Raw genomic sequence first — 43,431 nt, forward strand, 5'->3', positions numbered from 1 at the left:
GAACCGTCGTCTTATAGAAGGTCCTCATAATCAGTACATAGAAAGCATTCATGATGAGCGGCAGAATCAGCGCCCAAATCGTGTCCTTCAAATGCAGAATCTGTGTCAATACCATGTAGGTCGGCACCAAGCCGCCATTGAACAGCATCGTGAAGAAGGCAATGAAGGAAAAGAAGTTTCTGTATTCAAAGTTTCTGCGCGATATCGCGTAAGCATAGAGACAAATCACGGCCAAGCTGATAACAGTCCCGATTAGGGTAATCATAATGGTCACCCCGTACGATCGAAGCAACTGATCTCCGGCTTCGAAAATGTACTTATAGGCGGAAAAGCTCCATTTCTCCGGGAATATGGAATATCCGTTCCGAGCAAGCGCCCCCTCTTCCGTCAATGAAATGACAATGACAAACAAGAACGGGTAGACGCACAGGAAAGCAAACAAACCGGCAATCAGGTTGAAAATCAGGTTGGTGCCTCTCGATAAATTGTGGAAATCTCGTGTTTTTTTTCTCAATGTCGTCCCCCCCTTAGAACAGCGCGTTGTCCTTGTCCACTTTACGCACAATCCAGTTCGATGTCATAACGAGAATGAATCCGACCAGCGACTGATACAAGCCTGCAGCCGTACTCATCGATATTTCGCCTGTTGCCTTCAGTCCCCGGTATACGTACGTATCGATAACGTTCGTTACGCTGTACAACGGACCGGAGTCGCGTGGAATCTGGTAGAACAACCCGAAATCCGCGTAAAAGATTCTGCCGATGGCCAGCAATGTCAGAATGATCATCAAAGGCGTAATCGCAGGTATCGTAATATGGCGAATCTGCTGCCACTTGTTGGCGCCGTCAATCATCGCAGCCTCATAATAAGTCTTGTCAATCCCGACAATGGCGGCCAAATAGACGACGCTGGAATACCCGATTCCTTTCCACAGATTGAGGAAGACGAGAATATAAGGCCAATACGTGGTGTCGGAATACCAGGAGACCGGATCCTTTCCTAACCAAGTCAGGAATTGGTTCAGTACCCCTTTGTCGACGCTCAGGAAGCTGAACGTGAAATAACCGACGATGACCCACGACAAGAAGTGAGGAAGGAACATCCCGGTCTGATATATCTTCGCCAGCCGCTTGTTCACAATCTCGCTCAATATGATAGCCATCGCCACGGCTCCGACCAGACCCAGCACGATAAACACCATGTTGTACAAAATTGTGTTGCGCGTAATGACATATGCGTCATTGGTACCGAAAAGATATTCGAAATTTTTGAAGCCTACCCATTCACTTTGCTGCAAGCTGGCAAGGAAGCCGTCTCTGCTAAAACGATAATCCTTGAAAGCGATAACAGTCCCGAACATCGGCAGGTAGGAGAAGAACAAAAACCACAAGGCTCCCGGAAGAACCATGACGAGGAAAATCCAGTTGCGGTTTAAGCTCCGAAAAACGTTCTTGATGGATTGCATCAGATTCATCCCCCGTTGCTATGTTGTAACTATAGCGTACCCCAATTGATGCGCTTACAATAGTCAACAAACTTTAGATTTGGTGTACAAAATAAAGGAAGGGCTTTCACAGATGCCACATTTTCATGTGATACCGTGGAACCCCTTCCCAGTAATGTATTTTATACGATTTCATTTCGGTTTACATGAAATTCTCTGTATTCTTTGGGGGAAACGCCGACGTACTTCCGGAACTGCTTATAGAAATAACTTTTATCCCAGTAACCTACATTAGAGGCAATATCGGTCATGCGCTGCGTCGTATTAACGAGCATCTCCTTCGCCATTTTGATGCGGGTCTTGTTCAAATAATCGGAGAAGGTGGACTGAACCTCCTTCTGGAACAATTGCCCTAAATAAACCGGATTAATATTATACACCTGGCTTAATGTCTTCAGCGACAGTTCCTCTGCATACCGGGCATGAATATCATGCAGCACCTGCTTGATGACCGGACTCATATGCTCCGGCTCCGCGAGTTGCTCCATGATTCTATAGGCGACCTGAAGCACATGATCCTTCAGGACTTCCAGCGTCTGAATATGATAGACATCGTCGAACCAGTCCCGCTCCTCCTCCAACAAGTAGTGGGCGGTATCCTTGACCGACTGCTTCCAGGCGATAAGCAATTCGACGGCGAAGTTGCGAATATCCCGCGGCGTAACCCCTGTCGTCGCCGACAGCTGCTCGAAATCGGCCTCCAGCTGCTTCCGCAGCAGCTCCTTGTCCCGATCGTACAGCAGCTTCACGTAAGGCTCGGTCTCCGGCTGCACGTCTGCCGGGCGGGACGAGCGATAATCGGCGATCTCATCGGCGTCGACCCATTCGTCATCTGCACGGACAAGATGATAAGGCTGGACCCGCTTCGCGTGCAAGTAGCTTGCCGAAGCATGGGCATATCCTTCCTGGACGCTCCCCAGCGTAATTTGCAGGGAGGTGCTCAGCATTTCCTCTACCTCCCGCTTCCATTCTCGCAGCCGGCCCATCAGCTCTTCCTTCTCCACGCTCCGGTACAGACCGAAAATGATCGCGGCTTCTCCATCCCATTCCGGGACGCAAAATCCGCCGTTCGCCTGCGTCAACAGGCGTCTTGCGTGACTAACGACCTCTTCCTGCTTATCATAATCCGCCTCATGATCCATTCGTGGCTCGGGGCGAACCAAGACGACCATATAATAAGGATGGATAAAACGGATATCAAGCAGGTCCGCCCGCTGCTGCAATTCTTCCAGATGGATGAGATCACGCAGCCAACGGTACAGCACATTGTCACGCAAAATATCCCGATTGTGCTGCTCCGCCATCCGATGAACCCGGGACTGGTCGATCTTCTGCACAGTCGTCTCCAGCGTGGAGCGGAACTCTTCAATATTGATTGGCTTCAGCAAGTAGTTCTCGACACCCAACTTGATGCCTTCCTTCACATACATGAACTCGTTATAGCCGCTCAATATAATGAACCGGGTCTGGGGATGAGTCTCCTTCACTTTCTCAATCAGTTGGAGGCCTGTCATACGCGGCATCATAATGTCGGTAATAATCAAATCAACCGGCTGCTCCTGCAGCTTCTCCCACGCATCCTCCCCATTCTCCGCCGTTCCCGCTACGCTTAGCCCGTAATCGTTCCATTCCAGAATTGTCTGCAAGCCTTCTATAATAAATGGTTCGTCATCTACTAAAAATACACTGTACATCGTATCCCCCCTTAACCACTTCCCAGCGTCGATTCAAAGGCACATCCTCAATGAGCCGTGCTCCTGAATGCTGGCCTGAACCAGGAGCTTCGTTATATTATAACCGCCCGGACGTTCATCCATTTCGATGGAGTACTGCTGCTTGTCCCGGATTATCATACCATAACTCGGCAGGCCCGTTTGAAAGCGCCCACGAATTCGCATATCACAAACTCCAAAAATAACCTTGTAATGAATGATTTGGAGGATATAATTAAAAATACAGGAGATTTGAATGGGCTCTCACCCAACTGCACTACCACTTTTTGTCACCCAATCTACTCTTGGATTTCGCCTCTATTTGTAATAAAGTAAACAATGTTGCATAATTATACCGTAATCCAAGGAGAATTATTCATATATGATAACCAAGAACGACAATACGCAAAAAAAACTTCCGCACACACCGCAATTGAATCTAAGAGGGGTGCTGCATTTCGCCATTCCTTCTTTAATCGGGTTGTTTCTCTTCGTCATTCCCGTCCCGTGGAACGGAGAAGTGACCGTGCCCATTGCATTCCTGACCAACGCGCTCACACAAGGGCTTGCGCCCTGGCTCCCGGCAGCGGTTACAATCATCATCGTGCTCGCCTGGCTGGGAACCGCATATACCCGCTGGTTGAAACCGGTCAAGCTGCTGGATATGCCGCTATGGAATGCACTGTTCAACATTTCTCCCTTCTGGTTCGCCGCACGGACGTTGGGGGTCATATTTGCGATACTTACCTTTTTCCGGGTCGGGCCAGAATGGATATGGTCAGAGGACACGGGAGGCATGCTGCTCTCCGGTCTTATTCCCGGCTTGTTCGTTGTCTTCTTGCTGGCGGGACTTCTGCTGCCGCTGTTGGTCGATTTTGGCCTGCTTGAGTTTTTCGGCACACTCATGACCCGGGTTATGCGCCCCATCTTTACTTTGCCGGGACGATCCTCTATCAATTGCATGGCATCCTGGCTTGGAGACGGCACCATTGGCGTCATGATGACGAGCAAGCAATATGAATCCGGATACTACACGAAGCGCGAGGCCGCCGTCATCGGCACGACATTTACGGCTGTATCCATTACGTTCAGCTTCATCGTGCTGAGCAATGTCAGGCTAGGGCATATGTTTCTTCCTTTTTATGCGACGGTAACCTTTGCCGGGATGGTAGCAGCCGTCATCATGCCGCGCATTCCGCCGTTGTCGCGCAAGCCGGACACGTATTCACCCGACGCCACCCCTGCGGAAGAAGAGGTCATCCCAGCCGCATGGAGCCCTTGGCGTTGGGGGCTGCACCAAGCCGTCGGCAAGGCGCGCCAGCACGGGGGAGCAGGCTCCTTCCTTCGGGACGGCTGCAAAAACATTGTCGACCTGTGGATCGGCGTTATCCCTGTTGTCATGGCCATCGGCACACTGGCTGTGGCCATCGCCACATTCACGCCAATCTTCAAATGGATCGGCTGGCCATTCATTCCGCTGCTGCAGTTGCTCGGTATTCCTGAAGCGGAAGCGGCTTCCCAGACCATTCTTGTCGGATTCGCGGACATGTTCCTGCCTACGGTGCTGGCCTCCGACATTACAAGCGACATGACCCGCTTCGTCATTGCGGCATTGTCCGTCACCCAACTCATCTATATGTCTGAGGTCGGCGGATTGCTGCTAGGCTCGAAGCTGCCTGTTAGCTTCAAGGATCTGGTTGTCATTTTCCTGCTCCGTACCTTGCTTACATTACCGATTATCGCGCTCATCGCGCATCTTCTATTTTAAATAATACTCACATGCGATATGGCCCTATCTTGCGAGATTCCCCCAAGCTTCTCCATGATTAGGGCCCTTGTCTTGGAACCGGGTAACCCTTCGTCAATTCAAAGGCACCCGAATGGTGACCGTCGTGCCGGAACCAAGAACGCTTTCCACCTTAATCCCGTACTCGTCTCCATACAATATCCGCAGGCGGTCATGGACATTTTTGAGCCCCAATGAACCATGCTCCTGAATGGTCGACTGTTTCAGTTCCTTTTGAATCTGCTGCAGCCGCTCAGACTCGATCCCTTTCCCGTTGTCGGCAATCCGAATCACCAAGTCCTTTTCACCAGACTCTACTTCGATGATAATATGGTTGTCCGTCCGGTCCAGCCCGAGCCCGTGGACCAGGTAGTTCTCGATAATAGGCTGCACCGAGAGCTTCATGATATTATACCCGCCCAGACGCTCATCCATATAGATGGAGTACTGCAGCTTGTCCCGGTAACGAATTCGGGTCAGTTCCAAGTAACGGCGGCAATTTTCTATCTCTTCATTTAAGGTAATCGTTGTCTTGTCCTTCACCATATGCCGGAACATGGAGGCCAGATTATAGATCATATCGCCGACATCGTTCGCGCCCTGCGAGATAGCCCTCATCCGAATAACCTCCAGCGTATTGTACAGAAAATGAGGCTTGATTTGCGACTGAAGCGCTACCAGCTCCGCATTTTTCTGCTTGAGCTCCGATTTATAGACTTTATTGATATACTGCTGCAAATCTTCGCACATTTGGTTGAAGCTGAGCGCGATAAGCCCAAGCTCGTCTTCCCGATCCACCGGAAGCTTCGTATTGAGATAGCCCTCTCTTACCTTCTTCATCCCTTTGATGACCGTCTGCGTACGGCGCGAGAGATGGAGCACGGAGAAGTAGGTTGCCACGAGAACGGTTATAATGCATAGCAAAGTAATAATGCCAATCGTATTTCGAATTCCCGACAGCCGGTCGGTAATCGCTTTCTCCGGAATGGCGTTGACGACCACAAGTCCCAATTTATTCGTCTCCGACACCATGACATATGACTTCTGTCCGTTCAGGTTCACTTGTTCCGACTTGTTGCGCGGCATAGACAGCAATTCACTGTAATATTGCTCGGCGACCGGAAGCGGCGAACGTTCCGTATGGTAGACCGTGTGGCGGTTGGAATCAAGCACGAGCCATTGTTCACCCGGCATTTGCTCGCCAATCTGCCGTGATATTCCGGCGGCGTTGAAGTCAATTGTAATATCTCCGGCCGTCGCCAGCGTCTCGGGATTGCTGATCCGATTGGTTACACTCAGAAGAGAGAGCGGGTCGGTCGTCTGTTCCGGCTCAAAGGGTGGCACATTCACGATTTCCTCGATGGGCTTCTGTGATATGTCGTGGTCCGTACCGGCCGGGAAATGGGAGTTCTCCATCTCCGGCGAGTATCGCTTGTTCGGAATGGCATAACGATTATTCTGCCATAGTTGCTGCGCCTGGCTGTTCTCGCTCCAGTCGAAGTAGCCGCGATAGAATCCGCCTTTATAGTAGATATAGGCAAATTTCTTCTTCTGACTAATCAAATTGATATTTTGCAGATCTTGATCCTTGACGAACTGCGTAGAGAAGAAATCGTGCATATTCCGGATATAGAATCCGTTGCTTGAACTGAAGCTGTCCAGCCGATAGCGGATGAACTCCTCCAGCCCTTCATTGAGCAAATAAACCGTCTCCTTCACGAGAATGGTGTCCTGGTATACTTGCTGAATGATAGCCTGGGCCGTATCATACTTCTGATCAAGAAAGCGGTTGATCGAATCCACATTCCGCTGTTGATCGAACAACGCATTGTTGACGTTGTTATGGACGAAGAATTGATACGCCGACACGGACAGCGTAACCAGAGAAGCGACGGCAATAATCGAGTAGACGACAATCAGCTTAATGAACAGCTTTTTCTTGAAGTGCTTCATATATATCTGTTTGATTGCCTTGAGCATCCTGATGCCTCTCCTTTATTCGACTGCGTGATCCGCGGCCCATCCACCATGTAATCGGTTTACGCATCTTCTATCATACCATAATCGCTATATCCGGTTGATGAGGTCCATTAATTAGCATATAAGAGAGTTTCCTAGTTGAGAACTGGCTGCTTTAGGCGCGTAAAGTGAGAGGATATGCCGCCGAGCTTTCAACAGTTTTCTCTAAAATATGATATATACTGCATTAAAATTAAACCAAATATCAATTCAATATTCTATACATCCTGGCTTATACTAAAAGAAACCACCTCAAAAATATCCATTAATTGAAAATTAAACAAACATTATTTCACCAATACATATAATGAACTATAGGAACAAGGGGGATCTATAAAATGGTATTCGATTATCATTTGGCACCAATACTCCGACAATATTTACAAGAGGAACTTATCAAGAAGGGATGGAAGCAAAAAGAGTTGGCGGAAGCCGCGGGAATCGATTGTTCTACGATTAGCAAAAAGCTGGTTGTATGAGTCAGTCGCCTTGAAAGGGATGAAAAACTTCGGAGGCGCATTAAAAGCAACTAAAGCGTATAGTAGCTATGGAGATCATTATGCCTGGCTGTCCAAATGTAACGAGCTCTATATTACTATTGAAATGAAACGGATCGAACCAATCGAAGAACTTATGGGTATGCTGAAGGGCCCTCAAGCGCTTCTTGTGCTCCCGGTTGCCTTAGACAGTTACCTCAGCAACAATGCGCTCATCGAAGCGAGAGGATACCTGGAAAAGTATAAAAGCTATGTGGACGACCTGTTATCCCGAAAAGATCCGTTTCATTTGAAGCATAAGCTGCGGCTGACACAAGCTTTGAGTCAGTACTATTTCAGATGCGGACAATATGATACCGGGTTCGATTATAACGCTGCTTCTTTGAAAATGGCGCTGAATCTTAAAAATATGCATCGTGTAGGAATGGCCGTTGTCTCATTTCAAGAACATGAAAAGCAGGCTTCAGCAGAACATAAAGAATGTTTCATAAATATCCTATTGAGTATGAATCACAATATCCATGGCTCTTTTCTTGTTCAGTATTACAGGAGTGTCGTCGCCGGGTGATATTGGTGGAGGTGGTTGGTTCGTCCACGATATTGGAGGTGGTTGCTAAGATGAGAGCTGCTCCAGTTGCTTAGAATTTATGAAGTTAAACATATTTATTCGGGCATAAAGTAATATGAGCCGCGAAACGATTTCGACGGCTCATTTTTATTATTGGTTACTATTATTTCCACTACTGGCAGGTGCTGCTTCTTCGGCAGTTCAATTCTCCTAAAAAAATAAGGGTAGCATAAGCTACCCATTCTACCTTTTTTCGTCCCTCACTTATACGGTAGAGGATCTCCGGCTTTTTTAGGAACAATCATGCTCCTTAAAGCTTCACTTTAAGGGATACATTGGAAGGTGTCAAGGTGCTGAATTGCACTTGTATTATTGAACGGTACCCGTGGCAAGGGAACTATTATCCAAGCCCGTCCTTCTATTTCACCGCACCCGCGGCAATCCCCTTAATAATATACTTCTGCGCGAAAATATAGAAGATGACAATCGGGATGATCGTGAGCGTCAGCCCAGCCATCGCTTGGTTCCATACGATCGTGAACTCGCCGAAGAAGTAGAAGGTCGACAGCGGAATCGTTCTCAGCCCCTTGTCCGCCAAGGTCAGGGATGGAAGCAAGTAATCGTTCCACAGGGCAATTACGTTAAGAATGGCTACGGTAATTGTAATATTTTTGAGCATCGGAAATACGATTCTCCAAAATACCCCGAACTTGCTGCAGCCATCGATGGTCGCCGCTTCCTCCAGGTCGATCGGGATCGACTTGATGAATCCGTGATAGAGAAAGACCGCCATCCCCGAGGCGAAGCCTACGTTCATGTAGATTAAGCCTTCATGGGTATTCAGCATCGGTATATGGAGATGGGTGCGAATCCAATCCATCACCTGCATCAACGGCATCATCAGCGTCTGGAACGGAATGAGCATGGTGGCGACCAAGGTCATGAAAATGATTTTGCTCAGCTTATTGTCGGTCCGAACCAGCATCCAGGCTGTCATCGATGCCAGCACAATGACAAGGATGGCGGAGACAAGCGTGACATACAGCGAATTGCCGAAGGCGGTGAAGAAATTCATTTTCTCCATAGCCTCTTTATAGTATTGGAAGCTGAATGAAGTCGGAAAAGCGAGCGCGTTCTCATACAGCTCCGCACGGTTTTTGAATGAATTGACCAGCATCAAATAGATCGGCGACAAAAAGAGGACAGCCAGCAGAAGAAGCAATAGTTCAAGCAGCCATTTGCTCGTTTTCTTCATTAGTACTGCACCTCTCTTTTCTTCGTCAGGAATACCTGAGTCAGGGTAAATACCGCTACGACAAGGAAAAAGAGCACGGCCTTCGCTTGTCCGAGACCGTAATTGCCGTAGGCAAAGATCTCATTGAAAATATTCATCGCGAACATCTCGGTCGCATTGTTCGGACCGCCGCGCGTTAAGCTCAAGTTCACGTCATAAATCTTGAACGCGCCAGACAACGTCAAGAAGAGACAGATGGTGAACGCCGGCATAAGGAGCGGAAGCATGATCTTGGTGAGGCGATGCCACCAATTCGCTCCATCCACCTTCGAGGCTTCAATCAGCTCATCCGGTACGCCTTGAAGACCGGCCACATAAATAATCATCGTATATCCGGCAAATTGCCAAGTGAACACGACAACCAGGGCGAACAAGGCAAATTGAGAGTCGAGGAGCCAGTTAAAGAATACGTTGGTAAGCCCCGTGCTCTCGCCGATATAGCCCATCGCATCGGTAAAGATAAACTGCCAAATATAACCTAGAATGAGTCCGCCGATCAGATTCGGCATAAAGAACATCGTACGGGCGAGATTGCGCACTCGCAGCTTTGTGGTGACAAAGAGAGAGAAAGCAAGACCGAACATGTTGACGATCAGCACGGCCAGAACCGTGAATTTCAGCGTGTGCCATGCCGATGCCAGGAATCGTTCATCCTGGAACAGTTGAATATAGTTGTCGAGCCCGACGAACACTTTGGGATTGGCCGGAATGCCATCCCATTGCACGAACGAATAAGCAATACCGAACAGGAACGGTATGACGACGACGGTCGTAAAGATAAAAAGCAGGGGAAGCGTAAATAAGGCAAACCATAGCCGGTCTTTCCGCTTCTTCATGGTTTATCCCTTCTTTCCGGTAAAGTTGGAGCCAGCCGCCCTATCACGCTGGAACATGATGACGAGAGTCCGAATAACAAAAAGCCTAACACGGTCATGCATGTAAACCCATGGGTTAGGCTTTTTGTTTTCAAGCTGTGTATCCGGTTATTTGGCCGCCTTGGCCCAGACCTCATCCAGCTTCTTGAGGAACTGCTCTCCTGTCATCTCCTTGGTCAAGAAGAATTCCTGGGCTACCGGCGTAAGGTCATTGGTAATGATGCCGGCCGGGAAGTAGGTGTGCGGCGTCATTAACGTCTCCCCGCTCTGAGTGGCTTCATATACCGCTTGAGACAATGGGTCCATGTTGCCTGCTTCGATATTCGTCATGGCCGGAATGAACTGGAACTCATCTACAATCGTTTTCTTGCCTGTCTCGCTATTGAACAACCAATCCAGGAAAGCGTTTGCAGCTGTGATTTCATCTTCATCGGCTGTCCCGTTGACAACCCAGTAGCTTGCGACGCCTACTGTCAGCTTCTTGTTGCCGTCAATTGGAAGCGGCATCATTCCGATGTTGGAGCCGAAGTCGCCGAAGTCCTTCAGCATCGAGAAGCTCCAGTTGCCTTGGTGCACCATCGCCGTCTTGCCGGTTGCGAAGTCACCCATTTGCGTATCGTACTTGATCTCCATCGGATTTTTCGCATAGGTCTTGATGGCATCCATGAACTTCGCGAATTCCTGGAACTCCTTCGTGTCAGCCATCTTCACTTCGCCATTGTTCAGCTTATTGATGTAGTCGAGAGGATCGGCTTGCAAAGCGAACGGCGTATTGATGATATGGCCGATGAGGAAATACGCTTCTTGAGAAAGAGCAAGACCGTTAATATTTTCGTTCTTGAACTTTTCCAGCGTCTTGGTAAAGGAATCCAGGTCCGTCACTTCGGAAGGATTGACGAGATCCTTGTTGTACACCAGACCGTAGCCTTCGACGCCATACGGCATGCCCGTCACTTTGCCGTCCACTTCCAGCGCCATATTCGGCGCTACATTTTTGGCATACCCTTCATTGCTCATATCATAGAAGTAAGACTTGAACTTCTCTGCTTCCGTTCCCGGCCCAATGCTGAAGATGGACGGCCCTTGGTTGCTCGTTAGCTTCGCCTGCAGCTGCGTTGTATAGTTATCGCCGGCAGCGCCCCATACTTCCGCTTCATTCCCGGTTTCCTCTGTATATTTCTGAGCCAATTTCTCTAATTGCTCTGCGATCTCAACCTTGGATTGGAAAATCGTAATCTTCGTCAGCTTCTCCTGCCCCGATGAATCCGTGGAAGGATTGGCATTTTTGCTGTCCGTTCCGCTGCCGCAACCTACAAGCGCCGTAATCACGGCCAGCACGGTCAGCAAGCTAAGCGTTCGCGTAATGTATTTTCTCTTACTCATTTCTTACGCCTCCCCGATTAAGATGAATACTTCTCAAGATGAATACTTCGTAGTTAAGCGCTTACAAACCCATCTTAACGGATATTTTGTGTGAATGCAATAAAAAATAAGTGAAATAATCTGATGTTTTTATATTCTTTAGATAAACTTTAACTCTTAATCAGATAAAATAACTATATATTTTTACTTATTTCGTTGTTTTTCTCCATTGAATCGTTGCATTGAGCTTCACCGGCTCCCGATTCGCCTGGCCGCGTATCATCGCAAGCAGCTCCTTCGCCGCCAAGTAACCGCATTCATACCGCGGAATCGCAATCGTCGTCAGCCCCGCCATCATCGCTGCGTCGGTGTTGTCGAAGCCCGTCACCGCAATGTCTTCGGGGACCTTGATCTTATTTTCCTCGAATGCCTTGAACGCGCCGAGCGCCATATGGTCATTCGCGCAGACGAGCACTTCCGGCAGTTCATTGCTGAGAATGATAAGCTTCGCCGCTTGGTACCCGCTTGTCTCGCTGTAATCGCCATGGAAATAATGACGCGAATCGAAGCTCAGGCCATTGTGGTGAAGCGTCTCCGTAAAGGCCGCAAAGCGTTCCTTGTGGTCCAGTGTGAAGTCGACCCCGCCGATATAGCCGAACCGCCTGTATCCCTTGTCCACCAGCCCTTGAACCATCTCGCCCATGACGGGATAATTATCGACGACGACGCTTTTCGTATTCGCGTAATCGTGGGCAATCATCCGATCCATCAAGACGACCGGGAAATGGGGCTTCGCATATTCGATCAGGACTTCATCGCTCATATGGCGATCCAGGCAGATCATCCCGCAGGCGAAGTTATTGCGCATAAATTTTTGACTGGACTTATTCGTGCAAATAACCAAATCATAGCCATTCTCCGTCAGACAATGGTTAATTCCTTTAGTAATCTGCAGGTAATATTCCCGATCAAAATCACTGAAAATGAACATTACGGTGCTGCTGCTCACCGCCTTGTTCGAAGAGCTTGAATAGTATCCCTTCTCCATGCATATTTTCAGCACTCGCTCCCGGGTCGCTGGTCCTACATTTTTACGGCCATTCAATACGTTGGACACCGTGGCGACCGATACATCCGCAAGCTCCGCAATTTCCTTCAATCTGCTCTTCAAGCCGCTTTCCCTCCTACAGCACTCGTTTTATCGATGAACCCGATTTTTTGGCGAACCCCTCCCCCTCCTGGCTGCATGGTTAACATTTATGGATTGCATTATTAACTATTTTACTAAACCATTTTACTAGAATACACTCTTTTTTTCATGCCGCTGCTATGGACAGGGATGATCGGTCCGTTCTCTCCATTCAAAAAGGCTGCAAAACCTTCTCAGGTTCTGCAGCCTCGGCGATGCTCTCTCGTATTTGGTAATCTTCCTTAATTCCGAAGTACCCTGCCCAGGAACCGCTTGACCGGACCGTACGGGGTATCGAGCGTCTCGTAGAAATTGACCATCACCGGATATTTGACGCTCGCCATGTCGATATTCTCGAAGTAGATATGCTGCTCTCCGTCCCTCAGGCGCGGCTCGTCGACGAGTGAGAACTGCTTCGCTCCCAGCACGCGGCCGCCGTGATCCGCCAGCTCCAGCCGGATCTGGGACAGGCTCGCATCGGCCATTACCTGCCGCGCCCGGTCGATATAGAGCTTCAGCTTCAACGCATAGGAGCTGCTGTCCGATTGCGTCATCGGGTCCCGGATCCATTTGCCATCCCAATTGTCGATCTTCAGGCGGAACGGGTACATGTCGTAAATGAGATCAGATGTGTTATCCAGCGTCGTCGAGAAGCGGAAGGTATCCAGGACGACCGGGTACCCCTTCTCTTCCCGGTTATCGACGAGATGCAGCAGCAGATCCTTGCCCGTCTCGCCTTCCGGCAAAATGAACAGATGCGACTCGACGATGGCGGCATTCGGGATGAGCGCCTTCGGTTCGGCCACCGGCGTGCCGATTCGCTCCCCGCCATACCGCGTCCCGTCTCCGCCCTCCAGTTCAGCATGGAACGGCGGCGGGATGATGGAGGATCCGCTCTTGTTCTCCAGCTTGAACCGAAGCAGCAGCGCAGTGAAGCCGGCCTCCTTGTTCACCAGCATCGTATCTTCCTCGATGGACATATTCAGCCCTTCCGGGAACAGATCCGAACCGGAGGAGAACTTCATCGGTGTCCGCAGCTTATAATCGGTCGGGGGCACAGAGGCCTCCGCCTGCCTTGGCACGGCAATCTGAATGCGTCCGACCTGGTACGTGACCGCCTGAGCCGGATCGGACGCATCGGGGAGCAGGAACGTCTCCGGCATCAGCACCCGCAGCATAGTAAGCTGCCGGTTCGCTCCCGTCTCGACGGCATAGCGGAGCTGAACCGCTTCGCCCGGCTTCAGGGCAGGGGGAGCCGGCTGGCCGAGCCGCTTGGCGTCATAGATGGCGGTATCTGACCATGCGGTCAAGGTGAACTCGGGGAGCTTCTCGCTTATATTATTGCGATTCTCCACCCGCAGCGTCACGATGTGCACCGTATCCAGCTTCTCTCGCGCCCGCTCCGTCGTCTGTTCCGGCTTGCCCGAGCTCTTCACGATACTTAACGGGGTGAAGATGAGCATCGAGGTTCCGGCAGGACCATTTAATTGAAAAGGCTGCCCCCACGGCTTCACCATCTCCGGATCGGTCATCGGGCTGTAGTCGTTCTCCCATACGTCCCGGATAGGCATTCCGCCGAGAACGGTCACCTTCGCCGGATAGACCTCCCGGTCCGTCTCCTTCCAGATGAACCGGACCGGATCGGATTCCTCAGCCAGCGTCCGGCTCATCCAGCGCCACTCCGCGGTCTGGCCCGGCATGAGGAAGCGCGGGCTGCCGGCGCTCGGCTCCATGGCGGCTTCCGCCCCGGACGCCATCCGGACGGCCAACTCATAGTCGGGGATGCGGACCCGCTTGCCGGAACTATTTTTCAATTGGAATACGGCTGCCACCTGACGCCCGTTGTCCCGCTGTCCGTAGATGACCCGCTCCACCGTGATCTCGATGCCGTGGGCAGACTTCATGAAGGCGGCCGCGTCCGTCTGGATCGAAGCGAACGAGGGCGTGGCCTTCCCGCTACTCCGCCCCTTCGCTTCCGCCGTACCGGACAGCCCCGGTACCGGCACCGCCCCCGTCATCGCCATGGCAAGCAAGCTGATCGCCCATGCTATGACCGTGATTCGCTTCAAGCTCCGCTTCGTCTTCGGCTTCATTGGTTCTCCCCCTTCTCTGGCTGCTGCGGCTTGGCGGATGGCGGCTCCACCAATACCGGCTCATTCTCCTTCAGGCGGTGCTGCCCTGTCACGATGACGGTATCTCCGTCCTTCAGTCCGCCCGTCACGGCATAGAGCGTCCCCTGCAGCGGGCCGAGCTCGACTTCCTGCCGGACCGCCTTGCCGTCCTGATAGACAAAGACGAACGTCTTGCTCTCGTCACGGATGACCGCGCTTGCCGGAACGGCCGGCACGAGGCGCTCCGCTTCCGTCTCCAGCCGGATGCGGACCTTCATGCCGGGCTTCAGGGCCCCTGTTCCGTTCGCGGCCCGCAGCTCCACATCATAGGCTCGGGTGCGCGTGTCCACCACCTCGGACAGATAGGAGAGCGAGCCCTTATAGGTCTGTTCCGGGCTATTGGATACATAAAAGGCAAGCGAGCTCTTTCCTTCCGCCAGCGGCAGCAGGTCTTCCGGAAGCTTGGCCCGGACGAGGATCGGATCAAGCTGCACAATCCGGCCCATCGTCCCTCCCTGGCTCAGCATCATGCCAGGCTGCGGCGTCCATTCAGTCAGGATCCCGTCTGTCGGCGCAGCAATCCGGGCCTCATCGATAGCCATCCCCGCCTCCAGAAGCTCCAGCTTCGCCATATCGAGCTGTTCGCGGGCGGTTGCCTTCGAATCGCTATGCTCCGCCGCCTCCAGTTTCATCTTCCATACACCGAGATCGATCGACGAATTTTTCAGCTGCAGCTCGGCCTGATCGACGGCTGCCTTCTCTACCGTGCCTTCGTCATATCCGTTTTTGAGCCGATTCAATTCCTTCGTCTGCTGCTCGATCTCCCGCTCCAGCTTCGTAATGCTCTGCTTCACCTCTTCTTTGCCTATCCGATCCTTCTCCTCTGTCTGCTCCAATAGACTCTCGGCGCTGCGGATGGCCAACTCCGCCCGCTTCTTCTTCATGTGGGCGGCGGAGTCATCCAGCCGGGCGATGACCTCTCCGCGCTTCACCCGATCGCCGCGCTTCTTCAGGACGGCGGTAACCTCGCCGCCTCCCTTCGCCGTCACGTCCATGGAGACGGAAGGCGCGATCTCGGCGATCAGCTCGGCCGGCATGCCGATTTTCTCAAGCTTCACGATGGCTGTCTTCACGAGCGGAGCCGCTTGCTTCGCATCCGCAGGCACCGCCCCATTCTCCGGTTGGCTGGCGCAGGCTGCGAGCAGCACGGCGCAGGCGGCGATGCCGGCCATCATGCCGAACCAGCGCTTGCGCCGGATCTTCTTACTCTGTCTCATTCGTTACATCCCCTTTCCTTCGGCCTGCTCCGGCGCGGCGGCCGGCAGGGCATTAACTTGTCGGCGCTTCCCGCGTCCGATCAGGTCGTACATGACGGGCACGACCAAGAGGGTCAGCAGCGTGGATACGGTCAGTCCGCCGATAACGACGACGGCGAGCCCTCGCGAGATCAGCGTGCCATGCCCGAAGCCAAAAGCGAGCGGCAGCAGCGCCACGATGGTAGCTCCGGCCGTCATGATGATCGGCCGCAGGCGCGACACGCCAGCCTCCACCAGCGCCTCCCGCACCGCGAAGCCCGCCTTGCGCAGCTGCTGCGCCTTGTCGATAAAGACAATGGCATTGGTGACGACAATGCCGATCAGCATCATGAACCCGATCAGCGAGGTAATGTTCAGCGATTCGTTCGTCACGAACAAGCCGAACACACCGCCGATTGCGGCGAACGGGAGCGAGAACAGAATCGAGAACGGCGCGCTGGCATTGCCGAACGTCAAGACCATAATGAGATAGACGACGCCGATGGCAGCGCCCATCGCGACGAACAGCTGGCCGAAGCTGTCCCCGATGTTCTCGCTGATGCCGCCCACGGAGCGGCTTACGCCTTCCGGCAGCTCCATCCGATCCAGTTCAGCGGCGATGTCGGCGCTGATGCCCCCCTTGTTTTTGCCGATAATTTTGGCCGTCACCGTCACGACCTGCTCTTCATTCAACCTCTTGATCGAGGCCGGAGCCAGTTCCCGGCTTACATCCGCGATGTCGGCGACGCGAATCATGCCGCCGTCCCCCGTCTCCATCGGGATATTGCTGACCGCCTCAAGATCCTGCCTGCTGTACTCTCCCGTCTGGACGGTCAGCGCGCGCAAGCCTTCATCGAATCGATATTCGCCCAGCTTCTGCTCGAACAGCCAGGTGCGAAGCGAATGCTGGACGGCAGCCGGGGATGCTCCCGCCTGAAGCCCCTTCTGCGGGTCCAGCCGGATCGTAACCTCGGAGGAAGCTTCGCTTAACGAATCCTTGATCTCCGTCAGCTCCGGGTAGCTCAGCACGGCTTCCTTGACGATGGCCGCGGCCTGCCGCAGCTTGCCGCTGTCCTCTCCCTTCAGCATGTAGGAGAAATCTTCACCTCCTCCCGAATCGCCCGACAAGGTTCGCGTGTCAATCTCGCCACCGGCCGGAACAAGGGACAGAAGCGATTCTTTATAGTCCAGCTTCACCTGATCGACATCGGCGTCTTCATTCACTTCGGTATAGATCTGAGCCATATACGGAATCGCATTCGGATCGCCTCCATAGCCGACCAAAGCCTCGACGAAGGTGAACAAGGGACGTCCCGCCTTGTCCGATGCGGATCGGAGCTTCGCCTCCATGTCCTTGACGACGGCATCCGTCGTCTTGAGCGACGTCTCGTAAGGCAGCTTCACCGTAAAATAAAACTGGCGCGGCGGATTCCCTTCCGGCATGAATGTGAAGGACAGCTGCGGCACAAGCGCGACCATCGTCACGACAAAGAGCAGCGCCGATGCCGCCAAGGTCTTCCATCGATGACGCAGCGACCATTCGAGGATGCGGCGGTACCCCTCCGTGAAGGTGGACGATCCCGGCTCCACATGGGCCTTGGCATTGGCGCTGCGGAGCACCAGCAATTTGGCCAGCATCGGAATGACGGTCAGCGCGACGACAAGCGAGGCCAGGATGGCGCAGGACAGTGTCACTGCGAACGGGCGGAACAATTGCCCGGCCGGTCCGCTGATCAGGCCAATCGGGGCGAAGACCCCTACCGTCGTCAGGGTGGACGACGTGATGGCAGTCGCCACTTCCTTCGTCGCGAGCAGGATGATCGACTCTTCCTTGCGGGCTGCCCGCTCCAGCTTGCTGTATATATTTTCGATAACGACGATGCTGTCGTCGACGACGCGGCCGATAGCGATGAACATGCCGCCCAGCGTCATGATGTTCAATGAAATATCGAGCCATTTCATCATCAGCAGCGCGATCAGGACGGATAACGGGATCGACACGAGCACAATCAGCGTCATCCGCATGTTGCGAAGGAACACCAGGATCATAAGCGATGCCAGCACGGCGCCGACCATGCCTTCGCGCAGCAGCCCGCCGATGGACTGCTTGACTTCGTCCGCGTAGTTGTACACCTGCTTGAACGTAATTCCCGGCAATTCGGTGGTCCACCGCTCCATTAAGCGATTGGCCTGGTCGGTGAATTGAACGGCGTTCGCTCCCCCGGACTTATATAGCAATACCCCGATGGCCGGCCGATCGTCCATGCGGGCCGCGAACGCGGATTCCCGAATCTCCGCCACGCTTCCCAGTCCGCCGACCGTCAACTGGCTCCCGTCCGGCGCCGTCAGCGGAATCGCCTCCAGCTGCGAGGTGCTGCGGAGGCCGTTGTCCATCCGGGCGAGCAGCGTGTTCCCGTCCACTTCCACGGTGCCCGCCGGGCCAGCAGCCATCGCGCTCTGGACCGCCTCAGACACTTGCGCAGGCGTGAGACCGTTCATTCGCAGCTGCTCCGGGGACAGCCGGATCGCCACCTCCGCCTTGCGCTCGCCGATGACATCCATATGATCGAGGCCCGGCATCGCCTGGAATCCGGGCCGAATCACATGCTCGAAATGATGCTCCAGCTCCGTCTGCTCCATCCCTTCCCCCGCCTGAAGGGCGAGGTAGTAGGTAGGAATGGACGCGACGCCGAATGTTGATACTTTGGGGCGTCCCGCCTCCGACGGCAGCTCCGTCTCCTGGAACAGGCTCTCCATGTCCGCCTTTTTCCGTTCCGGATCCGCTCCTTCCTCGAACGTCACGACGATCGTCGCCATCTGATCGCTCGAACTGGAATCAATCATTTTCACGTGCTCCATCCCGCTAATTTTTTTCTCCAGCGGCTTGGTGATGTCTTCCATGACATCCTGCGGCGATGCCGGATAGTGAACGGTGACCATGACGAGCGGCAGTGAAATATCAGGCATGTTGTCCACCTTGAGGCTGGTCGCGGCATAGATCCCTCCCCCGAACAGCATGCAGCACAGGATGATGACGGCCGCCACCTGTTTCATCGAAAATTGAATAAGCGAATTCATCGTTGTCTCTCCCTCCCCTCCTTTGTCATTCCCTGCACGACCGCAACGAACGACTACAAGATAGCAACGAACTATGAACGGAGTATGAACTAAAAAGAATAAAGGGAGTGTCTGATAGGCATTGCAAAAGGATTGAGATGAGGAGTAAAACAGTGAATGTGGATGCGGGAAAAACGAAAACGCTCGCATAGAGACTGTACAGAGCGAAAAATGACGGCGCGCAAAACGGTGGAAGCTTGGAAGCTGGATGAACCAGTGAAATGCTGCGTGGATGCAGCAATTTCTGCTCTTTAAGCCCCCATTTGATGAAATGCCTGCGAAAGTGCATTATTTCAATCGGTTTTTGTATTTTTATCTATTGGATAGTCGGAAATTGATGCCGTTTTGCAGGATTCCCTACAACGGAGTACATGTCATAAAGGAAAAGTGTACTTTTGCAGTTTTTCGGCGAGTCGAGCTTTGAGAATTGAGCTTTGAGAATCAGGGGGGCTGTCTCACTGTAGTTATTTAAATACTAATTGTGGGACACCCCCTGAGGAACTACGAATTACGCCGAATCGGGAGCGTCACGCTCACCGTCGTCCCCTGGCCGGGTTCGCTGTCCAGCCGGATCGTCCCCTGATGCAAGTTCGCGACCTTCTTCACGATGGCCAAGCCGAGGCCGCTGCCGCCCGCATTCCGTCTGCGAGCCTTATCCGCCTTGAAGAAGCGTTCGAATACCCGCGCCCGGTCCTCCTCCGCCATGCCAATCCCGGTGTCGGCAATGGTAACGAGGGCTTTGCCGTCCTGACGCGCAAGGCTGACGGTGATCCTGCCGTTCTCCGGCGTGAACTTGATGGCATTGCCGATGAGATTCGTCCAGACGAGGCTCATCAGATCCTCATCGGCTTCGATCGTGACGTCTTCGAGCCGGTCCGCCAAGCGCAGCGCCTTGTCGGCCCTTTGCGGCTCTGCGGCGACGATGACTTGACGGAGCTGCTCATCCAGCCGATAGATGCGCGGCGCGAACGGATGATGCTCCGAATCGAGCGAGGCCAGCTGCAGCAGATTGTCGCTAAGGCGCGACAAGCGTTCGCATTCCGTCATCATAATCTCCAGGTAGCGATCCTGATCCGCTTCGGAGATGACGCGATTGCGGAGCGCCTTGGAGAAGCCGTAAATCGAAGTAAGCGGCGACTGAATCTCATGCGACACGCTGGAGACGAAATCTTGCCGCATCTGCTCCATCTGGCCGAGCTCCTGCGCCATATGGTTGAAGCTGGCGGCGAGGACGCCAATCTCGTCCTTCCCCTGGAAGCTCAGCTTCGTGCTGAAATCGCCCTTCGCCATGCGCTTCGTCGCCTCGGTCATCTTCTTGATCGGCCGCACGACATAGCGGGCGGCGACGAGGAAGCAGAGGCTCCCGGCCGCCAGCACGACGGCAAGGGTGAACAGAATCAGCCGACTGATAAGGTTATTGTCGAGATACTTCATTCGCAAGAAGAGAGCATACGGCTCTCCTTCCTTCAGAAAAGAGATGCCGATGATGGGCTCGGTGCTCTCCGGCTCCGTACTGTGATAAGGCCTCCCGGACAGTACATCCTTCACCACTTGTGCCTCAATCGACTCCGGCGGCCGTCCGGCGAGGGCATGGTGCACGGTTGGATCGCCCTTGATGTCGAATACATGAACCTGCGTCCATTCGAATGTTTTCAATGAGTCCAGATAATCGCGGAACTCCGCTTCGGGCACCTGCTGATACAGCCGTACCATATCATTGCCGAGCTGGGTCAGGTCTTGCAAGGCAATCTCTTTCATCTCTCTCTCGAAAAAAAAGCCGGATGCGGTAAAAGCGACGATAATGCCTGCGATTACGGCAAATAAAAAAATGAGCACCACCCGAACGTACAGCGTCCTCATCATGAGCAGACCTCCAGCCGGTAGCCGAGACTGCGGGCGGTCTCGATGCGGAACTCATGCGCATGGCCGGCGAAGCGCTCACGCAGACGCTTAATATGGACATCGACGGTCCGTTCTTCCCCTTCATAATCGATGCCCCAAATGTCGCGTATCAACTGTTCCCGGGTCAGAATCTGTCCGGGATGGCTCGCGAGCTTGAACAGCAGCTCGAACTCCTTGAGCGGCAGCGCTGTCCCCGTGGACTGGTCATCCGCATAGACCTTGTAGCCGTTCCGGTCCAGCTTCAAGCCGCCAAGGCGGATAATTTGCTCGTACACGATCTTGTAGCGGCGCAGCAGCGCCTTTACCCGCATCACCAGTTCCATCGGATCGAACGGCTTCGTTATGTAATCGTCGGTACCGAGACGGAAGCCCTTTACCTTTTGGCCGGACTCGCCCTTGGCGGTGACCATGAACAACGGAAGATCCGGGTACTGCGACCGCAGCTCGCTGCAGAGCTGCCAGCCGTCCATTATGGGCATCATAATATCAAGGATGACCAGGTCGGCCGGATCCGCCTCCATCCGTTGGAGCGCCTGCTCCCCGTCTTCCGCCTCCAGCACCCGGAAGCCTTCATTGCGCAAAAACAAACCTATCATCTCGCGGATATGCTCATCATCATCAGCGACCAATATTGTTCTCATCGTCTGTCCGACACTCCATTCCCCTCGTTCTCCCTTACTTTTCTGTATCTCTTGCTTAAATGGATGGCCCGATGCCTACATGACAACGAATTCATTGTAATATAACTCACCTGTGGATTCCATGATTTTCCTGATGAATGCGAGCCATCTGTCTCCTCATCGAACCTATCCTTCCTGTCCTGAATCATGAATAAGACGATCGCCAACAGGCCGCTTCCGCTTTCGGAAGCAGCCTATCGATTCCTATCCATGCCAGCCGCATGGGTCAGTCTTGCACCAAGCGGTCCGCGAAATAAATCTCCAGATTCGGATGGACGGCCCGAAGCAGTCCGCAGCGCGGCCGAACCGCGCCGAACATCTCCCCTCGCTGCGGGGCGGTCAAGCCTTCAGCCGTCACATACAGCTTAATATCCATGACGATGCCTTCATCATTCCGTTCATCCTGCGCTTCAACCTGCAGGGCGGACAACGACCATCCCTGCTCCTCGGCATAGCGCTCCATCTCCGCGCCAACGCCGGATGCTAGCGCCATCAACCATAGTTCTTCAGACCTAACGCCCAGCTCTTGCTCGTCCTCCTGCACAATCGTAATATGTTGGGAACGAACGTTCCCCACCTGGCGATGAGGCCCCATTCGTTTGACTATAACTTGCAAATTCAACACCTCCTTTTCAATACGGCCTGACCTGGACGCAAGACTTATCCTGTCGAGCCTTCCCTCCGGATTCTCATCATGCCGTCCGGTAATCATTCCCTATTATTCGACGTCCCTTTCATTTCCATAGCGGCTTCCAATAACACGACTACAGCGCTGATCTGCACCAAAATGGCTCTGCACAGCGAAATAAAAGCGTCTCTCCGGAAAGGTTACATTTTTGTAATTATGATTCCCAGAGACTATTGTAATCATTTTGTAACCTATGTTAGTCTAGTTTTGTCGATTTTCTAGTAATCCATTTACAGTTTTAACAATGAAGGAGGAGATGCCGTGAAGACCGCCATCCGCTCTGCCCTTGTGGCTGGCGCCGTATTCGGATGCATGCTGTTGGCAGACAGCGCATTAACTCATGCGACTGCTCAAGCCGCCGCAGCTCCGAAGCAGATTACGATCCAAGTCAACGGTGAAGATTTGCAATTTACGAATGATATTATTCCCATTATAGATGAAGCGCAGAACATGCATGTTCCGCTGCGCCCCGTGGCCGTGCAATTGGGCTATGAATTGAACTGGCAGGCCGATGACAAAGGCGTGCAGACCATTGAAATGTCGAATGGCACGAACACGATCCGGATGAAGTCCAACAGCTCCAAGGCCGAGGTGAACGGCAATACGGTGAGCATGGGCAGCGCCCCGATGTCCTATAAGGATAGTACATACGTGCCATTCCGCTTCCTGTTGGACCAGCTTCAATTGAGCTTTACATGGGATGCGGAGCAGATGAAGGATATCCCCCGCATTAATCGGAGCCGGGGAGAGGTACAAACCGCTTCGGCCCGAGCGTCCGAGGATAAGGCCGCCGCGATCCTGAACACGGCCCGCAGCTATCTGGGCGTTCCTTATGTATGGGGCGGAACGTCGCCTAGCGGCTTCGACTGCTCCGGCTATGTGAGCTACGTCTTCCGCAAGCATGGGATTGAGCTTCCGCGCACGTCCCGTGCCATGTACAGCTCCTCAGGCTCGAAGGTGAGCAGCCTGCAGCCTGGCGATCTCGTCTTTTTCGCCAGCAACGGCAAGACGATTTCGCATGTCGGCATTTACATCGGTGACAATAAATATATCAATGCTTCTTCCGGCTCCGCCGGCAGCGTTACGATAACCAGCTTGTCCTCCGCCTGGTCCAGCCGCACCTACGTCGGCGCCAAGCGGGTGCTCTAATTCGATAACGAGCCCCTGTTCCCTTCTCTATAACACCTGCCCTGCGATGATGCGTCCGGGCGGGTGTTTTCTTGTTCCCCTTCCCTGAATCGAATTCCGCGATTGCACCGGTGCACCGAATGACTCGGCCAACCGATAGCGCCGCTGGCTCGGATGTGATTTCCATCACTGACAAATCCACCTCGATTTGAAGCAAACCTTCAGAATCGGGCGTTAGCGCGAGCAGGATAGTCAATCTGTTCTGTACACGGTATCAATATGACGGTATAGCCGAATTGTTCCCTTTTTCATAATCTGCTACGCTCGGATTGGAACACCCCATTTGAAGGAGGAGAGCAATGAAATTATCCATTGGAGGCTTCTCATTCAACACGATGCGCGTGGAAGGCAAAATGGATATCTTCACTTATATCCGCACGGTGCATGAACGCTTTGGGCTCCACGCCATTGATTTCTGGAATGCTTTCTTTGCCGATACATCCCGGCCAGTCTGGAAGGTGGCGGATGACGACCATCTGCGCCGCATTCGCCAGGCGCTGGACGAACGGGAGATGACGCTGGTCAACATCGCTGTCGATACGGCGCATCTCTGGGATCCGGACCCGGAGATTCGCGAGGCGCTGCATCAGAATGCGCTCGCCCATCTGCATGCGGCCGAGATTCTGGGCGCGAAGTCGGTCCGGATCGATCCGGTGCTGCATGGCGGCGATCAGGTAAGCGACGAGGCCCTGGAATATATCGCCGGCCTCTACCGTTCGTATGCGGACCGGGCCGCTGAGGGCGGTTATTGGGTCGGCCCGGAGAATCATTCCGGGTTCGCCCTGCACCCAGAAGCGCTCGTGCGCATCTCCGAGGCTGTCAATCACCCCCAATACGGCATCCTGCTTCATCTGGGACGCTGGCAGGCGAAGAACAAGCCGATCGTGAACGCCAAGCTGATGACGGATGAGAATGAGCCCTTCATCTGGGAGGGAGATAGCGAGGTTGCGCGCTGGGTGCGCCATACGCATGTCGATTGGCGGACGCTCCAGGCCCCGAATGCCGCGCTGCGGCTGTCGAATCTGATGAAGGCCGGGTACGACGGCTACTGGGCTCTCGAGTACAATGCGCCGCGCGATCAGCTGACTGCCATAGAAGAAGCGCTGGCACGGCTTCGGGCGCTTCTGCAGGAGACCGGACCGGGCAGCCACCCGGAAGCATAGCGCCCGGGAAGGCACGTAAGCCCCGCGCCGACAGGCAGTACACCAATTCTATTCGCATGAATTCAGGAACACCGGGAGGCAGATTCGATGGAATCAAGACGTATCGCGATCATTGGAGCCGGCCAGATCGGGAAGCATCACCTGAACGAATATAAGCGAGTGGGCGGCGCCGACATCGTCGCCATTTGCGATATTAATGAAGCTGAGGCGCGCCGGGTCGCAGGGGCGAATCACATCCCCCATGTGTACACGGATTTCCGCGAGCTGCTGAAGCGCGATGACATCGAAGCGGTCGATGTGTGCCTGCACAACAACTTCCACGCCCCAGTGTCGATCACGGCCATGGAAGCAGGCAAGCATGTCTATTGCGAGAAGCCGATTGCCGGCTCCTACCGGGATGGCGCCGCGATGCTGGAGGCGGCGAGGGCCACAGGCAAGATGCTTCATATTCAGCTGTCCACCCTGTATACCAAAGAGACGAAGGCTGCCAAAACCCTTATCGACGGAGGCAAGCTCGGCAAGCTGTACCATGCGCGCTCGACCGGCTTCCGCCGTCGCGGCCGACCGTTCGTCGACGGATACGGTACGACGGCGTTCACGCAGAAGGCTACCGCCTCGGGAGGCGCTCTCTACGATATGGGAGTCTACCACATCTCGCAGATTCTCTTTCTGCTCGGTCTGCCGGCGGTGACCCGCATTAGCGGCCAGACCTATCAGGAGATGGATATGCTGCCGGACCGGAGAGAGATCAGTCAATTCGATGTGGAAGAGCTGGGCGTTGGCTTGATCAAGTTCGAGGGCGGCATCACGCTCGATATTATCGAAGCCTGGGCGATCCATCTTGGCGGATTCGAAGGCAGCTGCATCGTCGGCTCCGAAGGCGGCATCCGCATGCCGGCCTACACGGGGGATCATATTCAACCGTTCACGTACCACAGCACGGCGCTCGACCTGGACCTCGACACGGTGATCGACCTGAATGCGATGGACAGACGCCGCCATCGGCTGAACCCGAACGAGTGGGCGTATGATTCCTCGCAGGGCCATTGGGTTGCCGCGCTGGCCGGTATCGTTCCGCTCCTGCCGACGGCCGAATTGGCTGTGAGCACGATGCTTATCAGCGAGGGCATCTATATGTCCAGCGCACTCGGCCGGGAAGTGGCCGCAGAGGAGGTCGCCGCTTCGTCCATATCGAGCGCGATCCGGTTGTAGAGAGAAGAGCGGTTGTCTGAGAACGCAGCATACGGCAGGAACAGGCGGAGCGGCTTTGCCAGCCAGCGCCTGTTCCTTTTTTTGTTGTCCTGCGGGCTTCGGCATCATGACGCTCGTCGTTGAACACAGGCGAAGCGAACGGCAGAAGTCCGTCTCCATGCAGCCGGACGCCCTATCTCGAGACGGGCGGTCGCTTGATCCCTGCATATCGTATATGATGGAGTAGTAAGCTTCATCACGAATGGAACGGGAGAGATGACTAGACAATGCCGACATCATTCAACGCTATGAACCATGCTCCGCTGGAGACCGCCGCTATCCACCGGTCCACAGTAGACGACCGGCTCTGCTTCCTGCTTGCCGATGAAGGAGGATGGGGGACGAGCCCCCTGACCTTGTACTCCAGTCCGCGCCCCGAATATGACCCGGAGCAGTCCGTCTTCGCGGCGACGATCGTTCCGGGACAGGAGATTTCATTCCCTGACCCGGCCCCTGGGCGCAGAAGCTACTATCATCTATGCCAAAATGGACAATATCTGCTGACAACCGCCGAGCGCGTGCTTCCGCTCGCCGGCGTCTCCAATTTCCGTGACCTCGGCGGATACCGGACGGCAGAAGGACGGTATGTCCAGTGGGGCAAGCTGTACCGCTCTCCGGAATTGTCGGATCTGACTCCGGACGATCTCCACTACCTGGATTCGCTGCATCTGCGCCAGATCTGCGACCTGCGTGACAGCGACGAGGTGGCAGCGATGCCTTCGCCGCCGCTTGCGCCTGCCGTCCGTTCCCATATCCCGCTCGTCGAGATGCTGGGCAAGGACGTCATGCGCCAGCCCGGGGATGTGGCGGGCGGGGGCAGCCCGCCGGCAAGCGAGCCGGGGCAGCTGCTCGTCGACATGAACCGCTCGCTCGTCCACTCGACGGCGGGAATACGCAGCATCTTCGATCATTTGCTGGCCGAGAACGGCGCTCCTCTGCTGTTCCACTGTACGGCAGGCAAGGATCGGACCGGTCTGGTAGCCGCGCTGCTGCTCCTGATGCTGGGGGTTCCGAAGGACACGGTCATGACCGACTACTTACTGACGAACCGGTATCTCAACACCGGGGTGCTGCGTGCGAAGACGGCTGCCAAGCTGGGTACAGGCAAGATCAGCAATGAAGCGTTCGACGCCGTCTTGGAGGCAAGGTCGGAATATTTGGAAGCCGCCTTCGCGGAGATCGAGCGTGAATCCGGCGCTGTCAACCGCTTCGTAACCGAATCGCTCGGCTTGTCCACGGACGAGATCGCCGTGCTGAAGGATAAGCTGCTGACCGCGCAGCCGTAATCTTGCAGGCCGCCTAATGCCTATCGGCGCTGGTTCTCTTCCACGAGGAGACACAGCGCCGATTTTCCCATTACTTTTTTATTTTTTTGTAATGTAACCCCTTTCAATTTTATACAGTTGTAATGCCTCATTACTTATAATTCAAGTCAAGATGAACACATTGGCTCTTCACTTTATGATGCCACACATCCCATTTTAGACGGGACGGGGAACAATGAAAAAGGCTCGCTCCTTTAAAAAGGAACTCATTTATTCTTTTTTAATCATTACATTTTTTTCGACTGTTCTTCTTGGAAGCTTTCAAATCTACCAATTAATTTCATTGATTAAAGAAAATAAAAAAAGCCAGGCCCAAACGGCGAAGTACCTTTCCGACTATATTAGCAGCTACATTGTAGAGCATAAAAAGGCGATCCAAACGCAGGCTGTAAATTTAAAGGAGCTTTTTGCCACTGGGGATGTTCAACGTATTCAAGATCATCTCAAACATATCAAAACGATTTACCCTGGCTTTGTCAATTTCTATGTAGGCGATCAAAATGGCCAATCCATCGTATTCTATCCCAAAGTCAATACCGATGGGACAAAAGGTGACGATCTTAATTTTAGTGATCGTTCTTATTATAAAGAATTGCTTAGAAAGAAAAGCACCGTCATCTCCCCGGTATTTCAAGGCAGAGGCGGAACCGATAATTTATTAGTAACCATTGTGTCTCCCATTATGGACGATGCCGGAGAGATGATAGGATATGTGCTTGGGGCTCTCGATCTGGATGCGTTAAGAATGCATATTCAGAATTGGAGCATGAGCGAAGCAGGATATGCCGTAGTCCTTGATCATGAAAAAAACGTCATTGTCCATCCTTATGTTGATACGAGGAAAGAACTTGTTAACCTGTCGCAATCTCAGATTGTTCAGCATATTGAAGAACAACATCAGGCTGAAGGAAGCGGTTTTTTCAGTCTGGAAGACCCGCCCGAGGATGTCTATATTACGTATGAAAAAATCAAACCTCTTGATTGGATGGTATGGGTAGGGAAATCAAATGATGTACTCACGGCTATGTATAGAAATTCAATTTTGACCATCATCATCATTCTTTTTCTTACGACCATCACCATGGTTGGCGCAAGTCTTTTCTTGACCAACCGGTTGGAAAAAACGATTCGGCAGTTGCTTAACTATATTAAAGAATATACGGTGGATTTTAAAGTAAATCATATTCGAACAAAGAAAATACAAGGTCCAAAAGAACTGGAAGAGTTGTTCTTTTATTTCAATCATATGATTGATGAGGTGGAGAAAAATAGAAAGGAATTAATGGAGCTAAATAAAGAGCTTGAAGGAAGAGTTCAAGAAAGAACCGCTATTTTAAAGCATAAAAATTCAGAACTGAAAGCGGTCAACAAATTAATCACTTCCGTATCTTCCAATAAGGATTTAGCTCAATTTATTCAACACTGTTTGCAAGAAATGACACCGTTTGTTAACTATTCGATTCATGTTCTCTTCCATGATCTCGTTGTAACGAATGATAAGATTCATACGAAGCAAAATTTACTTGACTATCTGAATAACAATATAGCAGGAAAGCTCCAGTATATTAAAATCATTCAACTCGAAGAAAAACATAACGGATTTCTCGTCGTCGATCTGGCATCCCAGCAATCCATTTCGGCCAGCGAGCAAGAGTTTCTGGATACGTTCTCCAGTTCTATGGGGGTCATGCTGCAAAATAAGTTTTTATTTGAACAAATCCGCAGTAAGAATGCAGTGTGGCTAGCTGTTCTGGAAAGTATGTCAGAGGGCTTAATGCTCGTAAACAACCAAAAAGTAGTTGAGTATGTGAATGAATTTTTCCTTAATGTCGTTGCTGACGGAGATGAGTATAAGGTAAAAAATCTAAATGATGTTTACGGAAGATTTCTCACCTTATTTGATGTCGACAAAGAAGAGTTGTCCGCCTTCTTCACCGATGAAAATGGAGAACTAAAAATGCAGCACAGGCAAAAATCAGAGTACTACAGGCTTCATAAATTTTTGGTCATGTTAGATGATGACAGGATCGGTGAAGGCCTATTGCTGCGTGATATCACGAAGGAAGAGGAAATTGACGCATTAAAAAATAATTTAATCTCGCTTACTTCCCATGAATTCAAAACCCCGATTACGAATATTAAGGGAAGTATCGAAACCTTGCTCCGGCAAGAGGTAGAATGGGGGCCGGAATTCCAGCAAGAGCTGCTGGAGGGGGTCCACGAAGATATTGACAGAATTCTATGTTTAGTCAACGATTGGATGGATATTTCGAAGATTGAATCCGGAACCATGTACGTGGAAATGAATAAGATCCGTCCCGATCAAGTGATTGCAAAATCGATGGAGCAAATTCCGCTGCCGCTTCGGCGAGATGCAGCATTCCATTTCCATAATCATCTGGGGAATGACTTTATATTATATGCGGACAAGCTCCGTGTTCAACAGGTTCTTGTGAATTTATATACAAATGCGCTTCGTTACAACGATGCCGCCTTGAAAAAAATCGATGTTTCATTAGATATAGAGCAGGATTACATTACAATCTCGGTGTCTGATAATGGGATTGGAATCGCTGAAGATCAACTTGACAAAATTTTCAATCACTTTTATCAGGTAGATGCCACAGCGGCCAGACGTACGGGGGGAACAGGCTTAGGACTTGCGATATGCGTTGGCATTATGGAAGCCCATGGAGGGAAAATCGAAGTATCCAGCGAGCCGGGGACAGGAAGCACCTTTACACTCTATTTTCCTATCAAGAAAGGGGAAGAATAAGATGAAAAAGCAAAAGATTTGCATTGTTGATGATGAACCGAAAATTCTGCGCTTTGTGTCTGCCAACCTCAAATCAATCGGGTATGAAGTAACCACAGTAGGTTCAGGGGAAGAGTTGTTTGCCAATTTCGATCTCGTCTCGCCTGATCTAATTTTGCTTGATATTATGATGCCGGGACAAGACGGATTTCAAGTGCTAGAAAATATACGCAAATTCTCTAATGTCCCTGTCATTATGCTAACGGCAAGAGGCAATGCCCAAGATAAAGTGCAAGGATTAAATTTTGGTGCAGATGATTATTTAACAAAGCCATTTTCATTGGATGAACTCTTCGCCAGAGTGAACGCGGTGTTGAGAAGAAGCCAATTTAATGGCGCCAAAGCCTATATGGTGAATACACCAATCATTCGCACCGGAGAACTTGTCATCGACTTGGGCAGCAGAAGATGCTGGATTCAACAGGAAGAGCTTAACCTGACGCACACGGAATACTCCGTAATGGAAATCTTAGCGCTTAATCTGGATAAAGTCGTTCAGCATGAGACCTTGTTATCAGAGGTATGGGGAGCCCAGTACCGGGATGAGGTGGAATATTTACGTGTTGGAATCGCAAGAATCCGCCGTAAATTAAAAAATCTCCTACACCATAAAGAAGAATATATTGTCACTTATTCTGGCATTGGTTATATGCTGAAAAGCGTCCCGATTTCGGAATAAGCGAATGTCTACGACTTTCCTGTATTGCACATGTGGCGATACGGGATTTTTTTGTTCTGAACCTCATTTCCCCTCTTCCTATTTATTTTTTCTTTATCATTTTTAATGTTTATGCAATGAAAGCACTTTCATTTTTATTCGACTGTTATGCCATTTATCTTATAGTTTTATTGAACGGTCACCGAGATAGTACAAATCTACATTCAGGAGGAAATCAAGATGGACAATCATGATGCCGCACCAAAGGGCCTGGTTCCGTACTGGGTCAAAATTACAATTGTTTTCTTTCTAGGCTGGATTTCCATTTACGCCACCCGCTCCGTGCTTAATCCGGTTATGGACAATATCCAAGCGGAATTTGGCTTATCGGCTTCTCAATTAGGTTTAATTAGCAGTATTTTCTTCATTGGTTACGCAGGACTCAACGTGCCGTCTGGCATATTAGGCGATAAAATCGGCAAGAAAAAAGTGCTTGTTCCCGGTGTTATTATATTCGGGATTTTCGCTGCCATAACAGGGATGATGCCCACATTTGCACTTTTCATGACAACATGGCTGTTTGTCGGCATCTTTCAAGGCTTTTACTACGGACCTCAGTACGGGCTATCCTCAGAAGCGATTCCCAAAAAACATATTACCGTAGGCAGCGCAATTATTAATAGCGGGATGGCATTCGGGCTTTCCCTTGGCTACTTCATTTCCAGTTATACGGTCGGTACGTTAGGGATGAGTTGGAGAGCCCCTTTCTATATTATTGCCGTTCCTGTTGTTCTGATCGGTATCGCAATGTGGATCGTGATTAAAGACAAGCCAAAAGCAAAAGGACAAGGAACAGACGAAAAAGCTCCTCAAAAGCTGAAAGTGAAAGAACTATTCAGCAAAAACCTGATTTTCGCGTACATTACGATTTTTTGTGCGATATATGCCTTCTTCGTCGTCGTCACATGGATCCCATATTATTTACAGCATGCCCGCGGCATTGAAGGTACCGAAGTCGCCGTTGTCTCTTCACTCGTGCCATGGGCCGCCATTCCCGGTTCCCTCTTGTTCAGTTGGATTGCGGATAAAATGGGTACACGCCGTCCTGTCTTGCTAGTCATGCTGCCCCTGTCCATTATCGCGATTATTTCCATCGTGGCCTTCGATAATATGTGGGTTTTGTATATGGCCTTGATCGGTTACGGGATTTTCGGAAAAATCAGCACCAACCCGGTCCTTGTCGCCGTTGTAGCAGACAATGCACCTAAGCATTCATTAGGCACCGCATTCGGTCTCTACAACTTCATCGGTATGTGCGGCTCGATTTTGGCGCCTTATATTACCGGCTTCCTTACCGACGTAACCGGCTCGCTGAATGCCGGATTCTATTTCGCTGGTTTCCTTCTCGTCATCGGCACCATTTCGGTACTCTTTATCAAGGAAGATAAAAAACGGAATATGGAAGCTCTCTCGAATTAAGAGAGCCGTAATCTTCATGTGAATGCCGTCTCATCTTGAAGAGACAATAAAAAACTGACCACTGCAATAGAAAAAACTAGATACAAATTAAGGAATGACCTGAATAGAGGTGTTCGTAAAAATGACGGACAACCTCTTTTTTTATTCTGTTAGGTTGTATACTTCTAAGAGTCTGCTCCCTATATAGTGAGGTGACTTTATGTGTCATCCTCTTACTGTTCTTATCTATTATCATTTCTTCTTACCTAGCCCACTTCGGTTATGCGGGCAGATTAAGCGAAAAGGTGGCGACGCGGGGTACACGAGCCCACTTTCATGGCGCGTACACCAGCCGTTGCACCCGCTTTTGGCCATAGAGGCTATCTGACATATTTCCATATATTGATTGCAAACGCCAGGACCTTAATGAAGCGGACTCCGACCGTCATCCTACTCCCCCATCCTGCATCAAATTGGTTATACATATGAACGGCTGGAATGGTTTAGTACGAGTGTCCGACCCAACCTGCAAAAGTGCAGGATTTTTCCCGGTTTTCGCTCGTTGGGAGGGAAATTGCTGCATTCATACAGCAATTTCGTCCGTTATGGCTTCGAATAGGAATAATATGAGGAAAATGATGCAGTTTTGCAGGAATGATCTGGAACGTGCCTCTCAAGGAAAGCAAAGCTGCATATTTGCAGGATTTATTGCTATTAACCATCAACCTTATTAACTAATAATGATACTAAATACCAGATAACGGAGTTACGGCCCGGTCTGCCCTATTCGCCAATCACTGCACGGGGCCCGCTTCACCCCAACAGCAAAAAGCCGGGTCCCCCTAGGAACCCGGTTCATGCAACGGCTGCACCCAGCAATACATTGCACGGTGCAGCCGCTTCTCACTATTCAGGTCTCGCCACCATGAGGGTGCTCACGTCAAAATTACCCCAGCGTCAGCACCTCATGCCGGGAGGCCAGCTGGACAAACTCGCCCATGCTTGAAATCTCCCCCGCCTCCAACTCGTCCGCGATGCCGTAATGATCTACGCATGTTTTGCAGGCAAGGACAGGCACGCCCGCATTGGCCAGATCAGCCAGCTGCAGCGAGGACATGGACCGGGAAGTCAGTGCAAGCACACCCCGATTCATGCAGAAAATCGCGGCCGGAAGCTCTTCCTGCTGCTTCAGCAGCGTCAGGAAGGTCTCCAGCACGGACGGGCCAAGCCCGTTCTCTTCAGCGCCGATACGATCCGACGTCAATAGAATGACTTTGTTTTTCATGACAGCCACCCTTTCCTTAGCGTGTATCCTTCGACTCTGTCGGCAGGCACCGCCTAACACTCCTCCCATTCCGCTTCCGCAGCGGGTTGTGCCCGATTCAGGGTCACGGCATCAGCAGTTCCAATGACTCCTCGGCGCATCATCCCGTTCGACGTTACTTCTTCGGCAGCTCGAACGAGCTCTTCAACGAGACGATGAGGTTGAATACGATTCGTCCATTATTCGTATATTTCGGATCCGCATTGAAATAACCGTGGCGGAAAAATTGATACTTGTCATGGCTTGCGACATCCTTCATATTCGGCTCCACGAAGCCCTGCTCCACGACCAGAGAAGACGGGTTGATCCGATCCAGGAACGTGGTGTCGCCTTCGTCCTCCGTCTCGTCCAGAATGAGCGGCTCATACAGCCGGAATTCAGCCGGGACCGCCTGAGAAGCCTCGACCCAGTGAATCGTTCCCTTCACCTTGCGGCCGGTGAAGCCGCTGCCGCTCTTCGTCTCCGGATCATACGTGCAGCGCACCTCGACGACCTGGCCGTCGCTGTCCTTGATCACTTCGTTGCACTTGATGAAGTACGCGTGCTTCAGGCGGACTTCATTGCCCGGGAACAGGCGGAAATATTTGCTCGGCGGATTCTCCATGAAGTCGTCCTGCTCGATGTAAATCTCGCGCGAGAACGGAATTTGGCGGATCCCCATCTCCGGATTTTCCGGATTCACTTCCGCGTCCAGCCATTCGATCTGGCCTTCCGGATAGTTCGTAATGACAACCTTCAGCGGCTTGAGCACACCCATCGTGCGCGGCGCCTTCAGCTTCAAGTCTTCACGGATGAAATGATCGAGATACTTCGAATCGACCACGCTGTTCCCCTTCGTCACGCCGATCTCCCGGCAGAACGTCCGAATTGATTCCGGCGTGAAGCCGCGGCGGCGCAGGCCGGAAATCGTCGGCATCCGCGGATCGTCCCAGCCATCCACGACCCCTTCATCCACGAGCAGCTTCAGCTTCCGCTTGCTCATGACCGTATTCGTTATATTGAGGCGCGCGAATTCGTATTGATGCGGCGTGGCCTCCATCTCGCACTCTCGTACGACCCAGTCATACAGCGGACGCTGATCCTCGAATTCCAGCGTACAGATGGAATGGGTAATGCCCTCGATCGCATCCTCCAGCGGATGGGCGAATGCGTACATCGGGTAAATGCACCATTTGTCGCCAGTGTTATGATGCGTCGCATGCGCAATGCGGTAAATGACCGGATCGCGCAGATTGATATTCGGGGAAGCCATGTCGATCTTGGCGCGCAGCACCTTCTCCCCATTTTGGAATTCGCCGTTCTTCATCCTTTCGAATAAGTCCAGATTCTCCTCGATCGAGCGATCGCGGTACGGGCTGTTCTTCCCCGGTTCGGTCAGCGTGCCCCGCATCTCCCGCATCTCGTCGGCGCTCAGATCGCAGACGAAGGCTTTGCCCTTCTTGATCAGAAGCACGGCGCGCTCATACATCTCGTCGAAATAATCGGAGGCGAAATAGAGTTCGTCCCAGTCGAAGCCGAGCCAGCGGACATCCTCTTTGATCGATTCGACGAATTCGGTATCCTCCTTGAGCGGATTCGTGTCATCGAAGCGGAGATGCGCGCGGCCCTTGAACTCCTTGGCCAGCTCGAAATTCAGGCAAATCGACTTCGCATGCCCGATATGCAAATATCCGTTCGGCTCGGGCGGGAACCGGGTCACGATCTTTTCCACCCGGCCTTCTTCCAGATCATTCACAATAATATTGCGAATAAAATTCGATGTAGTATTGGGGTTCTCCACCAGCAATCAACCTTTCTATGTCTAGCGCTTTGTCTATTAATATACCCATATCATGGGGGGAGTTCAACTCTGATTGGCCGGGAACCAATTCTCGATAAGCGTGGCATACTCCCGTTCCGAATCGGCCTGCCGCCGCTCCACGCTTACAGCCTCCTGCTCCAGGCGCCGAAGCGTCGCCTGAACATGCCGGATCGCCTCTTCCACCCGTTCCAGCGAACGGTTAATCCGGCCCTGCACCATCCAATCGGTCAGGAATCCGTCGAATACATAGTCAGCGAAGGTAAGACCCGCGCCGATATCGACGGCCTGCGCCGTCTGCCGCAGCTTCTGCACGTCTTCCAGCTCCCGTCCGAAGCGGCTCAGGCGGTGATTGGCATTGTGCAGCTCCGCCTTGGCATCGTCATAGCGGTTATGCTTGAGGTAGGTCGCGATCGTGCCGCCGCCGAGCATATCGTACCTTCCCCAGTTGCGGGCGGAACGGAACTGTTCCTCGGCCAGCTCCAGGGCGCGCAGCGCGTCGCGGCCCGCCTGAATGGCCTCGGCCAGCTCGCGCTTCTCTGTCTGCAGCCACGCCCGCCCCGAGATAAGCGCATCCAGTTCACCTGCTACGATGCGGTCACAGGCGCGGAGCAGGCGCTCCTTCTCCTCGATGGCCCGCTGCAGCTCCTCATCCGCCCCGCTGACTCCGATCAACTGGCGGTGCCATTCCGCCTCATCGGCCTCGGCCCGGCGGCAAGCATCCTGCGCCAGCTCATATCGCTCCTTGGCGCGAAGAGCCTCTTCCTCTTCCCGCTCGAGCTTGCGCTCCTTCTGTCCGATCAGCGTGAAGAAGAAATTCGCCATCGACCAGGAGCGCAGCCGTTCGACATCCTGCTCTTCCTCGCGCCACCACTTTTCCATCCGCCCCAGCTCCGCCTTGCACCGCTGACGCTCCCGCTTAGCCTCCTGCAGGCGCGTCTCATACTTGTCCTGCAGCCTTCCGTTCAGCCGCGCCCGCTCGATGCGGCGCTGCAGTTCATGCCATGACTGCATGCCATCTCCTCCTCTTCCCGCATTCCTTACCTATTTATACGAGAGGAACACCGCACGGGATGCGACCGAATCGCGCGAGGCAGGGGCCAGGGGCAGGAGATAGCGCAGGCAACATGATTAGACGAGCATATTATACAGCGTCGCGTTTTTGTTCACTTCCACGTACTTGATGCCCCGCTTCTTCATCCGTTCGATGAGCGGCTTATAATCTTCGGTATGCTCCAACTCGATGCCGACCAGGGCGAAGCCGTCATCCTTGTTATGCTTCTTGTTATATTCGAACCGGGTAATGTCATCATTCGGTCCGAGCACATCCTCCAGGAATTCGCGCAAAGCGCCGGCACGCTGCGGGAAGTTCACGATGAAGTAATACTTCAGGCCTTCATAAATGAGCGACCGTTCCTTAATCTCCTGCATCCGGTCAATATCGTTGTTGCCGCCGCTGATGACACAGACGACATTTTTGCCGCGAATCTGATCCCGGTACAGATCGAGTGCCGCAACAGGCAGCGATCCGGCCGGCTCCACGACAATCGCACTCTCGTTGTAGAGCTGCAGGATGGTCGTGCAGGCTTTGCCTTCCGGCACGAGAATGACATCATCAAGCACCTGCGAGCAGATCTCGTAAGGAAGCTGCCCTACCCGCTTCACGGCGGCGCCGTCGACGAACTTGTCGATCGTCTCCAGCGTGAGCACTTCACGGCGTTCCATCGCCGCCGTCATCGAAGGCGCCCCTTCCGGCTCCACGCCAATCACCCGGGTAGAGGGACTCACGGTCTTCACGTACGTGCCCACTCCGGCCGCCAAGCCGCCGCCGCCAATCGTTACAAAGACATAGTCGGCCGGCACATCAAGCGACTCCATAATCTCCATGCCTACCGTGCCGCTGCCTGCAACGATATATGGATCATCGAAAGGATGAATGAAGGTGCTGCCGCTCTCTTCGCAAATGTTCATGGCCGCTTCATAGGCATCATCGAAAGTGTCCCCCGTCAAGACAACCTTGACGAACGATCCGCCGAAGCGCTTCACCTGGGTCACCTTTTGGCTCGGCGTCGTGGTTGGCATCACGATCGTGCCCTGAATCTGCAGCGCTTGGCACGAATAAGCGACTCCCTGAGCGTGGTTGCCCGCGCTGGCGCAGACGATTCCCTTCTGCAAATCCTCGGAGGACAGATGGCGGATCATATTGTAGGCGCCCCTGATTTTGAATGACCGGACGATCTGCAGATCCTCCCGCTTCAAATAGACATTGCATTGATATCTGGCGGATAAAATCGGGTCGCGCTGTAAAGGCGTCCGCACAATGACTTCCTTCAATACATGGTGGGCACGGACGATATGCTCCATCGTCACGGCCGGTGCAGGATGAGTCGTCTCCATGTCACATTCCTCACTTTCGGTCGGTATACAGTCTAGTGTTGGGCAATTGCCGGAAAAATAAAAAAACTCGCCCCAAAAAAGGGACGAGAGTTACCGTGGTACCACCCTTGTTCCGCAAAAGTCCGGATTCACTCCCGAATCCGCTTCTGCGGCGCTTGGCCGCGGCATTGCCGCGCATCCGGGTAACGGCGGATGACCCGTCCGCGCTTACTGTCGGCCGCCAGGCGGCACAAGGTTCAGCGCGGCATCTCGGAGAGGATATTCAACTGGTCCAGACATCGACTCGCACCGGCCGTCGACTCTCTGCGGTCCGTATCCCAGCTTACTTGTTCTCGTCATCGATTCCAATACGGTTCATGAATTGTATCCTATTATTATGAACATGCGTCCGGCTTCATGTCAATGGGCACGGTCATAATTTGTCACCGTCCGTAAGGTGCGGACATTCGGTTATTCCTGGCCGACGGCAGCCTTAGCCGGCTGTGCGGGCTCCGGTGTCTTCCTCATTCGGAGAATCGGCAGCATGACGGCAATCCCGAACAGGAACAGAACTGCAGAGATCTCATACATGGTCGTAATGGAAGTCAAATTTTTGATCCATCCGGAGATCGACATCATGATAACCATCGCCCCCATGAACAACGGCGTCAATATGCCGTTAACCCGGCCGATGAAGGACCCTTCCGTATTTTGCAGAATCATCGTGTTGATGCCGATCTGAATCGATGGCAGCATCAAGCCGCTGATGAACTGCGCCACGAGCGTAAGCCACAATTGGGTCGACATGCCGGCCATCAGAATGCCGATACTGCTGAACAGCATGCCGATTGCCAGCATATGCTGCGGCAGCAGCCGCTTCGAAATGCCCATCGCGATGGCGCCGCCGATCATCATCGCCACGCCGTTCGTCATCATCAGATAACTCAAATTCTCCTTCGGCAGGCCAAGACGCTCCGTCACGAGGAAAGCCCCCATAGGCTGAATCATCCCGATCGCCAGCCCCGCGAAGGCGAAGCAGCCGCCAAGCGATTTCAGCAGCTTGCTTTTCATCACATAGCGCAAGCCGGCTCCAAGCTCATCCCATACCCGGGAATCCTGCTTCTTCTCTCCATCCTCCTGATCATCGCCAGGCAGGAACGTCAAGGCGATGGCCGACAACACGAAGGCCACTCCGGTCAGGACGAGCGATGTCGTAATGCCATAATGCTGGAAGATCATCGTGCCGATGGCCGGACCAAGCACCATGAACAGCGCCACCATCGTCTGGAAGATGGACATCCCCGCCTGCATCATCTCGGCCGGAACATGCTGCTTGAACAGCTTCATAGAAGAAGGCTGCGAGAACTGCGACAGAATAGCCGATACAAAGGTCGTGAAAAAAACGGCCTGCCACGATCCGAGCAGGATGGTCACCAGGACGGCGAACACGGACAAGGCGCTTAATATATCACACCATATCATGGTGCGCTTCGGGCGCCAACGGTCGGCGAAGGTTCCCCCGATGAACGAAAAGACGAAGATCGGAGCGAACTCTGCTACCGATATCATCGAGACCGCAAAGGCATCCCCGTTCGTCATCTCCATGACGAACAACAGCACCGCGAAGTTGCGGATCCAGATGCCGACTTGCATGAACAATCCCGCCATCATGATGGCTTGTACGAACCGGTTCCGGAACAGGCTGAATGCCGACTCGTTCTTCTTGTTAGTTGGTGCAGAATTCATGTTCATTTCCTCCACTCTATCCTCTATGTGGATGACTCCACTTTGGAATTTCTCTGATAATCCCTGGTTTCTTCTCTCTGAACTCAAATAGTGTACTGGATCATCACCGCTTTTCGCAATATTTTTGTTTTAAAAATTTTGTGTAGATGTTGGGTGCGGGACCAGCGATGTGATCCACTCCCATTAAGGCGTTCCGGTGCGAGGAATCCGGCCGGAGCTTCACGCCGCAGCATCCCTTCCGGACAGCCTTCAGCCACAATTTAGTGTACCGGAATAGCGGGAATGACTGCATCCGCAGCCAGCAGGAACTTCTGCTGCTTCCCTGAAATGAATATAGGCTCGGTCTATAGATGGATAGCCTCTCCGTCTCCGGACTGATCAGTTCGGATCGAGGAACGGCCCTGCCATCGCGATTCCGTTGATTACTGTGTGTGAGCGTGCTTGCGGCCACGCTATATTAAGGAAGAGAGGCGGATTCAAGCACAAGATCAGGAACCCACTGTCATAAAATGGATTGCAAGAAACGTTATACATTACTCTGGTAACGTGGTAATGTTTTAATTAATTATTATCATCAAGTGAGGTTGATCTTTTACATGAATGCGGTTCTTCTCTCTCTCGCGGTATTATTCGGATTAAGCCTGCTGCGAGTCCATGTCGTCCTCGCCCTGCTCGTGTCCGCCATCATCGGCGGCTGGGCCGGAGGGATGCCGATCTCGAACACGATCGCTGCCTTCTCCGAAGGGCTGAAGGATAACGCCGGCATTGCACTAAGCTATGCCTTGCTCGGCGCGTTCGCCGCCGGGCTGGCCGAGACAGGGCTGCCCGAACGGCTGGTGCACCGCGCGGTGGGGCTCGTCCGGGCCCGATCGGACAGCGGCCCGGTTCGCGCCTCCGTCCGGTACGGCATATTGGCCGCGATCGCAGGCATCGCCTGCCTGTCGCAAAATGCGGTGCCCGTTCATATCGCTTTCATTCCCGTGCTTATCCCGCCGCTCCTCATGCTGTTCAATACGACGTGGCTGGACCGGCGGGCCGTCGCGTGCGCGCTCACATTCGGGCTGATTACGCCATATATGTTCCTTCCGGTCGGCTTCGGCGCCATCTTCCACGATATTGTGGCGAGCAATATGACGCAGAACGGCCTAGCCGTCGAGGCTTCCCAGCTGCCGAAGGCGATGCTGCTTCCGGCGCTCGGGATGATTGCGGGCCTGCTGTTCGCTATGATGATCAGCTACCGCAAGCCGCGGCACTATGCCGAGGGGGCTGCGCTCCAGCCGGCTGCCGCAGCCGACGAGGCTGCCCCTTCCGCCAGCCGCTTCGCTGCCGGAGCCGGCATCGCCGCCATCGCGGCCATGCTGGCCGTGCAATTAAGCACGGGCTCGATGATCTACGGCGCGGCTGCCGGGCTGTCCGTGCTGCTGCTCTCACGCGTCATACCGCGCGGCAGGGCCGACCGCGTCCTCTCCGACGGTATGCGGTCGATGGCCTACATCGGCTTCGTCATGATGTCGGCGGCCGGCCTCGGCGCGGTGCTGCGCGAGACCGGGCACATCGAGTCGCTCGTGAAGGAAGCCGTCAGCATGGTCGGCGACAACCGGGCGCTGGCAGCCATCCTGATGCTCGCCATCGGGCTGCTCGTCACGCTCGGCATCGGCTCGTCGTTCTCGACGATTCCGCTGATCGCGACCGTCTTCGTGCCGCTGTGCGTCGAGCTCGGCTTCAGCCCGCTGGCGACGATATCGCTCATCGGCACGGCTGCAGCGCTGGGCGATGCCGGCTCGCCGGCCTCGGACAGCACCCTGGGCCCGACCGCTGGCCTGAACGCCGACGGTCAGCATGATCATATATGGGACACCTGCGTGCCGACCTTCCTGCACTACAACGTGCCCCTCCTGCTGTTCGGCTTCCTCGCGGCCATGATGCTGTAAGCTGAGCCCCCGGCCGGCACGGCCGATGCTCGGCAGGGCAGCTCCTGACTCGCTGGGCAGACGCCTGGCAAGGCAGGCTCCGGGCTCGCAGCGCAAGCGACTGGCTAGGCAAGCTCCGGTCTCGCAGCGCAGGCACCCGGCAAGGCAAGCTCCGGGCTCGCAGCGCAGGCACCCGGCAAGGCAAGCTCCTAGCTCGCAGCGCAGGCGACTGGCTAGGCAAGCTCCGGGCGCGCGGGGAAGATCCTGGCTGCTCAAGCTCTCGCCTAGTTCTTGCGAAGCCGGTGCTACACGCCGTAGCAGCGCTTCGCATTGGCCCGCAGCAGCGCCGCGGCCTCGCCGAACTCCAGCCGCTGGAGCGCGGCCCATGACGCGGCAACGTCGCGCACCATTAGCGGGAGCGTGACCTGCCCTGCAAATGGCCCTTCGAACGGCCAGGGCCCGTCCGTCTCCGTCATGACGCGGTCGCCCGGGTAGCGAAGCGCTAGCTCCCGGATCTCGACCTCATAGGCAAGGTCCGGCGTGAACGAGATATAGTAACCGTTCCCGGCCATCCGCTCCGTCGTCTTCACATCTCCCTTGAACCAATGGAAGTGGGCCGTGCGCACACTGTACCTTTCCAGCAGATCGATGACAATCGGCGCGTCGTCGTAGACCGCGTGCAGCACGATCGGCTTATCCCACGCAGCAGCCCGCTGCACGAAGGCCTCCAGCAGCTCCAGATAAGCGCCGCGGGGGAAGCCTGCCTCGCTGCCCCCCGCGCGTAGGGCTTCCTGCCGCATATAATAGGGCAGGCCGACCTCGCCGATGGCGATCATCGCATCGCGACGCTCATCCATCCATTGCAGGAGCGCACTCCGCTCCTGTTCGGCAGGCAGCGGCTGCTCCGGGTGAAAGCCGTACGCGGGGTGAACGCGCCCCGGATACCGCTCCGCCCAGCGCTGCACCTCGCGGCACGAGGCCGCATCCATTGACACGGCGATGACGCCGTCCAGTTCTTCCGCCTCCAGCGATTGCTCCAGCAGCGGCCGCTGCTCCGGGCCGTATCCGTCGAGATGGATATGGGCATCCATGAAGCGGAGCCGCTCCGTGTTCGTGGCAGTGTATCTTCCTTCCATTGTCCAACCTCTCCTCTTCCTAGTATGAATGGATGCCGGAATACGGGCTTATCGTACATGGAGGCAGTACGTGAATGCAGTAGGTAGCTGCCAAAAATAGCTGCCGTACGTAGTTGCCGTACGTGGGTACCGTCCCGAGCAGCGGATCCCGCCCCCATATGTTCCGGCTGAGTGAAGATTCATTTTAAACAGATCGACTTATCAAATACTGCAAGAACGCAGTATTTTACGCCGAAAACACCTCAAAATAAAGAAATTCCTGCAAAACTACATCAATTCCGTCGAATATAGGTCATTTGTGGCTTCATCTGGGAAAAATCATGTATTTTGGCAGGAATGCCATTGCAGCGGTATTCCCCCCAAAAATAATGCTGCATTATTGCAGGATACCTGCGGGTTGGCGCGTTATCGGGTGCGGTGTGAGACAGTATCCGATTCAGAAAGGCCAGCATGCGGTAGGGGCAAGACAGTCATACAAACAACGCAGCATGTCGTTCAGACAAACAGTAACATACAAACAACGCAGCATGTCGTTCAGACAAACAGTAATATACAAACAACGCAGCATGTCGTTCAGACAAACAGTAATTTACAAACAACGCAGCATGTCGTACAGACAAACAGTAACATACAAACAACGCAGCATGTCGTACAGACAAACAGTAATATACAAACAACGCAGC

At 53.2% G+C, this 43,431-nt stretch carries 30 protein-coding genes and 1 other annotated feature (1 of these 31 only partly in view); of the genes, 10 read left to right on the plus strand and 20 right to left on the minus strand.

Translation table 11 applies throughout. From position 1 onward, the window contains the following. From DQX05_RS08785 to DQX05_RS08795, 3 genes are all read right to left on the minus strand, one after another. A protein-coding gene (locus DQX05_RS08785; protein ID WP_119792732.1) for a carbohydrate ABC transporter permease crosses the window boundary here: on the minus strand, window positions 1–514 show its 5' portion. 401 nt of this gene lie to the left of the window's left edge; only the first 514 of its 915 coding nucleotides appear in the window; it begins with the start codon at window positions 512–514; the stop codon falls past the left edge of the window. Between the two features lie 13 nt (window positions 515–527). Further along, a complete protein-coding gene (locus tag DQX05_RS08790; protein ID WP_119792734.1) occupies window positions 528–1,466 on the minus strand; it encodes an ABC transporter permease in 939 nt (312 codons plus the stop codon). Window positions 1,467–1,627: 161 nt separating this feature from the next. After that, window positions 1,628–3,199 carry a response regulator transcription factor gene (locus DQX05_RS08795; protein WP_119792736.1) on the minus strand — a complete coding sequence of 524 codons (1,572 nt, stop codon included), beginning with the start codon at window positions 3,197–3,199 and terminating at the stop codon, window positions 1,628–1,630. 400 nt (window positions 3,200–3,599) lie between these two features. Here DQX05_RS08795 and DQX05_RS08800 point away from each other — a divergent pair, with 400 nt between their 5' ends. After that, on the plus strand, window positions 3,600–4,985 hold the full coding sequence (locus tag DQX05_RS08800) for a YjiH family protein (protein WP_119792738.1): 1,386 nt from the start codon (window positions 3,600–3,602) through the stop codon (window positions 4,983–4,985). 93 nt (window positions 4,986–5,078) lie between these two features. Here DQX05_RS08800 and DQX05_RS08805 read toward each other — a convergent pair whose 3' ends face one another. Further along, on the minus strand, window positions 5,079–6,983 hold the full coding sequence (locus tag DQX05_RS08805) for a sensor histidine kinase (RefSeq protein WP_119792740.1): 1,905 nt from the start codon (window positions 6,981–6,983) through the stop codon (window positions 5,079–5,081). A 528-nt stretch (window positions 6,984–7,511) separates the two neighbouring features. On the opposite strand from DQX05_RS08805, the gene DQX05_RS08815 reads away from it, so the two are divergent. Next, the gene (locus tag DQX05_RS08815) at window positions 7,512–8,087 is read left to right on the plus strand and encodes a hypothetical protein (RefSeq protein WP_119792743.1); all 576 of its coding nucleotides are present in this window, start codon (window positions 7,512–7,514) and stop codon (window positions 8,085–8,087) included. A 418-nt stretch (window positions 8,088–8,505) separates the two neighbouring features. Here DQX05_RS08815 and DQX05_RS08820 read toward each other — a convergent pair whose 3' ends face one another. The 10 genes from DQX05_RS08820 to DQX05_RS08865 form a co-directional block, all read right to left on the minus strand. Beyond that, window positions 8,506–9,342 carry a carbohydrate ABC transporter permease gene (locus DQX05_RS08820; RefSeq protein WP_119792745.1) on the minus strand — a complete coding sequence of 279 codons (837 nt, stop codon included), beginning with the start codon at window positions 9,340–9,342 and terminating at the stop codon, window positions 8,506–8,508. Further along, a complete protein-coding gene (locus DQX05_RS08825; protein WP_119792747.1) occupies window positions 9,342–10,217 on the minus strand; it encodes a carbohydrate ABC transporter permease in 876 nt (291 codons plus the stop codon). Before DQX05_RS08825 ends, DQX05_RS08820 begins: the two co-directional genes overlap by 1 nt. A 147-nt stretch (window positions 10,218–10,364) precedes the next feature. Continuing rightward, a complete protein-coding gene (locus tag DQX05_RS08830; protein WP_119792748.1) occupies window positions 10,365–11,639 on the minus strand; it encodes an ABC transporter substrate-binding protein in 1,275 nt (424 codons plus the stop codon). A gap of 187 nt (window positions 11,640–11,826) precedes the next feature. Then, a complete protein-coding gene (locus DQX05_RS08835; RefSeq protein WP_119792750.1) occupies window positions 11,827–12,789 on the minus strand; it encodes a LacI family DNA-binding transcriptional regulator in 963 nt (320 codons plus the stop codon). A 260-nt stretch (window positions 12,790–13,049) separates the two neighbouring features. Continuing rightward, window positions 13,050–14,900 carry a hypothetical protein gene (locus DQX05_RS08840; protein ID WP_119792752.1) on the minus strand — a complete coding sequence of 617 codons (1,851 nt, stop codon included), beginning with the start codon at window positions 14,898–14,900 and terminating at the stop codon, window positions 13,050–13,052. After that, a complete protein-coding gene (locus DQX05_RS08845; RefSeq protein WP_119792754.1) occupies window positions 14,897–16,195 on the minus strand; it encodes an efflux RND transporter periplasmic adaptor subunit in 1,299 nt (432 codons plus the stop codon). Before DQX05_RS08845 ends, DQX05_RS08840 begins: the two co-directional genes overlap by 4 nt. Window positions 16,196–16,198: 3 nt before the next feature. Further along, window positions 16,199–19,291, minus strand: a complete 3,093-nt coding sequence (locus DQX05_RS08850; protein WP_119792756.1) for an efflux RND transporter permease subunit — start codon at window positions 19,289–19,291, stop codon at window positions 16,199–16,201. A 540-nt stretch (window positions 19,292–19,831) separates the two neighbouring features. Beyond that, window positions 19,832–21,193: a sensor histidine kinase gene (locus DQX05_RS08855; RefSeq protein WP_259391870.1), complete on the minus strand. Its 1,362-nt coding sequence runs from the start codon at window positions 21,191–21,193 to the stop codon at window positions 19,832–19,834. Beyond that, entirely contained in the window at window positions 21,190–21,873 is a 684-nt protein-coding gene (locus DQX05_RS08860; protein WP_119792758.1) for a response regulator transcription factor, read from the minus strand. The genes DQX05_RS08855 and DQX05_RS08860 overlap by 4 nt, the downstream gene beginning before the upstream one ends. Window positions 21,874–22,138: 265 nt before the next feature. Next, entirely contained in the window at window positions 22,139–22,537 is a 399-nt protein-coding gene (locus DQX05_RS08865; RefSeq protein WP_259391871.1) for an OsmC family protein, read from the minus strand. Window positions 22,538–22,861: 324 nt separating this feature from the next. Here DQX05_RS08865 and DQX05_RS08870 point away from each other — a divergent pair, with 324 nt between their 5' ends. The 7 genes from DQX05_RS08870 (at window position 22,862) to DQX05_RS08900 (ending at window position 32,479) form a co-directional block, all read left to right on the plus strand. Then, a complete protein-coding gene (locus tag DQX05_RS08870) occupies window positions 22,862–23,749 on the plus strand; it encodes a C40 family peptidase (RefSeq protein ID WP_119792761.1) in 888 nt (295 codons plus the stop codon). A 338-nt stretch (window positions 23,750–24,087) separates the two neighbouring features. After that, window positions 24,088–24,951: a sugar phosphate isomerase/epimerase family protein gene (locus tag DQX05_RS08875; protein ID WP_119792763.1), complete on the plus strand. Its 864-nt coding sequence runs from the start codon at window positions 24,088–24,090 to the stop codon at window positions 24,949–24,951. 87 nt (window positions 24,952–25,038) lie between these two features. Further along, a complete protein-coding gene (locus DQX05_RS08880; RefSeq protein WP_119792765.1) occupies window positions 25,039–26,163 on the plus strand; it encodes a Gfo/Idh/MocA family protein in 1,125 nt (374 codons plus the stop codon). A 266-nt stretch (window positions 26,164–26,429) separates the two neighbouring features. After that, the gene (locus DQX05_RS08885) at window positions 26,430–27,488 is read left to right on the plus strand and encodes a tyrosine-protein phosphatase (RefSeq protein ID WP_119792767.1); all 1,059 of its coding nucleotides are present in this window, start codon (window positions 26,430–26,432) and stop codon (window positions 27,486–27,488) included. A gap of 214 nt (window positions 27,489–27,702) precedes the next feature. Continuing rightward, window positions 27,703–30,303 carry a sensor histidine kinase gene (locus DQX05_RS08890; RefSeq protein WP_119792769.1) on the plus strand — a complete coding sequence of 867 codons (2,601 nt, stop codon included), beginning with the start codon at window positions 27,703–27,705 and terminating at the stop codon, window positions 30,301–30,303. A 1-nt stretch (window position 30,304) separates the two neighbouring features. After that, window positions 30,305–31,021: a response regulator transcription factor gene (locus DQX05_RS08895; protein WP_119792771.1), complete on the plus strand. Its 717-nt coding sequence runs from the start codon at window positions 30,305–30,307 to the stop codon at window positions 31,019–31,021. A gap of 219 nt (window positions 31,022–31,240) precedes the next feature. Further along, complete coding sequence (locus DQX05_RS08900) at window positions 31,241–32,479, plus strand: MFS transporter (protein ID WP_119792772.1); 1,239 nt, start codon at window positions 31,241–31,243, stop codon at window positions 32,477–32,479. 925 nt (window positions 32,480–33,404) lie between these two features. On the opposite strand, the gene DQX05_RS08905 is transcribed toward DQX05_RS08900, so the two are convergent. The 5 genes from DQX05_RS08905 to DQX05_RS08925 form a co-directional block, all read right to left on the minus strand. Further along, entirely contained in the window at window positions 33,405–33,743 is a 339-nt protein-coding gene (locus DQX05_RS08905; protein WP_119792774.1) for a DsrE family protein, read from the minus strand. Window positions 33,744–33,897: 154 nt separating this feature from the next. Beyond that, window positions 33,898–35,562, minus strand: a complete 1,665-nt coding sequence (locus DQX05_RS08910; protein WP_119792803.1) for a glutamine--tRNA ligase/YqeY domain fusion protein — start codon at window positions 35,560–35,562, stop codon at window positions 33,898–33,900. Between the two features lie 63 nt (window positions 35,563–35,625). Continuing rightward, window positions 35,626–36,594, minus strand: a complete 969-nt coding sequence (locus tag DQX05_RS08915) for a hypothetical protein (protein ID WP_119792775.1) — start codon at window positions 36,592–36,594, stop codon at window positions 35,626–35,628. A 117-nt stretch (window positions 36,595–36,711) separates the two neighbouring features. After that, the gene (gene ilvA / locus DQX05_RS08920; protein ID WP_119792777.1) at window positions 36,712–37,977 is read right to left on the minus strand and encodes a threonine ammonia-lyase IlvA; all 1,266 of its coding nucleotides are present in this window, start codon (window positions 37,975–37,977) and stop codon (window positions 36,712–36,714) included. A gap of 76 nt (window positions 37,978–38,053) precedes the next feature. Beyond that, window positions 38,054–38,325, minus strand: a binding site (T-box leader). Window positions 38,326–38,427: 102 nt separating this feature from the next. Continuing rightward, a complete protein-coding gene (locus tag DQX05_RS08925) occupies window positions 38,428–39,702 on the minus strand; it encodes an MFS transporter (protein WP_119792778.1) in 1,275 nt (424 codons plus the stop codon). A 596-nt stretch (window positions 39,703–40,298) separates the two neighbouring features. Between DQX05_RS08925 and DQX05_RS08930 the strand changes: the two genes are divergently transcribed. Beyond that, on the plus strand, window positions 40,299–41,633 hold the full coding sequence (locus DQX05_RS08930; RefSeq protein WP_119792780.1) for a Na+/H+ antiporter family protein: 1,335 nt from the start codon (window positions 40,299–40,301) through the stop codon (window positions 41,631–41,633). Window positions 41,634–41,917: 284 nt separating this feature from the next. On the opposite strand, the gene DQX05_RS08935 is transcribed toward DQX05_RS08930, so the two are convergent. Next, window positions 41,918–42,748 (minus strand): TatD family hydrolase, encoded by an 831-nt coding sequence (locus DQX05_RS08935; protein ID WP_119792782.1) that lies wholly within the window; start codon window positions 42,746–42,748, stop codon window positions 41,918–41,920. Window positions 42,749–43,431: the final 683 nt, after the last annotated feature.

The sequence above is a fragment of the Paenibacillus thiaminolyticus genome, assembly GCF_003591545.1.
Taxonomy (GTDB): domain Bacteria; phylum Bacillota; class Bacilli; order Paenibacillales; family Paenibacillaceae; genus Paenibacillus_B; species Paenibacillus_B thiaminolyticus_A.

Coding starts and splice junctions, on each gene's coding strand:
- DQX05_RS08795 (WP_119792736.1), bottom strand. CDS start 3,199: ATGTACAGTGTATTTTTAGTAGATGACGAACCATTTATTATAGAAGGC.
- DQX05_RS08820 (WP_119792745.1), bottom strand. CDS start 9,342: ATGAAGAAAACGAGCAAATGGCTGCTTGAACTATTGCTTCTTCTGCTG.
- DQX05_RS08935 (WP_119792782.1), bottom strand. CDS start 42,748: ATGGAAGGAAGATACACTGCCACGAACACGGAGCGGCTCCGCTTCATG.
- DQX05_RS08895 (WP_119792771.1), top strand. CDS start 30,305: ATGAAAAAGCAAAAGATTTGCATTGTTGATGATGAACCGAAAATTCTG.
- DQX05_RS08915 (WP_119792775.1), bottom strand. CDS start 36,594: ATGCAGTCATGGCATGAACTGCAGCGCCGCATCGAGCGGGCGCGGCTG.
- DQX05_RS08900 (WP_119792772.1), top strand. CDS start 31,241: ATGGACAATCATGATGCCGCACCAAAGGGCCTGGTTCCGTACTGGGTC.
- DQX05_RS08850 (WP_119792756.1), bottom strand. CDS start 19,291: ATGAATTCGCTTATTCAATTTTCGATGAAACAGGTGGCGGCCGTCATC.
- DQX05_RS08840 (WP_119792752.1), bottom strand. CDS start 14,900: ATGAAGCCGAAGACGAAGCGGAGCTTGAAGCGAATCACGGTCATAGCA.
- DQX05_RS08885 (WP_119792767.1), top strand. CDS start 26,430: ATGCCGACATCATTCAACGCTATGAACCATGCTCCGCTGGAGACCGCC.
- DQX05_RS08830 (WP_119792748.1), bottom strand. CDS start 11,639: ATGAGTAAGAGAAAATACATTACGCGAACGCTTAGCTTGCTGACCGTG.
- DQX05_RS08790 (WP_119792734.1), bottom strand. CDS start 1,466: ATGCAATCCATCAAGAACGTTTTTCGGAGCTTAAACCGCAACTGGATT.
- DQX05_RS08845 (WP_119792754.1), bottom strand. CDS start 16,195: ATGAGACAGAGTAAGAAGATCCGGCGCAAGCGCTGGTTCGGCATGATG.
- DQX05_RS08905 (WP_119792774.1), bottom strand. CDS start 33,743: ATGAAAAACAAAGTCATTCTATTGACGTCGGATCGTATCGGCGCTGAA.
- ilvA (WP_119792777.1), bottom strand. CDS start 37,977: ATGGAGACGACTCATCCTGCACCGGCCGTGACGATGGAGCATATCGTC.
- DQX05_RS08880 (WP_119792765.1), top strand. CDS start 25,039: ATGGAATCAAGACGTATCGCGATCATTGGAGCCGGCCAGATCGGGAAG.
- DQX05_RS08930 (WP_119792780.1), top strand. CDS start 40,299: ATGAATGCGGTTCTTCTCTCTCTCGCGGTATTATTCGGATTAAGCCTG.
- DQX05_RS08875 (WP_119792763.1), top strand. CDS start 24,088: ATGAAATTATCCATTGGAGGCTTCTCATTCAACACGATGCGCGTGGAA.
- DQX05_RS08925 (WP_119792778.1), bottom strand. CDS start 39,702: ATGAATTCTGCACCAACTAACAAGAAGAACGAGTCGGCATTCAGCCTG.
- DQX05_RS08805 (WP_119792740.1), bottom strand. CDS start 6,983: ATGCTCAAGGCAATCAAACAGATATATATGAAGCACTTCAAGAAAAAG.
- DQX05_RS08890 (WP_119792769.1), top strand. CDS start 27,703: ATGAAAAAGGCTCGCTCCTTTAAAAAGGAACTCATTTATTCTTTTTTA.
- DQX05_RS08860 (WP_119792758.1), bottom strand. CDS start 21,873: ATGAGAACAATATTGGTCGCTGATGATGATGAGCATATCCGCGAGATG.
- DQX05_RS08825 (WP_119792747.1), bottom strand. CDS start 10,217: ATGAAGAAGCGGAAAGACCGGCTATGGTTTGCCTTATTTACGCTTCCC.
- DQX05_RS08855 (WP_259391870.1), bottom strand. CDS start 21,193: ATGATGAGGACGCTGTACGTTCGGGTGGTGCTCATTTTTTTATTTGCC.
- DQX05_RS08800 (WP_119792738.1), top strand. CDS start 3,600: ATGATAACCAAGAACGACAATACGCAAAAAAAACTTCCGCACACACCG.